Raw genomic sequence first — 42,169 nt, 5'->3', positions numbered from 1 at the left:
GTGCGCTTCATCATTGCCTTGTTCTCGTTCTTTCACTTGCCCTTCAAAACGCTGGCGTTGGTCGATAGGATCATTTAACTCGGAGAACGCATTCGCATGTTCTCTACCGACGATAAATAACTCGAATCGATCAGTGAAACGTTCATCTTCTTTGTTTTTCTTCGCTAACGGAGATATTTCCACTGGGTGTCCATAAACGAATGTTGGTTGAATCAATTTTTCTTCTACGAAAGTTTCAAAAAACTCATTAAGGATATGTCCATATGTCATGTGTTCGGTTATCGCAACATTATGTTCTTTCGCTAGTGCTTTTGCTTCTTCGTCCGTTTTAACCGTCCAGAAATCTACACCAGCGTATTCTTTAACAGCATCTGCCATATGCAGACGACGCCATTTCGGTGTTAGATCAACTTCATACTCGCCATATTGGATTTTCGTTGTACCATGCAGCTTTTCAGAAACGTAGGCAACTAATCCTTCTACTAATTCCATTACGTCTTCATAATTTTCAAATGCTGCATAAGATTCAAGCATTGTAAATTCAGGGTTGTGTCGCGTAGAAAGACCTTCGTTTCTAAACACTCGCCCGATTTCGTATACTTTATCCATCCCGCCGACAATCAGGCGTTTCAGATGCAATTCTAGTGCAATGCGCAGATATAGATCCATATCCAGTGCATTATGATGTGTAATGAAAGGTTTTGCTGCTGCTCCACCAGGAATCGTATGAAGAACAGGAGTTTCTACTTCTAAATAATCTTCTTTATCCATGTATTCACGGATGTAGCGAAGGATCTTACTACGCATAACGAAGCGTTTTTGGCTTTCGTCATTTGTGATCAAGTCTAAATATCTTTGACGATAGCGTTGTTCTACATCTTTAAGGCCATGATATTTATCTGGCAGAGGGCGCAAGGATTTTGACAACAAAGTGAAGGCTTCTGCTTTGACGGATAATTCGCCAGTATTTGTGCGGAAAACGGTCCCTTTGATGCCGATGATATCGCCAAGATCCGCTAGTTTGAATACTGCATACGCATCTTCGCCAACATTATCTTTACGAATATAGATTTGAAGTTGATGGAAACGATCTTGAATATGTGTAAAGCCTACTTTGCCTTTCACACGTTTTGTCATGATTCTTCCTGCTACGCTTACTTCGACTGCAGCTTCTTCTAATTCTTCTTTGGTTTTATCTTTATATTGTTCTTCTATTTCTTCAGGACTAATAGAGCGAACAAATTTTTCACCAAACGGGTCAATGCCTTCTTGGCGTAATGTATCTACCTTTTCGCGGCGAACCAGCAGTTGATCATTCAGTTCTTCATGGTTCTCGTGACTCATGTACGTACACTCCTATTCTATTCATTTTACAGACTATTTTTATTATACGCTTTTTCACCATCGTTTTTCTAGTTAAAAATAAAAAAAGTTGCTCTAATTTGCTAGAGCAACTTCCGCCTTCTTATCTAACTAATTGCTTTGCTTCATATTGATCTACGAAATCGCGCAGGATCATTTCCATTTCAGCTTGAGTAGTCGCCTGATTTGCCGCTACTTTTGCTCTTGTACTTCCACGGGCACCTTTTAAATAGTATGCTGCGTGTTGACGGAATTCGCGAACAGCGATGTTTTCGCCTTTCAATGCGATCAAACGTTTTAAGTGAAGCAATGCTGTTTCGATCTTTTCTCTTGGTTCTGGTTCTGGCAGGAGTTCTCCAGTTTCCAGATATTTCACAGTACGATAGATCATCCACGGATTTCCCAGTGCAGCACGGCCGATCATAACGCCATCTGCATTGGTGTGTTCTAAGATCCGCTTAGCATCTTCTGGAGTTTTGACATCTCCATTTGCCATAAATGGTATTTTGATTTCTTTTTTCACATCGCGCAAAACGTCCCAGTCTGCATTACCTTCATACATTTGTACGCGTGTTCTACCGTGCATTGCTACCGCTGCTGCTCCTGCTCGTTCTGCTGCTTGCGCATTTTCGATCGCGAAGATATGGTCATCATCCCAGCCGATACGCATTTTGACTGTGACTGGTTTGTCTACTGCATCTACAACTGCAGATACCATTTCGTAAACTTTATTTGGATCAAGTAGCCATTTCGCACCCGCTTCACATTTGATAATCTTGTTGACCGGACAACCCATATTGATATCTATAATATCTGCCGTGGTATTTTCTGCCACAAACTTTGCTGCTTCAACTAATGTATCTTTTTCGCCTCCGAAAATTTGGAGACTAAGTGGTTTTTCTTTTTCATCGATGTATAACATATCTAGTGTTTTTGTATTGCGGTAAGCGATCCCCTTGTCACTGATCATTTCACAACAAACCAGCCCCGCCCCAAACTCTTTGACGGTCAAGCGGAACGCAGAGTTTGAAATACCTGCCATTGGAGCTACGACAACTCTGTTTTTGATTTCTACATTTCCAATCTGAAACACGACATATTCCCCTTCCATTGAATACTAAAAAGCGCTAGTGTAATGTTATCATACTACCCAAAAACTGCAAGTGCCAAATTTACCAGTTTACTTGGTTTTCCGTTTTTTTGATGCCTTGCTCTGCTAAAACAGCTTGAGATTCTATTGATCCAGCTAATTCCGGAGCGATTTCGAGCAACGGTATCATAACAAAAGCTCTCTCTTTCATCAACGGATGTGGTACGATTAGGTCTTCTGTTTGAATGATCTGATCATCATAAAGAAGGATGTCGATGTCGATCAGACGCGGCCCCCATTTAAACAACCTTACTCGTCCGATCTCTTTTTCGAGAGCTAAGCAGAAGGTCAGCAGATCATGAGGTGCAAGCGAAGTAGCTATTTCTACTGCAATGTTCAGAAAGCTAGCCTGATCTTCATAACCTACCGGATCTGTTTCATATATAGAAGAAACTCCTACGACTTTGATTTGCGGATGTTCCTTTAAACCGACCACAGCTGCCTCCAAATTGGTTTCCCTCTCCCCCATATTTGTACCTATCGATAGATAAACTTTTGCCACGAAATCACCTTCCTCGTGTTATTTCAACCGCTACGGAATGAAAATGCCCTGCGATTGGTGGATTGGGCTTGATTACTTTTACAATTACTTCTTCAATCAAAGGATAATCTGTCAATACACGGTGTGCGATATTTTCAGCTAGCGCTTCAATCAATTTAAATCGTTTCTTTTCTGTTATCTCTTTTACTGTCTCGTAGACGTCTGCATAGCTGACTGTATCGGCCACGTCATCTGACAGGCCCGCTTGCTTGGTCGACAAACCTAAAGTGAGTGATACTTGAAAAGCTTGTCCTAACCGGTTTTCTTCCGGGAGAACACCGTGATAGCCATAAAAAGCTAGTTCATTCATGTAGATCTTATCCATTTTTTCGTTCTCCTCCAATACTTCTATTTCCCAAGATCGCATCTGTCATGACCACCATGCGCATCATTGGAAGCACATCGTGGACACGCACGATTTTACATCCTTTAGTGATTCCATAAACAATCGTCGCACCAGTTCCTTCCGATCGTTCTTCTACCGGCAAATCAAGTACGATACCGATCGTGGATTTTTTACTTGTTCCTAACAACACTTCATAGCCTAGCGCGACGATCTCATCAATGCGCCTCAAAACTTCTAGATTTTGTTCTGGTGTTTTCACAAAGCCGAACCCAGGATCTAGAATAATGTGATCATCCGGGATATGGGCTTGTTTTGCTAGCGTGATACTTTCTTGCAGATCCCGCTTTACATCTTCCATAAAGTTATCATAATCGGTATTCGTGCGGTTGTGCATGAGGCAGATCGGCACATTATATGTAGCAGCCACTTTTAAAATCGCCGGATCCTGCTTTCCGCCCCATTGATCATTTATTAGATCCGCACCCGCAACAATTGCGACTTCAGCAGTTTCCGCTCGCCAAGTATCGATAGATATCCATATTTCTGGAAATTTTTTCCGAATCGCTTCAATGACAGGAATCACTCTGCTGCGCTCCTCTTCCAAATCGACTTCAGAAAAATTCGGTCTCGTGGAAATACCGCCGACGTCGATAATGGATGCCCCAGCAGCTACCATCGATTCCGCTTGTTTCACCGCAGCTGCCAAATCGATGTATTTATTCCCATCGGAAAAAGAATCCGGTGTGATATTTAGAATGCCCATTACTTTCGTTTCGTCAGTCTTTTGCCACTGTTTCACAGTACTCCCCCCTTTTTATTTCTTTTTCTATTATAGCAGAAAGCACCTAATTTAAGGCACAAAAAAACCGATGCGGAAAAGGGATAACCGCATCGGTCAAAAAAGGGAGTTTGGGTTTTCATTCTTAAAGGGAGAAAGAAATGAAAATGTTTTGCTTGTTGTTAGCTTATGACTATATATTAACCACTTTTTACGTGAATCTACTGTGAATCAAATTAGAATTTCGTTAAAGTTTTACGATAGTTTTCTTTTTTTATGCATCAAAAAACCAATGTGGAAAAGGGATAACCACATTGGTCAAAAAAGGGAGTTTGGGATTTTCATTCTTAAAGGGAGAAAGAAATGAAAATGTTTTGCTTGTTGTTAGCTTATAACTATATATTAAACACTTTTTGCGTGAATCTACTGTGAATCAAATTAGAATTTCGTTAAAGTTTTACGATAGTTTTCTTTTTTTACGCATCAAAAAACCAATGTGGAAAAGGGATAACCACATTGGTCAAAAAAGGGAGTTTGGGATTTTCATTCTTAAAGGGAGAAAGAAATGAAAATGTTTTGCTTGTTGTTAGCTTATGACTATATATTAACCACTTTTTGCGTGAATCTACTGTGAATCAAATTAGAATTTCGTTAAAAGTTTATGATGTTCTTTTAAAAAAGCGATTCACCTGATCAAAGGTGAATCGCTTCGGAAATCGTATTATTCGTCAAAATTATATAACGCCGTGCTGAGGTAGCGTTCGCCGTTGCTGGCAACGATCGCTAGAACCTTCTTACCAGTTCCGAGTTCCTTCGCTAGATCTAATGCGGCCTTGATAGTAGCACCCGAGGATATCCCAACAAGAATCCCCTCTTTACTTGCTACTTCACGAGCAACTTTCAACGCGTCGTCGCTTGTTACTTTGATAATACCGTCGTATACTTTTGTGTCTAAAATATCGGGAACAAAACCAGCGCCGATACCTTGGATCTTATGCGGGGAAGGTGTTCCGCCACTTAAAACTGGGGATTCATCTGGTTCTAAAGCATAAACTTTTACGTTTGGATAATTCTTTTTAAGAACATGTCCTACACCAGTAATGGTTCCGCCTGTTCCTACGCCGGCGATAAAAGCATCTAAGCCTTCTTCTCCGAACGCTTCCACGATTTCCGGTCCAGTTGTTTTTTCATGGATTTCCGGATTAGCTGGATTGTGGAATTGTTGAGGAATGAAATAGCCGTGTTCTTTTGCTAATTCTTCCGTTTTTTCGATCGCGCCTTTCATGCCCAATTTCCCAGGTGTCAGTACCAGTTCAGCACCATAGGCTTGAAGGAGCTTTCTGCGTTCTGTACTCATTGTATCCGGCATTACAAAGACTGCTTTGTAGCCTTTAGAAGCAGCGACCATTGCTAGACCAATACCTGTGTTGCCGCTTGTCGGCTCGATGATCGTATCTCCCGGTTTCAAGGCGCCTGATTTTTCTGCTTCTTCAATCATCGCGTTGGCAATTCGATCTTTTACGCTACCACCTGGATTTTGAAATTCTAATTTCACATATACATCTGCACTTCCTGCTTCCGGTAAACGATTCAATTTAACAATGGGGGTTTTTCCGATTAATTCTGTTATCGAGTTAGCAATTGTCATTTTCTCCACTCCTTTGTGAGTTCTTTCTTCTACTTTAATTAAACCCGAGTAGTTTTGTCAAGTTTGAGCTATAAAAATAAGAGAAGAATAATTTCTTCTCTTATTTCGCTTGTAATTTAAATTCTTTCAATTCGCCTTCTGTAAATGTAAACTTATTCCGACAAAAATGACATTCCGCTTCCGCACCATGATCTTCGTCGATCATTGCTTGGATTTCATCTTTTCCTAGGGAAACAATAGCATTGCCAAATCTTTCTTTGGAACAAGTACATTCAAACTTCACAGCACTTTTCTCTAAGATCTGTACATTTTCTTCGCCGCCTGCAAGTTTGGCAATGATGGATTCAGGTGTTTCGCCGTTATCGATCATGCGGGAAACGGTTGGCAGGTCCTTGAGGATTTTTTCCAACTGCGCAATGATTTTCTCTGTTGCACCTGGAAGTAATTGCAAAATAAACCCACCTGCAGCTTCGATTGTATCGTCCGGATTGACAAGTACTCCTACGCCTACTGCCGAGTTTACTTGTTCGGAGTTTGCTAGATAGTAAGTGAAATCTTCACCGATTTCTCCGGAAACGATTGGTGTTTGCCCTGTGAACTTTTCTCCAAATCCTAAGTCCTTCACGACAGAAAGCGTTCCTTGTGTACCAACGCCTCTTCTAACGTCCAATTTCCCGACACTGTTCAATTCATTGAAATGGACATGCGGATTAGCGACGTAGCCACGAACCTTGCCTTCTGCATCACTATCAGCAACGATATACCCGATCGGGCCGTCGCCTTCTATTTTAACGGTCAATTTTTGGTCGCCTTTTTGCATTGCACCCATCAATAATGTGGCCGTCATGGTGCGTCCAAGCGCTGCGGAAGAAACAGACCAAGTATCGTGGCGGCGTTGTGCTTCTCCGATTGTTTCGGTTGTTGTTACAGCATATATTCTCACTAGACCATCATAGGCAAGTGCTTTTACTAAATAATCATTTGTCATTTAAAAATCTCCTTTATTTTGCTTATATAACTGTGCAAGTCCTTTCAATGTCAAAAAGGGATCGACAACATCGACCTGTTTGGAATCTGCGGAGATCAAGCGGGCTAGCCCCCCTGTAGCAACCACTACTGGATTGCTTGCTACTTCCGCTTTCATCGCTTGGATGATTCCTTCAAATTGACCGATAAAGCCATAATAGATCCCAGCCTGCATGGAACTGACAGTCGTTTTCCCGATCACGCTCTGTTTGGCTTGGATTTCCACGCGCGGTAGTTTCGCCGCTCTCGTGTAAAGTGCTTCGGTAGAGATCATGATGCCCGGTGCGATCGCTCCGCCAAGATACATCCCTTTTTCATCTACATAACAGAAGGTTGTTGCCGTCCCAAAATCCACGACGATAACCGGTTTTCCGTATTCCGCTAATGCGGCTACGCAATTAACGATTCGGTCGGCGCCGATTTCTTTCGGATTATCTACTTTCAAATTAAGACCGGTTTTTATACCTGGTCCGACAACGATCGGTTCGATTTCGAAATAGCGACGGCACATATTTTCTACCGTGTGCATCACTGGTGGGACGACGGAAGAAATAATGATTCCTTCGACGTCTTCTAAGCGATACTTCGCAAATTGGAATAAATTTATTACGGTAATGCCTAATTCATCTGTCGTGCGGTTTTTTTCAGTCGTGATCCGCCAATGCTTTTTCAGCGTTTCATTTTCAAAGACGCCCAACGTTGTATTTGTGTTACCGACATCAATCACAAGTATCATATTTCCACCTCGGCTCATCGATGATTTGCAAAAGCCAAGCATGACTCTTTTAAAAGAGTAAGCTTGGCTTTTGGCATGGTTTTTATTTGTCTTCTTTATCAGAAGGTGTTTGTTCTGCATTTGGCGCATCTTCAGAGCTTACTTCTTTCGGCTCTTGATCCGCTGGTTTTTCTTCGTCTTCCGCTACTTTCTTTTCTTCTTCAAAAGATTTCGGTTCTGCTGCTTCCGTTTCTTTCTCAGAAGGATACTCGATCACATCGTCTTCTCCTCTTTCTGGAGGCATTACGCCATCGTCGAACAAGGAACGGATTTGTCTAGCATCTAGTGTTTCTACTTCAAGTAGTGTTTCTGCAATTAGTTTGTGACGGTCTTGGTGTTCGGTAATGATATTTTTCGCTCTGTCGTAACAAGAACGAATCAAGCTTTGAACTTCTGTATCGATCTCATAAGCGATCTTGTCGGAATAATTTTTCTCATTTCCGAAATCTCTGCCCATGAAGACTTGTCCGTTACCGGAAGAGAATTGAAGTGGTCCGATCTTGTCGCTCATACCCCATTCCGTAACCATGCGGCGCGCGATTTCAGTAGCACGTTCAAAGTCATTGCTGGCACCAGTAGTAACTTCGCCAAAGGTAACATCTTCCGCGACACGTCCACCTAACAGTCCGGTGATCCGGTCAAGCAGTTCAGCTTTTGTCATTAGGAAACGGTCTTCTTTTGGAAGCATAACAGCATATCCACCAGCTTGTCCACGTGGTACGATCGTTACTTTATGCACCACTTCTGCTTCGTCTAATACCATACCAACGATAACGTGACCAGCTTCGTGATAAGCAACTGTCCGGCGTTCTTTTTCGGAGATAACGCGGTTTTTCTTCGCAGGACCGGCAATAACGCGGTCGCTTGCTTCATCTAGATCCGACATATCGATTTCTTTTTTATCAGATCTCGCTGCCACTAAAGCGGCTTCGTTCAGCAAGTTCTCCAGATCTGCACCTGAGAAACCTGGTGTACGTTGTGCGATTGCTTTCAAATCAACACTTTTAGCGAGTGGTTTATTTCTAGCATGTACAAGTAGAACAGCTTCTCTACCTTTAACATCGGGACGATCGACCATGATTTGACGGTCAAAACGTCCTGGACGAAGAAGGGCTGGGTCAAGTACGTCAGCACGGTTAGTTGCTGCAATGATGATGATTCCTTCGTTACCGCTGAAACCATCCATTTCTACTAGTAATTGGTTCAATGTTTGTTCCCGTTCGTCATGTCCGCCGCCCATTCCTGCGCCACGTTGACGTCCGACTGCATCGATCTCATCAATGAAAATGATACATGGGGCGTTTTTCTTCGCGTTTTCAAAGAGGTCACGTACACGGCTTGCACCGACCCCAACGAACATTTCCACGAAGTCAGAACCACTAATGGAGAAGAATGGTACGCCAGCTTCTCCAGCTACTGCTCTTGCAAGCAACGTTTTACCAGTACCAGGAGGTCCGACTAGCAAGACACCTTTAGGGATCCGTGCTCCTAGATTCGCAAATTTGCGGGGATCTTTCAAGAATTCTACTACTTCAACTAGCTCTTGCTTTTCTTCGTCTGCTCCAGCTACATCTGTGAAGCGTACTTTCTTTTTATCATCGTTGTAGAGTTTCGCTTTGCTCTTACCAAAGTTCATCACTCTACCACCGCCGCCACCTTGAGATTGGCTCATCAAGAAGAAGAACAAGATGAAAATGATAAGGAAAGGAACGATCGATGTTAGGAAAGTGATCCACCCATTATTTTGTTTCGCGGGCAGTGTTTCAAATTTTACATCTTTATGTTCTTTCAATTGTTTATTGATATCGGAAAGCATACTGTCGCTGCTGATGACATAGGATACAAAAGATGTATCATTTTTTGTTTGTCCTAGACCAGTTTTAGTGGTTTGTCCTTCGCTCGCAACAAAATCGCCTTTAATGGTGTAAACATTCCGATCCGGCTGCATCGTAAACGATTTGACTTTGCCATCTTCCAATTTGGTGATGAACTCATTATAGCTGACATCCTTGGCTGCATCTTTTTTATTGTTCAATGATGCGACGATCCCAATAATGACCAAGAAGATGATGACGTAAAATATTGCATTTCTAAAAAACCTGTTCATTCCTTACCTCCTCCTACGCAAGAGCTTGGATGGCGCTCATTATTTTCTACACATATCCATAGTTTTTTTCTCTTACGAAGTTTCCTAAAATAAAGTTTATTTTATTTAACAATTGATATAAATTAAATTGAATGTGAAAACTATGCTTTATGATAGCATATTGCCTTTTAAAAGCCCACTATTTTGCATAGCATGGGAAATCACATCGCTTCTATATTCTATAGTAACAAATTATTGTTCTGTTTGTGAAGTATTTTAATCTGAATATACTTCCGGCTTCAATACACCGATATAAGGAAGGTTGCGGTATTTTTCTGCGTAATCCAGGCCGTAACCTACTACGAACTCATTTGGAACTAAAAAGCCTACATAATCAGCGCTGATGTCTACGTTGCGTCCCTCTGGTTTATCAAGCAGCGTAACCAATTTGACCGACTTCGCTTTGCGGTATTTGATCAAGTCGACCAAATAGCTCAGCGTTCTGCCACTATCAATGATATCTTCTATGATAAGCACATCTCTTCCTTCAACAGAGGTGTTTAAATCTTTAATGATTTTCACTTCTCCTGAAGAAGTCATTCCATTTCCATAGCTGGAAACGTCCATGAAATCCATTTCCAAATAAGTATCAATGCGTTTAAGCAGGTCTGTCATGAACGGAGTCGCTCCTTTTAAGATACCAATAGCAAGTGGATTGCGGCCGTCATACTCAGCAGTTAGTTCGCGACCTAATTCGCCGATTTTTTCTTGAATTTCTTCCTCTGAAAGTAGCACCGTTTGTATATCGTTATGCATGCTTCTATTTCCTCCTAAATTTTGGGTATACCGAATAATATATTGTTTTTGTTCTCGACTTGGTGAGGTTGCATATGCGGAAAGTTTGACGCCTGGTATCCACAAGATGTTCCCGGTAAAGTCCGTAATAATCGGTACCGCATCTCGCAAATGGCGCGGCACTTTCGCATCGATCAAGATATCCTTCACTTTTTTTGTGCCTGTCGTACCTTTTAATGTCATTCGGTCACCGGTCATCCGATTACGGATAATCAAAGGCAATGTCACATCCGCTTGATTAAGGATGATTCCATTCAGCCCTGCCGTTTGAACAACGGAGCTCTTTGCTTTTAATTTGATTTCCATGTCGTTTTCCAGATGGATGCGTTCATTCACATCTAGCGCATGATAGAATTCTCGGTTTACGGGCGTTTCTCCAAAGAAAAAATGCATTTCCTCATAAGAACGTCTGACTTGAAGGCTTTGAGGCAACTGCAAAACAGCAGAAGGATTCTTGCCTTGAATACATAGCAAAATCTGTTTGATGTGTTGGGTAGAAACATAGGAGGTCTCATTCTTATACAGATAGTTTAATAGTAAATGAATTACCCGTCGTTGTAAAGGAATCCCTGCTTTTTTAAGCAGAACGAGATCTAATCGTGCCCCGCCATTTTCCAGTTCTGCGCAAGCCTCAAATAATTCACCAGCTTGTTCATCTAAAAAAGTGAAATCCTCACGGGTCTCTTCAGCGAAACGCGTGATTTGCGATGCAAGCGAAGGGTTCTCGGCTTTTAAGAGTGGAATCACTTTTTTGCGCAGTCTGTTGCGGGTGAAGATCGTTTCCTCATTGGTATCATCTAACGCGAACTGAATATCTTGACGCTGACAATAGGCAAGAATATCTGATTTAGAGGCTGTCAAGAAAGGTCGGATCACTTGCCCAGCTCCCAATTTCCTAACCGGTGCGATCCCGCTCCAACCTGAACTGAAGCTACCTCTAACCAGACGCATCATGATCGTCTCTACCTGATCATCTGCATGATGAGCCGTGACGACCTGATCGATCCCGGCTTCCTGCATTACTTCTTCAAAGCATTGGTATCTTACATATCGAGCAGCTTCTTCTATCCCTTTTTTACGTTCGGCAGCAATTGCTTTCACATCAATAGTGCGGGAAAATAGATCGACTCCGAGCGTTTGACAGCTGTCATGAACCAATGTTTCTTCATCAAGCGATTCTGCGCGCAATTGATGGTTCACGTGGACCGCAGCTATGTTTTGCAATGGAAAAAAGCGGACGATAAAATGCAGTAAAGCAAGTGAATCTGGCCCACCGGAAACTGCTACCAGTATTTTTTTATTTCTATCGAGCAGCTGTTTTTGCTTGATGTAGGCGTACGTTCGCTGTTCAAATTCATCCATTATTCCGTTACCTGCCTTTTATACCGACTTTGGATTCTCATTGAGCTAGTAAGAAAAAGTGCACCGTATCATGAAAATATACGGTGCATCTCTATTGTGAACCTGTTATTAACCGCGTCTTGCGCCGCGTCCGCCACGTTTTGATTCTGTTTGGCGTTTCAGCGTAGAAAGACGATCTTCGCTATCTTTTAGGAATTTAGACATTTTATCTTCAAAATTCTCTACTGGTTTAGCTGTATTAGCAGGTTTTTTATTATATTTTGGTTTATTGTCATATTTTCTTTCAGGTCTGTCAGGACGATCGACTGCTTTACGAATAGAAAGACCAATCTTTCCATCATCACCAATGTTCATTACTTTTACCGTTACTGCATCTCCAACGGTCAGAATATCATTAATGTCTTTTACATAATTATCTGCTACTTCACTAATATGGACAAGCCCTGTTTTGCCACCTTCCAATTCAACAAAAGCTCCAAAATTAGTAATACCAGTAACTTTACCTTGTACTTTATTGCCTACTTCGATCGACATAAAAAAATGTGTCCTCCTTAAAATTATCACTTATATAGGTTTAATTATAGTCCTTATTGCTGTTCTGTCAATTAGTCTAGCTTCTTATGATCCTATCACTCATCGGTTTCTTGACTGTTGTCTTTATCACCATCTATTTTAAATACGATTTCACCATTTTTAGACAGATAATACTCGCTTCTCGCTAATTTCGCGATGTAATTATCATCGTGTAATTTCAGGATCTGATCATTAAGCAGATTTTCTTTATCCTGTAGCGAGGCTAACTTCCGATCCACCTTTACTTTTTGCTCCTGCTTGTCTTTCAGCATTAGCGTCTGTTTCGTATAAGTGTATACAAGTGCCCCTCCCACGATGAAAAAGGCGATTCCCATGACTAACAGCCTTCTGAAAAGAGCAGTGCGTCTTAGACTACGTATTTTCTTATTTGCATTTTCTTTTTTTGTATAACGATTGTCCAGATCCGCGACTTTTTTATTTCTATTCGTCATGGATAGCACTCCTTCCTTTATTAAGGATACTTTTAGTCAATCTAAAAGGATTATCTAAGTAAAATAATACCAATAATTACGCCGTTTGTCTATTGCCAATCCGATATTTGAGATGTTTTCTCTTGACTTTTTTCACAAATTTAGGTTTTTAAAAAAGCTGCAGGGAAATTCCTGCAGCTTCTACTTATTCTTCATCATTTCTTTTTTCGCTAATAATCGTATACATTTCTGTCGCGGTCTCTTTGCGGGTGTGTTCTTCCAAACGTTCCACTTTTGCAGTTACCGTTTTTGGCCCGAAGCGGATCACAAGTTCATCATTCACTTTGATGTTTGTTCCGGGTTTGGCGACATTGCCGTTTACTTCGATCCGACCTTTTTCAGCCACTTCCTTGGCAACTGTTCTTCGTTTGATCAATCGGGATACTTTTAAAAATTTGTCTAAACGCATTGTTTCTGCCATGAATTTTCACCTAATTTCTTTTATTTTTCAAAACTGCCTTACTTATTCTAAATAAAACGGTACTGAATGGTAATGCGGTAAAGTCTCTTTGGTTCAATACGTTATACCGCAAACTAAACAAGATAAACAATGTCCCGCCAATAAGGGAACTTCCAATCGCTTGGAGTGCACTTCCGCTGCGAGTAGTAAGTGGGAAGAAAGTCTCCCATAAAAGCGGAATACAAGCCATCAACAGGAGTGCAGCTGCTAAGCCGGCGAGTGTCTTTTTTGTGATAAATGCGAAAGGCAGCGTCTGTTTGAGCGCCAAATAGCAGCAGCCTAAAATGATCAATAGTCCCAAACAAGTTGCAATCGACGCCCCGGCTATACCTAGACGCGGAATCAAAAACTGATTTGCTAGCCATTTGACGACAATGCCGATCAAGACGCTGATAACAGGGATATAGAGTTTTCCAAAGCCCTGCAGAATGCTAGCAAACATCACGATCAACGAACTTAGCAACACCGCCGGCATAAATAACTGTAATTCTATCGTTCCCGCTGCCGTTTGGAAAAGCATCTGGTTGAGCGGCCGCATGATCACGATCAATCCGACCGTTTCTGCGCCTGCAACAAGCAAAGTGATTTTCACCGCCAGCAAGACCGAGCGTTTTAAGCCTCTAATGTCCTGCTTTACTCGTGCAGCAGTTATCATCGGGATCAACGCTAGCGAAAACCCGGTGGATAAAACTAATCCTAATTGGAGGATTGGTTGCGCACGGTCATAGACACCTTTCCAATTCCTTGCCAGATCTGCTGAAAATCCGTGAACGATCATGCCGCGGACAACTTGGAAAGAGTCTTCTAATTGAAATAATATCAACATTCCGCTGACGATACAAATCGCAGCTCCTTCAAGGAAAAACTTTTTGGTAACAGCTCGGTCTTCTGCTTTGGAAACTCGGACGTCTGCGATCTTGTAAGTGCGTTTATAAAAATACTGCAAAATCAAGGTCGCGACGATCCCACCGATAATCGATCCGCTCATTGCAATACTGCCGGTTCGATAAAGGTCATATCCCATTTTCGTAGCAATACTGGCACCAATCAAAATAATCGCTACTCGGATGAATTGCTCCACCGTTTGAGATATTGCTGTAGGACGCATTTCCCGCTGTCCTTGAAAATAACCTCTTAGTAGCGCCAATTTTGGCATCAGTAAGAAAACAAAACTGACCACACGAATGATCCCTGCCAAATGTGAATCCCCCATCCCAAGCGCGATCCAATCCGCCAGAACAAATAGAAGGACAAAAGCCAGCACACTGGTTTGGATCAGCCGCTTGCGGACGATCTTGATGATTTTCCGCTGCGCTTCCTCGTTTCCTGTAGATTCAGCGATCAACTTAGAGATCACGACTGGAAGTCCACCTAGCGCTAATGTCATCGCTATCCCATAAATCGGATAGACTTGCTGAAAGATATAGAACCCCATATCTCCGACCATATTTTGAAAAGGCACACGATAGACAGCACTCAATAATTTAGAAATAAAGGAAGCAGCAGTCAGCCAGATCGCGCCATGCATCCATACTTTATCCATCTTAGTCGGCAAACTGCTGACCTCCTCTCTATTTTCCTGTTATCAGGAAGATGCTACTGTTTCTTTACGTGCGTGCTGTAGCTTCTCCACCATTACTTTCAATTGTTCTAGCCATTCTTTTTGCTGTTTACGCTGGATATTCATTGTTAATTTCAGACGTGTGCCTTCCATGCCGATCCCTACGTTACGGCCATATTCGGAGATCGTTTGCATTACTTTATCACCTTGGATCTGCTGTGTTCCTTTATCGGAGAGCAAGATCGTGACTTTTTTCGGTTCTTGTTTTACAGATTCCACACCGACAATTAACGCGGCGATTTTCAGTTCTGTGATCGTAACCAGATATTCTACTTCATCCGGGTAGTCACCAAAACGGTCGATCAAGTCTGCTTGCAATTCTTCGAGCTCATCCCGCTCAGTGATACTGCGGAAACGTTTGTACATCTCGATCTTTTGTCGGCCGTCAGAAATGTAGTATTCCGGGATATAGGCATCTAGTTCTAAGTCGATTTCGACAGTTGGAACGCGTTCTTTCCGTTCTTCGCTAGGCTGACGAGCTTCGATCGCTTCTTTCAGCATTTGCGAGTAAAGATCGAAGCCGACGGAATCAATAAAGCCGTGCTGCTGCGCTCCTAAAATGTTTCCTGCTCCCCGGATCGATAAATCGCGCATTGCGATTTTAAAACCAGAGCCAAGTTCGGTAAATTCTTTGATCGCTTGCAGTCGTTTTTCTGCTTCTTCCCGTAATACTTTGTCCTTTTGATACATGAAATAAGCGTAAGCAATACGGTTAGAGCGCCCGACCCGGCCGCGGAGTTGATAAAGTTGTGAAAGCCCCATGCGGTCTGCATCTTGGACAAACAGCGTGTTGACGTTCGGGATATCTACGCCTGTTTCAATAATCGTTGTCGTTACCAGTACATCGTATTCACCTTCTAAAAAGCTGACGATCACCGATTCTAACTCTGTTTCCGTCATTTGTCCGTGCGCAAAGGCAACGCGAGCATCTGGAACAAGTGCAGAGATCTCGTCGGCTTTCTGAACGATACTTTCGACGCGATTATAAAGGTAATACACTTGTCCTTCTCTTGCCAACTCGCGTTCGATCGCTTCCCGAATCATGACATTATTGCGTTCTGCCACATACGTTTGTACAGGAAAGCGGTTGGCTGGCGGAGTTTCAATGACTGACAGATCTCTAACGCCCAGCATCGACATATGCAACGTCCGCGGAATCGGTGTAGCAGTTAGTGTCAGCACATCGATCTTCGCACGGATCGTTTTGATTTTTTCTTTATGCGTAACGCCGAAACGCTGTTCTTCATCGACAACTAGAAAACCTAAATCGCTATAAACCACATCTTTAGAAAGAAGGCGATGGGTTCCAACGACAATGTCGACGGTTCCTTTTTTCAAGCCTTCTAATGTTTCGTTTTGCTGTTTCTTTGTACGGAATCTGCTGAGCAGCCCGACTTCGATCGGGAATCCCTGGAAACGTTCTTTCATTGTTTCATAATGTTGCTGGGCAAGGATCGTCGTTGGAACTAAGAACGCTACTTGCTTACCGTCCATGATTGCTTTGAAAGCCGCTCGGAGTGCAACTTCGGTTTTCCCATAACCAACGTCGCCTACTAGCAAGCGATCCATCGGGCGTGGTCTTTCCATATCTTTCTTGATTTCTTTGATCGAACGGATCTGATCATCGGTTTCTTGGTAAGGGAAGGCATCTTCAAATTCTCGCTGCATTTCGCTGTCTGGCGTAAAGGCATAACCTTTTTCCGCTTCCCGCTCAGCATATAATTTGATCAAGTCATCCGCAATATCTTGCACAGATGCTTTTACTTTGCTCTTCACTCGTTTCCATTCTGTTCCGCCCAACTTATGAAGCCTCGGTGCTTTCCCTTCCGAGCCAACGTATTTTTGGATCATTTCCAGTTGATCGACGGGCACGAATAATTTATCTTCGCCTTGATAGATCAGATTCAAGTAATCTTTGTGTACGCCACCAATATTCAGAGTTTCCATCCCCACATAGCGCGCGATCCCGTGATTGATGTGTACCACGTAATCGCCGACTTTTAGCTCGGAATAGCTTTGGATCCGTTCGGCATTCGATAATTTTTGGCGTTTTTTTGTTTTCTTGACGGTTTTTTTATTGAATAATTCCGCTTCACTGACGACTACGAATTTCGCAAGTGGCAGTTCAAAACCATTATTGAAATCGCCAATCAAAAATTGGACGACTCCGTACTTCGGCACATCTTGCTCTCTTTTCAGAATAACGCTTTCCATCTCATAATCAGCTAATGTCTGCTGCATTTTTTCCGCACGTTCCAAATTTGGCGCTAGCAAGATAACTGCATAATTATTTTTATGCCAGCTGTCTAATTCGGTTTTCAGAATATTCATCTGTCCATGGAACTGCTGCATTTGTTTGTAAACAAGATTCGTTGTTTTTGTGATTCTAATATTGCCGGCTTTTTGAAATAAAGATAAATAGATCGTCGGCAGTTGATGATTGTCCAACAAGGGTTTTAATTGGTGACTCAGTGCTACATCTCGCACTGTTTTTAATGCTTCGAGCTGTTCCACTTGCCAGTCTGCTTCTTCTTTCTCCAAGCGTTCTTCCGTTTCTTGGATACGCGCATATTCATCGAGCATCAGAACGGTATTCTCAGCGGCATAATCCAAAAGGGTGCCTTGCTGTTCATAAATGAAACCAATATATTTGAAAAGCATGTCTGGTTTAATACCGGAACGAAGCAATTCTAAGTCTTCTTCGATGTTTTCCATCAATGTTTGCTTATCTTCGTCTTTACTCAGTGCTTGCAGAGAGGCAGCTAAGTGTTTTTCCAAGCGAGTTACAATTGCCGGGAAATCCTCCTGTTCGATCAATATTTCTGTAGCTGGTAAAAGCTGGAACGTATCGACTTTCTTTTGCGACCGCTGAGTTTCCACATCAAAATAACGTAGAGAATCGATTTCGGTATCAAAGAGTTCGATTCGCACTGGAAATTCTTCAGTAATGGGATAGACATCAATGATTCCACCGCGCACGCTGAATTCTCCTGGCGTATTGACCATTTGACTTGCTGTATATCCCATTGTTACAAGCCGTTCCCGCAGTTGATTCGGCTCGATCTCCTCGCCTTGCGTGATCGTCAGGTTGTTTTTTTGCCATAATGATTTTGGCGGCAAGACCCTTCTAAGCCCTGCTACCGGTACAACCACTACTCCCGGTTTTTGGGACAGCAGAAATTGCAGTACTTCCACGCGCTGACCGCGGAGTTCTGGACTAGAAACGCTCAACTCCGAGGAGATCAGTTCGTCTGCCGGATATAAAAACAGTTTATCTTTATCTACAAGCGATTCCAGATCGTCGTATAGTTTTTGCGCATGATAAAGGTTGTGTGTCACGATCAAAACTGTCCGTTTGCCAGCGCTTTCCACAACACTTGCGAAAAGTGCACGTGCAGAGCCCGATAGTCCTGTTACTAATTGCGCTGCTTTTTTATCGTCCAGCGCCTTTATGATCGATTGGATATCTTTCTGATCATATAATAATTGCTTCAAGCCTTCCATTTCATTTCTCTCCTTCATCATCGCTTATATCTATCAATGCGAAAAGCGCTATTGCTAAAACAGCGCTCCCCTTTTAATTAAATTTATTCATTACTTCCACAAATGGGTGTTCCGCGAACGCTTCTACGGCATCCGCACTTGTTTGTATTGCTTCTATAATGGTCGGCTGTTCTGCTTTGGAAAATTCACCCAGAACATGATGAATGACTTCCCCATTACGTGGACGGTCGACACCAACTCGAATCCGATTGAATTCCTGCGTTTTCAAATGCTGAATAATCGATTTCATCCCATTGTGTCCACCAGCGCTCCCCTTCGTGCGCAACCTTATCTTTCCGACTGGCAGGTCAAGATCATCATAAATAACGATAAGATCTTCAACTGCAATATCATAATAATCCATTAACGGACCTACGCATAGACCGGACTCATTCATAAAAGTCAGCGGTTTTACGAGCAGCACTTTTTCACTTCCGATCATGCCAGTAGCTACCATGCCATTTTGTTTTACTTTTTTCCACGGCAACTGATAACGGTAGCTTAGCTCATCTACTACCATAAAGCCAACATTGTGCCGTGTCCGTTCATATTTCATGCCGGGATTGCCCAGCCCAACGATCATTTTCATTAATTAAGTCTCCTCAATGAACTAAACCACTTCAAGATTGAAATGGTTTCTTTAAATACATAGTTTTTTTGATTATACCATGCTTTCAGCCTAGAGGAAAGTTCACTGCATTTCGATCACTGCAGATATAACTCGAAAGATAAAGATCCCAAGAAGCGCACTCTTGGGATCTTTATTTTTAATTTTATTGTGTAGCCCCCATACCGCCATCTACCCGATATTGCGCACCAGTGATAAATTTGCTATCGTCCGAGGCTAGGAATAAGACAAGTTTCGCGACATCGCTGGCTTCTGCATATCTTCCGACTGGAATATCTTTTGTAAATTCTTCTTTTGCTTTTTCCGCATCGTCTGGATTGAGATTCTTTTCGATCGATCGCATCATCCGGGTATTGACTGGTGATGGATGGACGGAGTTGACCCGAACACCTTTGTCCGCTACTTCTAGTGCGGCGACTTTTGTCAGACCACTGACGCCGTGTTTTGAAGCCACATATGGCGCTAAAAAGGAACTGCCATCAAGTCCGGCCACAGAAGCTGTGTTGATAACGCTTCCATTTCCTTGTTTCGTTAAAATAGGTAGCACATATTTAAGACCTAAGAACTGACCGGTAAGATTGACCTTGATCACTCGTTCAAAGTCTTCCAACGTTTGATCCACAAGAGCCTTTATTTCCCCCTCAATTCCTGCATTATTGAAGAAAACATCTAGCTGCCCAAATTTATCAATGGTAGCTGACACATAACGTTTCGTGTCTTCTTCTTTGGTTACATCTGCTTCTACCGTAAATACTCGATCACTGGCATTTAACTCTTCTGCTGCTTTTTGCAAAGCATCTCCAGAGATATCCACCAAAACGATTTTCGCCCCTTCCTCCAAAAAAAGCTCTGCCGTTTTTTTGCCGATTCCTCCAGAACCTCCAGTAATGATTGCGACTTTATCTGTTAATTTCCCCACTACAACCACTCCTCTTTGTAAATTATTACATACCTTTCTATACCCTAATTGGTAAAAACAAACAAAATAATTCCATACAAAAAAGCTGCTTGAAACGAAGATTTATCTCCTTCGTCCCAAGCAACTCTCGAACATACTTTTTTATTCTACTGGTTCTTCATTTGTACCATGTGCCGCTTCCGGTTCCGCAACTTCTTCAGTTGTCGATTCTTCTTCAACACGTGGTGCAGTTACTGTAGCAATAACTTCTTCACCATCTGTTATGATTTCAAAAGCTTTGCTTGTGGAAATTTTGGAAACTTCAACAGAATCGCCGATACCTAATTCGCTGATATCTACTTCTACGCTTTCAGGAAGTTTGTCCGGAGTAGCCGAAACAGTTACTTCATGTAAGACTTGTTGCAAGACGCCGCCTTCTTTGACACCTGTAGATTCACCAACAAGGTCGATACGAACTTCCGCTTCTACTTCTGCCTTCATGTCTACTGCTAAAAGATCGACATGGACTAATTTGTTTTTCAAAGGATCTATTTGGTAATCATGTAATAATACGTTTACTTTCTTGCCATCTAAATTGACTGTAAAAACAGCGTTACGGCCATTCTCGCGCACCAATTTAAGTAGGTCTAATTCATCAACAGATACAGGAACGTTTTCGGATTGATAGCCATATACAATTGCTGGGATCCGACCACTTTCGCGCACCTCTGTGATATTAGAATGCGGTTTTGTTTTTCTTTTTTTAATGTCTAATACGATTGCCATTTTTATCACTCCACTCATTCATTTGTGTACATCACTTACTTTACCCCGTTATTTTTATTTCAAACGCCCTTATCTGCTAATTTTGCATCAATGATCTCCCAGCCAGCCTGTTTTGCCGCTGAATAATCCCCGCTTTTCCAATTAACAGGTTCCCTGCCGAGATAAGCTTCAAAGCCAAACTTGCGATACATGGCAATCGCAGGATAACTCCATGTTTGTGTAGTAAGATAAATTTTTTCTGTTATTGCTTGTTTCAATATTTTCGACAGTAACGCTTTTCCGATCCCCCGCCCATTATGAGCAGGATGCACAGCTACCCAATGGACTCTATCTAATTCTGTTCCAAAGAGATCGCCCCGCCAAAGGCTTGCAGTGCCGATAATTTCATTTGTCAGACAGTCACGCACGAACCAGCAATTACATTCCGCTAGTTTAATAGAAGGAAGATACTCATTTTCAAAGCGTTGTTCTGCCGCAGCAAGGCTTTCCAACTGTCCTGTTTTCCATTGTAGAAATGCCCATACTTTTTCCATCCCTTTTTGATAGGAAACAAATTCATAATTCGCTGGAAGTGAAAAATCCGGATAAGCTGTGTCGATTTCTTTTGTCATTATGACAGGATAATAAGGAATCGTCTTATCTAATATTTTAAAAATCTCCTTTCAGAATCATTTTAATTGATTTTATCACAATTTACGTTTATAAATGAGAAAATAGGTAATTGTCTAAAAGAGAAAAGATTAGGAATAACTGTACTATAGCGCTTACATAAAAAAACTATAACAATTATGAAAAAACACGTAGTTCAAGTCTTCACAAATTGAAATAACGTGGTATACTGTATTAGTGAAGAGTTAAACAAAGGAGGAAATTAAAATGAAAGATCATCAAAAAATTATCCTAGTAGGCGACGGAGCGGTAGGTTCCAGCTACGCATTCGCATGTGTTAACTTAAATATCGGCCAAGAATTCGGCATAATCGACATAGATAAAGACAGAACTATTGGGGATGCAATCGATCTTAGTCACGCAGTTCCTTTCTCCCGTCCTAAAAAGATCTATTCTGCTAACTACAGCGACTGCAGCGATGCAGATATCGTCGTTGTTACTGCAGGTACTGCTCAAAAACCAGGCGAAACACGATTAGATTTAGTAAACCGCAATATCCGTATCATGAAAGGTATTGTAGATGAAGTAATGGCAAGCGGGTTTGACGGCATCTTCTTGATCGCTTCCAACCCTGTAGACATCTTGACTTACGCAACTTGGAAATTCTCCGGTCTTCCAAAAGAACGCGTTATCGGATCAGGTACAAGCTTAGATACAGCTCGCTTCCGTATGTCGATTGCTGATTATTTGAAAGTAGATGCGCGTAACGTCCATGGCTACATTTTAGGCGAACACGGCGACACTGAATTCCCAGCATGGAGCCATACAACAGTTGGTGGTCTGCCAATTTCCGAATGGATCAACGAAAATGAAAAAGGGGCAATGGACACCATCTTTGTCAGCGTTCGTGATGCCGCTTATGAGATCATCAATAAAAAAGGGGCGACCTTCTATGGGATTGCCGCTGCACTTGCTAGAATCACTCAAGCGATCCTAAATAACGAAAATGCGATCTTGCCACTTTCCGTATATTTAGACGGACATTATGGCTTGAAAGATATTTACATTGGCGCTCCAGCAGTCGTTAATAGAAAAGGCGTGCGTCATATCGTTGAGATGAAGCTCTCGGATACAGAGCAAGAGCAAATGAATGCTTCTGCAGCGACGTTGCAAAAAGTATTGGATGATGCTTTGAAGAGCCTGTAAGAACAATTATCTAAATATAAAACACCTTGCGACTTCGGCAAGGTGTTTTTTTATGAAATAGTTATATCTTCGTTTATCATTTGAGAAAACTAATGCTTCGTGTTACGCTAACTAAAAAACAAAGGCTGTGAAACTAATGTATACAATTGCCGAAACCGCTGAAAAATTTGGGATATCTAAAAATGCCTTGCGTTATTATGAAAAAGAAGGACTGTTAAATCCTGTGACGCGCAATCAAAACGGGATTCGTTTTTATTCCGAGAAAGATCTTCTCGAAATCAATAAAATTGTTCATTTACGCAGATTAGGAGCCTCTCTCAAAGAAATCAAAGAATTTAATTTTGATGAGGAAACTGCGACAAGTGAAATTATCCAACACAGAATCTCCTTTTTAGAACATTTGGATCTAAAACTCCAGCAAAATATCTTGTCCATCAAAGAACAGGAAGCCTATCTCCAAAAGAAGATCAAACATCTTAAAAGCATTGAAAAAGACCTATCTAAATAAAAAAGAAAGAGAAATAACTCTCTTTCTTTACCAAGGGACGATTCCGTCTGTGTCACTAAACGTTATATTAGTGGTATTATCTTCATCTGTCGCAAGCTCTACCAAACGTTTGACACCTTCTTCCACAGATTTAGCCCCCATTTTCCTAGCAGCTTCCGGATCTCCACCGCCAAATTCAGTTGCTACCATCCCTGGGCTTACCGCATTTACAGTAATCTTACTATCCTCTAGTCCTTCTAATTCTCTTGCCAGTCTAATTGTAAACATGTTTAAAGCAGCCTTAGAAGCCTGATACCCTACCGCACTCGCATTATATACTCTTGAACCAGGATCCGTCGCCGCCCCAAGGGAACCCATAATACTCGACATATTGATAATTTTAGCCTGCTGGCTTTTCTTCAACAAAGGCAGCATTGCCTGAGTTGTATCGACCACTCCGAAAAAGTTGACATCGAAATCCTTTCTCATGATTTCTGTTTTCATCGTAGTTGGTTGTTCAAAGTTATCCAATGCGATACCAGCATTATTGATCAAGACAGATAAGTATCCATAGTCTTGTGCGATTTTCCTCGCAGCCTTCTCAATAGAAGCTTTATCTGTTACATCTAGCTGTATAAAAGCGGCATTTATTCCTAATTTCTTTAATTTCTCCGTTGCTTCGCTTCCGCTCTCGCTACTTCTTGCCCCAACCAAAATATGGTGACCGAATTCGCCGATCTCTTTCGCTAGTTCAAATCCCATTCCGCGATTCGCGCCGGTAATAAGTGTTACCTTCGTTGATTTATCCATCGTCTATCTCCTCCTATCAAAGTTTACCTTTAAAGCATATCAAGTTCGCGTTGGGCGAACGCAACTATAAACCCATAAAAACAAGTAAAATAAAAAAGCGATGAGAAAATCCCATCGCTCTGCGTTTATTTACCAGGCTAATACGCCATTTTTATCAAAAAACACACCATTATGTCTTTCTCCATCTAATGTATATTTTAAAATAATGCCAGCCGCTTCTTCTTTTGTGATTCCGCCTGGAGCATTATTATTTAAATCCGTCGTAGTAAAACCGGGTGTGACCGCAAATACTTGTGCCGGGCTGTCTTTTAGTTCCAGTGCCATTGAGACCGTCATGGCGTTATTGGCTGTTTTGGAAGCATTGTAGTCAAAACTATTGAGTGCCGCTGTCCGTTCTTGATGATCCATCATTAACGATAGTGATGCCATGTCGATTGAGACATTAACGATTGTAGCGCCATTTCCTTTCAATAATGGCAGCAAAAGCTGATTGAGACGAAATGTCCCAAAGAAATTTACTTCAAAAGCATTTCTTAAACCTTCTTCTGTCGTCTTTGAGAAACCTTTGGCAAATTCTCCCGGCATCCCGGCGTTATTGATCAAAAGCGAAATGTCGGGATATTACTGCGTTATTATTTTGACTGCTGATTCGACACTTTCTTTATCTACTAAGTCGATTTCTAAAAAAGCAACATCTAACCCTTGCGCTTGTAATTCAGTCACTGCTTGCTTGCCTTTTTCTGCATCGCGAGCTCCCAATACCACTTTCCAGCCTTTTCCCGCCAGCTGCCTCACTGTTTCCAGTCCTATACCCTTATTAGCGCCTGTTACCAATGCTGATTTTGTCATCTCCACTACCTTCTTTCCTTTATTTTCGTGATACAATAGCAGTATACCCTCCTACAGCAACTATAGGTCAAGAAAGGACTGTTGATTTTGTTTACAATCGGGACGACCGCTAAAAAAACTGGCATCAGCATTGGCACTCTGCGCTTTTATGAAGAAAAAGGATTGGTAAGCCCTAGCCGAAATGCGTCAAAACAACGTATCTATACAGAAGAACAAATCTCCTTACTTACCTTTATTCGGTATCTGAGACAATCGGGCATGCCTATCAATACTATCCATTATTATCTACAATTAGCGGCCACCGGCCCAGAAACACTTTCTGAGCGGCAAGCTATTTTACAAAGACAAAAGGCGAATATCCTCTCTGAAATCGACGAAAAGCAGCATGAACTAGCGGCAATCAATTTCAAAATAGCTAAAAACGAAAAGGAAAGAGCAGCATTTAGACTCGACAATAATATTTAATTCATTAGCCGACTCCGTTATAAAACAACGGAGTTTTTTATCGCAAGGTGTGCTTTTTCATAATTGACTAATATAACGATTTTCCGTCCATTTATGTCGATTTTGTGTCATTTTCTTTTTGTGAAAAACAATACTTAAATGCTCTAAAAAGGCTATTTAACAAACTTTCTAACCATCACAAATATAAATATTCTGTTTTTTAAGAATATTCGTTTTTCAATTTTAACCTCCAACTCCATTGTTGAATAACACTCATTTTGTTACGATTTTTGTAAGATAAATCACTTAGGAGGTTTTTATTTGAAACGACTATTTTCAATTATAACGATTTGTATCGTATTGATGAGTTTGACAACAACACCAGTCTTTGCACAAACTACTGGTTCTACTGATAGCAACACCGTCGAGATCCCTAGCACAGCATTGAAAGGCTATTTAAATGGATTACTGAACCAGCCTACCGACTCCCCGATCACCGAAGAACAACTTAGCAAGATCACCTCTATTACTTTAAAAGGTGCCGAGTTTACGGACTTGACCGGCTTAGAAAAAGCTACCAACTTAATTTCTTTCCGCAATGACGACACCAAAATCACGGATTTTTCGCCGGTCTTAAAAAACAAAACATTGGAATTTTTAAGCATGAACAGTGAAACACTCACGAATGAAAACTTCCCCGATATAAACGACCAAGATAAGATCATTAATTTGACGCTCACAAGTTCGAACTTCACAAATGATATTTTCAAAAAGATTCATTTAATGCCTAATTTGGATTATCTCAATATCCAAAGCAATAGTAAAATAACGGATATCACTTTATTAGCTGACTTGCCGAAACTGAAAACATTGTTCGTCCAATTTGACGGGATCGTCGACTTTACGCCGATCAATAATTTTAAAAACCTTACAGCGTTAGCCGCATTTGGTCAAAATATCGGCGACGGACATGCGCCAAAGAAAATCACGACAGCACAATTGAAGTATGATGATAGCGCGGAAACGCTATTTATTCCTTTCTCCATTATGCCAAACCGTTTAACTAGCTTTGACGGGTATCAGCCGCCATTCACAAAATCTAATTCCAGCAGCAACACGTATCTTTCCTTTAATGGCACAAAAGTGGATAATTCGCGTCTTAGCATCGATGATAATGGCGTCACTGTGAATAAGGTTTCTAAAGGTGAGTTCGACTCCTTAGAAACATTCTACTACAATGCCCGCTTTGATAACCCAACAGGTAGCTATCCGATCCCAGATTTCATGAATAGCTATACGATTTCTTCAGGAACTTACGAACAGACCTTTGAAGTCGCTCATAAATTAACGATCACTTCGAAAGATGCGATCACATTTAATCAAGGTAGTGATCTATCAGAAGCGGATTTCCTACAAGCGATTGATGCAAAAACAGATGACGGTACAGAAGTGACAAGCGATTTTACAGATGTCGTAGATTTAAACACACCAGGCACGTATACTGTGACATTGAATGCCCAAAATGAAGGCGGACTAAAAGCAGAACCTACTACGGTCACAGTTACCGTTATAGCGAAACCTGTTATCCAAGCAGATAAGGAAATCACCTATAATGTAGGAGAACCTGTTGATGCTGAGCAGTTCTTAAAAGATATCCACGCTACAGTGACACCAGAAAACTTGGAAATCATGAATGACTTTACCAAGCAAGTCGATTTTGATAAACCAGGCACGTATATCGTGACACTTGATGCTCAAAACGACAGGGGAATGAAGGCTGATCCCGTGGAAATCACTGTTAAGATCTCGCCAAGACCAATCATTCAAGCAGATAAAGAAATCACTTACACGGTCGGTGATGCGATCGATGCTGAGCAGTTCTTAAAAGATATCCATGCCACAGTGACGCCGGAAAACTTGGAAATCACGAACGACTTTACTAAGCAAGTCGATTTCAGCAAGACTGGTACTTATACCGTGACGCTTGGCGCTGTGAATGATCGCTCTCAAGCAGCTGAGCCTGTTGTTGTAAAGGTGAACGTAGTCGCGAAAGAGGATACGAATGAAAACGGTCAAAATCCAGAGGACTCCGATAAGCCGAAGAATGATACCGATAAGCCAGCAACTGATAAGGAAGCATCGAAAGAAGAAGCATCCCAAGGTTCGGATAATAGCCAAGCAACTAAGGACCATGCGGTGGAAACGATCGCCACAGACCCTATCATGCATCAAAGCGGTCTGCTTGCCGCAGAACACGTAATTTCCCAAACAGCGCAACCAGCAGAAAGAAGCAACACCATAATGCAACAAGTACAACAAAGCTATGTAAAGGCTGCCGGCAAGTATTCTCAAACGGATGACGCACATGCATTATTGCCGAAAACTGGCGATACGGCAAAGCCACTACTTGGATTATTTGGAACAGCTTTTGCAGCCTTTGCCTTTGTTCTTTTACGCCGTAAAGGAAATAGAAACCAGAATTGACTTCCAGCTTTCTACAGATTATTCTAAAACTAAAAGGAGGCTGATCACAATGATCACGACTACATCCCCAACTATCGAAGGCAAACAAATCATTGAATATAAGAAAATCGTATTCGGTGAAGTCATCACTGGAATCAATGTATTAAAAGACATTGGTGCAGGTATCCGCAACTTTTTCGGCGGACGTTCCGGCGGCTATGAAGAAGAACTCATCCAAGCCCGTGAAGCGGCGATCGAAGAAATGGAGAACCGTGCAGAAGCACTTGGCGCCAATGCGATCATCGCTGTTGATGTCGATTATGAAGTACTGGGTGCAGATAATGGCATGCTGATGGTATCTGTTTCCGGAACTGCTGTGGTTGTGGAATAAATAAAAAGAAGCTGGTTTTTCCAATTTAGGAAAAACCAGCTTCTTTAGTTTATTATTCAAACAACGAGCTCACAGAAGCATTTTCATGCACGCGCACGATCGCTTCACCAAGCAATGGTGCAACAGACAGTTGTTCCATTTTGTCGATCCATTTTTCTTCTGGTAAAGCGATGGAATTTGTAACCACTAATTTTTCGATCGGTGATTGGTCGATTCGCTCCATTGCTGGTCCAGATAAAACTGGGTGCGTACAACATGCGTAAACTTGTGTAGCGCCGGCATTTTTAAGTGCGTTGGCTGCTAATGTGATCGTTCCTGCTGTATCAATGATGTCGTCGATCAGGATACAAACTTTTCCTTCTACATTCCCGACGATATTCATTACTTCTGCGACATTCGGACGCGGTCTGCGTTTGTCAATGATCGCGATCGGTGCTTTCAATCGATCTGCCATTTTGCGAGCGCGGGTAACTCCACCGTGATCAGGAGAAACGATGACTAGATCATTTCCTAGATGACGTTCGCCAAAATATTTGCTAAGCAAACGAACTGCATTCAAATGGTCGATCGGGATATCGAAGAACCCTTGAATTTGCGGTGCATGCATGTCCAAAGTAATCATTCTAGTAGCTCCAGCTGTTTCGATCAAGTTTGCTACTAATTTAGCCGTGATCGGTTCTCTGCTGCGGGCTTTACGATCTTGTCTTGCATAGCCGTAATATGGCATTACAATATTGATCGTAGCTGCCGAAGCACGTTTTAGTGCGTCGATCATGATCAAAAGTTCCATTAAATTTTGATTTACTGGGTAGCTTGTTGATTGAATGACATATACGTGGCAGCCGCGGATACTTTCTTCAATATTGATTTGGATCTCGCCATCACTAAAATGTGTAACACTTGATTTTCCCAGCTCAATTCCTACTTCTTTCGCAATTTCTTCTGCTAGTGCGCGGTTAGAGTTTAGCGAAAAGATTTTTAACTTCGGATCAAAATACTCGTTTGACATAATCAGCCTCCACTATTTTTATTAAAATTAAATTTAAAAACAAACTTAGTCATTAATTATTATAGTTAAGTCGCTTTGCGTAGCCTTCTTTATTCACTTGCTTGCTTCTAGCGATCGCAAGTGCTCCCTCCGGCACGTCTTTTGTTAACGTCGAACCAGCTGCGACAAAGGCATTATCCCCTATTTTAAGCGGTGCGACTAGGTTAGAGTTGCAACCTATGAATACGTTATCTCCAATAATGGTTTTAGCTTTGTTCTTGCCATCGTAGTTGACAGCAATGGAACCGCAGCCGACGTTGACGTTTTTACCGATTTCCGCATCACCCATGTAGATAAAGTGAGGCAGTTTCGTATTTTCGCCAACCACTGCTTTTTTCGTTTCCACGAAATTACCGATCTTCACGTGTGCACCGATCTCTGACTCAGGGCGGAGATGCGCATACGGTCCAATTTGGACTTCGTCGGCAACTTTGCTTTCGATCACGGCAGAGCTGCGGATAAGCACGCCACTACCGATAACTGAATCTTGGATATCTGATCCGCTTGTAATCGTACAATCATCGCCGATCACCGTGTTTCCTTTGATTGTGACACCGGATTCGATTACTGTATCCTGTCCAATTTCCACATCGACATCAATGTATGTATTTTCAGGATTGATCAGTGTGACGCCATTACGCATGTGTTTCTCATTGATACGTTTCTGCATCAGCTTCGTTGCTTCGGCTAGTGCCACTCGGTCATTGACACCAAGCGATTCGTCGGACGATTCCATCCGGTAAGCAGCCACAACTTCTTCTGCATCTTTCAAGATCTTAATAACGTCAGGAAGATAAAATTCCCCTTGCGCATTGTCGTTAGTTACTTTGGATAAAGCATCAAACAACGCTGCATTATCGAAACAATATGTTCCGGTATTGATCTCTTTTACTGCTTTTTCTTCGGAAGAAGCATCTTTTTGTTCCACGATTTTCCCTACTATTCCTAGATCATCGCGAATAATACGACCGTACCCAGTCGGATCTTCCAAAGAAGTTGTCAATATAGTAGCCTTTGCTCGTTTCTCATGATGATACTTGAGCAGAGCATCGACTGTTTCGCTCCGAATCAAAGGAGTATCGCCGCATACAACTAATGTCGTACCTTCTTTATCAGCAAGGAGGTCTTTTGCTTGCAAAACAGCATGTGCAGTTCCTAGTTGTTCTTCTTGTTTGACGAATTCGCTTTTCCCACCCAATTGTTCTTGGACGTTATCTGCTCCATGCCCCACGATCGTGACGATTTTGTCCATGTTCAGCGTTTTTATTTGATCTACAACATGTTCTACCATTGGTTTCCCGCAAACGGGATGTAAAACTTTATAGAGTTTTGACTTCATACGCGTCCCTTGACCCGCAGCAAGCACAACTGCGTACCGTTTTGTCATATTATTGAACCCCCAATATACACTAATGTTCCACTATGAATAATACAGCAAAATCCGTCAATTTTCAAGGCTACGATCGAACTAATCCCATTATAATGGCTTAAATAAAAAAGTTTAATAATTTCAAAAAATCACGCGCCGCTATAAGGATTTTTAGTACATTCCCTTATAGAACTCCCAATTTATGTATGTTATCTTTCTCGAATATGTTATTTGCAGGAGATGGAAAGGAGGTAAATGTGAATCTATAAACAATTCATTTCTCTACGCATACAAATTTCGCATATTTAGGAGGAAAACATGAAATCACAACTTAATACTACTAAAAAAGATGCTTATTCTGCTTTGATTATCGGAACATTTGCTATGATGGTCTGCTTTATGTCATGGCTGTGTTTAGCACCGTTATCCAACGAGATCAATCAAATTTTCCATTTAACAGTGGTTCAAAAGACTGTCTTATTGGCAATGCCAGTGTTGCTCGGCTCGATCATGCGTATTCCGCTGGGAATCATGAGCGACCGTTTTGGCGGAAAGAAAATTTACATTTTTCTACTGCTTTTCTTACTGATCCCGCTTTTTTTGATCCCACGCGTGCATAGCTACGAGCTACTGCTGGTCGCTGCTTTTCTACTGGGAATGAGCGGTACTTCCTTTGCAGTCGGTATCTCCTATGTGTCAGCTTGGTTCCCGCCTGAGAAGCAAGGCCTTATTTTAGGAATTGCCGGAATGGGCAATCTAGGAACTGCCATTTCTGCGCTGATATTACCGCGAATGGCAGAAAAATGGAATTTTGAAGGGCTTTTTACATTCTTGATCGTCCTTACTATCATAACTATTCTCATCGTTTTATTCGGATGTAAAGAAATGCCTGTCGATCCAACGAAAACACTGCGCGATTCGCTTGTAGTCGTCAAAGAGAAAAGCACTTGGTTGTTAAGTCTTTTTTATGCGTTGACGTTCGGTTTGTTTATGTCATTAAGTAATTTGATCCCGACCTTTATGAATGATCTTTTTAAAACAGATGCTGTTGTTGCTGGGATGTGGACAGCCGTATTTGCTGGATTGTGTACATTCGCTCGTCCTGTCGGCGGTCTTCTTTCTGACCGGTTCCGTCCCTCACAATTACTGCAGATCGTTTTCTTCGGGATTAGCATCGTTGCTTTTGCAATGATGGGTGCTTTAAACTCCTATGCATTCTTCTCTGTTATTCTGGTTGCTGTCGCGCTTGTCGCCGGCTTAGGGAATGGGATCGTATTCAAAATGGTTCCTACTGTTTCCAAAGGGAATACTGGTGCCGTCACTGGGATCGTTGGAGCATTGGGTGGTTTGGGTGGTTATTTCCCGCCAATCATTCTTGGTGTCATTAAAACATATACCGGCAGCTTCCAGATCGGGATCTTGCTGCTAGCCCTATTCGCATTGTTCTGCTGGTTTGTGTTATACCTAACATTTATTAGAAATAAACAAGTAGCCTGATTTAGAAAAGCGCTGTTTTCCTAAAGTGGAAAACAGCGCTTTTTCATTTTGGATTCAAGGAGATGATCGTATCAGTCAAATGGAGGAGCTCATCTTTATAATGCGAGATCACGATCGTTTGGATCTGTTCTTTCAAAATCACTGCTTTCGTCAGCTCGATCACTTGCGCACGTGTTTCATCATCGAGTCCCGTAAAGGGCTCATCCAAAAGCAACAGTTGCGGCTTGCTGAACAATGCCCTTGCAATCGCAACGCGCTGTTTCTGTCCTCCAGAAAGCAGATGAATCGGTTGGTAGATATATTTTTCAATTGCTAATTCTTGGATTAGAAAATGAAAATGTTCATCTAGCCCTGTCGCTCCTTGTTTCCGTTTCAACCTTGTTTTTTGACTGAAATAGATATTTTCTTTGACATTCAAATTTGGAAATAACGCCAGATCCTGCATCACATAAGCAAGATCACGCCTTTGCGGAGGCAATTGGACATCAGTTTCGCTATTAAACCACTCACTGTTTCCAAACGCAATTCGTCCGCTCTCTGGCTGTTCGATGCCAGCAATACATTTCATGATCGTCGTTTTCCCCATACCGCTGCTTCCTGTCATTCCTGTGATCAATTCCGTAAAGTCAAAGTGGAAATCCAGTCGCTGGGGGAAAAGTTCTTTTTTGATCATTACCGATAAGCTCATTATTTGCTCCACCTGCTTCGCTTATTAGTCAATAGATAAATGATTATCAGGGCAGCAAACCCGATGAATGCGTCGGTTACACTCAGCATCACCGCTTTATCTACTTCATTCTGTTGAATAGCAAAGTAGATCGAGGTCGCGATCGTGTCGGTCTTTCCTTCGATGTAGCCCGCCACCATCAAGCTAGCGCCAAATTCACCCAACCCGCGACAAAAAGATAACAGGATGCTGGCGAAAATATGCTGCCAGCAGTTTGGGATGATAACGCGGAATAATAGTTCGATTGAATTTGCCGAAAGTGTCCGTCCGACTTGTATGAGTTCGATCGGTACGGATAAAAATGCCGCTTTTAATCCCTGATACATCAACGGTAGAACAACACATATTGTTGCGACAACAGCGCCGGTTAGTGTGAAAATAATGGAATAATCTCCGAAAAGTGCTGTTAGTTTTCCTAGAAAGCCGTATTTCCCAAATGACTGTAGCAAAACCAGTCCTATCACGGTCGGCGGCAAAACAAGCGGTAGTAGCAGAACGCTCTCGAGCAACCACTTCCCCTTGAACTGCCAGTAAGCACCAATATATGCAAGCGGCAACATCAAAAGAAATGCTACGAGTGTCGCCCCAATCGCGATAAAAATGGAATGCGTGACTGGCACAAGCATGCGTCCCGCTCCTTTCTAAAACTTAGTTTGCTACTTGGAAACCATATTTGTCGAATACTTTTTCTGCATCTTTTGTACCGAGATATTTATTGAATGCTTCTACTTCTTTAGCGTGTTTTGTTTCTTTTACATCCCCTGTCCAATAAGTGATAGGTGCATGCAGTTTTTCCGGAACCGTGTAAACAACAGACACTTTATCACTGATAAGTGCATCTGTCCGGTAAACAAGACCTAGATCCACGTTGCCGCTTTCCGTGTAGGCCAATACTTGGCGAACATCATTGGCTAGTACCAGATTTGGCTTCAGCTCATTTTCGAGCTTCAAGCTTGCAAATGTTTCTTCCGCATAAGCACCGGCTGGGACCGTTTTAGGTTCGCCGATCGCGATTTTTTTTGCTTGTTTCAATTGTGCTGCTAAGGTTTTTTCTTTTTTTATGTTGTCTTGCTTGTTGGCGACAACGACTAGATCATTTTTCAAAACTTCCTTGGCATTTGTGATCTTATCTTTGTCTTTTAATTGATCCGCATCGCTTTTACTTGCTAAAAGAACGCCGTCGATCGGCGCACCGCTGACTACTTTTTGTCTGATTTGACCTGAACCAGCAAAATCGATGTCGATCGTTTCGTCTTTATGTGTTTTTTCGTAGTCTGTTGCGATCTCAGATAAGGCGTCTTTTAAACTTGCAGCTGCAGAATAATGGATCGTTACTTTTTCTGCAGCTTTATCTGTTTTCGTAGCAGAGTTACTTTGACCTGCCCCGCAGCCGCCGAGAATAAGCATTGCTCCTAATGTAAATACAGTGAGTTGTTTTTTAATCGTTATCTTCATAATAATAACCTTCCTTTACAAATTCAGTATAGTGCTGCCAGTCTTTCTCCAATTTCAAGTATTGCTCTTCTAATTTCTCCAGTTGTTCTTGTTGTTCCAACGTCCGTAATTCTTGATTCGTACGTTGAATCTCATTTTCTACAATTGTGAGTTGGATCCTCAGATTCGCTAGTGCGATGTGCAGGAGTTTCTGAAAGTCTCCTTCTGTCATATTATTTTTGTCCATTGCAGTTCATGATTTCCTCCTTTGTATTAAAATTAATAAGGACTTGCTGCCTGTCAAAGGGAAGTGGAACGATCTTTTTTCGAGCAATGAAATTCTGTAAACGCAAATCGCCTTTTCTGAGCTGCTGCTTTACTTCGCTATTCGAGAAAGCATAATGAGCAATGGTATAGTGAGGGTTGCCGTCCTCGTCTACTGCATAGCCGCTTGGTACTGCGACTAGTTTTTCTAGAACGCTTGGAGCAAGTAAAGGATAATCCACAGACATGATCAAATAATCACATGTAGGCTGGCACAAGGAACTGACTGCATATAATCCGCCTAGTGGGCCTTTGTCTAAATAAGGAGGCTGATCCTGTAAGACTTCTACCTTGCTTTCTTCCATAAACAGCTGCGTCAACGCATGATAATTACGCGTATTCGCGGCGACATAGATCCGGGAAACGAACACCGACATCTTATCCGCTGCTTTTTCTACCCATGTTTGTTCATGCTTGTTTTCCCGGTACAGTGCTTTGTCTTCTCCGAACCGGCGTGACTTTCCACCAGCTAAAATAATACCAATTGTCATTTTTTTCCTCTTTTCGATAGAATAGCAAAAACCCTAATAGAAAGTTAGCATATTAAATGCTAGGCTGATATTAGGGCTTTTACTAATTCTTATTTTTGTGAACCATTGAATAATCTTTTTAGGAGGAATTAGATGTTAACACAACGTACAATTCTTGACCTCACAGAAGCGCAAACAATTTTGCAAAATCTACCGATTCAAACACATACTGTGCGGCGTTCAGTAGCAACAAGCAACGGCTATACTTTGGCAGAGTCTATTCACGCCCCCTTTCCTTACCCGGCGTTTCGCCGTTCTGGGTACGACGGCTATGCGATCAACCGAACGGCTGAACAAATTTTCCCCGGAAAGTTTGAGATAATTGCGGAAGTCCCAGCTGGCGCAACTTATGTGAATCCATTTCAGGCAAATCAAGCGGTGCGGATCATGACCGGTGCTGCAGTCCCAGATGACGCAAATCAAGTCGTGATGCTTGAGGATACGAAACAATTAGTAGATAACTACATCGAAATAACCACAGCACCAGCGCATTCGAATATCACTCCGATCGGCAGCGAGTTTCAGGCAGGCGACCTCTTATTGTCAGAAGGAACACTTCTAAACCCCGGTGCCATTGGTTTGCTGAGCGCATTTGGTATCCAAGACTGCTTATGTTATGAAAAAGCACGTGTAGCGGTCTTATCTACTGGAACAGAAGTTAGTGATCTAACAGCACCAAACCTGCCGGGCAAGATTTATAACAGTAATGCGCCGATGCTGCAGAATCTGCTTATAGAAAATCAAGCTTATGTTACGCAGATGGCGCATATCGCGGATGATTACCAGCTGCTTTGCAAAACGATCGATAAAATGCTGGAAGATGCAGATATCGTTATCACCACTGGAGGCGTATCTGTTGGCGATTTTGATTTTCTGGCTGTGGCAGCTAACGAGTCAGACCAGTTGCTTTTCAATAAAATCAGCATGCGTCCTGGAAGTCCGACAACAGCTTTTTTACGGGGCGGTAAATTAGTTATCGCCTTATCAGGAAACCCAAGTGCGTGTTTTACTGGTTTTTACTTACTCGCAGAACCCCTTTTGAAGCGTTATATCGGACAACCTTCCGGGCTGACTCGCAAAACGATGACACTCGCTCATGATTATAAGAAAAGCAATAACTTTGATAAATATCTGCGCGGAACTTATACAGAAAAAGCAGGACAGCTTAATGTTTCTCTAGTAGGCAGCGACAAATCGAGTGCGCTCGGCAACTTGCATCTAGCGACCTGTCTTTTCAAGATCCCTCATGGTACTGTACCTACATCAAGAGGAACGGAGGTAGAAACATGGTTGTTACCCTGCAGATAATCGGCAAGAAAAAAAGCGGAAAAACCAGTACGATGCTGCGTTTTATCCGTGCTGCTAAAATCATGGGGCTTAATGTGAGCACCTATAAGCACACGCACCATACGGTTTCTATGGATATCCCCGGTACCGACACTTATCGGTTTTACGAAGCCGGAGCTGATCAGGTCGCTATGCAGAACGACAGCGGATTTTTTTGGCATGAACGGCGGGAAGCCAGTTTGCCACTAGCAAAAGAGATAGAACGCTTTACGCAAACAGATACGGATCTTATTCTGATCGAAGGCTTTAAAGCTGAGCATTACCCCAAAATACTGCTGCTACGTCCGAACGACAATGTCAGCGATTTTGAAGCAGATCATCTTTTAACCGTTGCAACCATTTTTCCCAAGGAGCTCGAAACAGAAGCAGTGGATTTTTCAACAGATGAGCAATGCCAGATATGGCTGCAAAATTTTTATCAAGGAGCGGAAAAACATGGATGAACTGACTCATTTCAATCAGCAAAATCGTGCGAAAATGGTCGATGTATCAGATAAAAGCACTAGCACGCGGGAAGCGACCGCAGAAGCCTCTATCCGAATGAAACCTGAAACGCTCACTCGGATCCAAGAAGGCAAGATCAAAAAAGGCGATGTTCTAGCAGTAGCTCAAGTGGCCGGAATCATGGCTGCGAAAAAAACGCACGAATTGATCCCGATGTGCCATTTGATTGGTCTAAGCGGTTTGGATATTGCTTTCACCGATAACGGCCGTGATACGATTACAATTACAGCTACTGCGAAAGCGGCTTATGTGACCGGCGTTGAAATGGAGAGCATGACCGCCTGCATGACCGCAGCGCTAACCATTTATGATATGTGCAAAGCGATGGATCGAGCCATGGTCATTGAGCAATGTCTGTTGATCGAAAAAAAAGGTGGGAAAAGCGGGCATTTTCGGAAGAACAACTAGATAGTGGGAAATAATGGGAGAGGCTGTTTGTATACTTTCCGCATTACAAAAGCGCTACCCATACCTGTCAAAAAATAATTTAATTAAAAGGATGATTCAGCAGAAAACCCAAAGAACGAAAAAATCGCTTGAAAACCATTTCTTAAAATGGTATTTTCAAGCGATTTTTTATTGGTATTATTTTGTATTTCAATCATTTCCGAGCAAACAGGATCTGACTTAGATGTCGGCTTTTTTTCTTTTTTCTCCTATCAAATGCTCCAATTCCGGCAAAATCAACTTTTCCATCGCTAGATCACAGGCATTGGTTGAACCGGGAAGTGCAAATAGCAAACAGTCTGATTGAGTAAAGCCAGCTATCGCTCTTGAAGCTATCGCTTTTGAACCAATAGTTTCAAAGCTAAGCATCCGAAAGATCTCGCCAAAGCCCGGGAGCTCTTGATGTATTTTCTCACGAATCGATTCAAAAGTTACATCGCGTTTTGAAATACCGGTACCACCGTTTGTAATAATGCAGTCAGCCTTTTCCTGCAGATACGTATCGATTGCTCCTTTGATCTGCTGCACCTCATCACGCACCACGACCCGGCCAGTTACGTCTATATCTCGGGATCGTCTCAACGCTCGGACGACCAGCTGCCCGCTTGTGTCTGTATCCAAATCGCGAGTATCACTGATCGTCACTACTCCTACTCTGATCATTTGATTATCTCCTTTTCGCAAAGCGCCTTCAGTTTTTCATAATATGCGGTGGCTTCTCGTAAAGTTGCAAAATTATACAAGTAAAACTGTCCGCTGTTGAAATAAGTAAAATCATGGGTATCGATCGTGAAGGTCATTAATTTAGTTGTCCGTCGATACTCGATTCGCTTGGCTTTTAGTATTTTTTCAAGTTGATATGCTGAGAAATCCGATACCGCTACTTTATAGGCTGAGGTTCCACATAATCGCACCATCAGCGGCTGCGCGGACTGTTTTACTGATCCATCACCATCGCCGCAGGTCATGCAATTTGCTTGTTTGGTGACTTGAAAACGATTGATCGTCATCGACCAGTTGTCAACGCTCAACAGCTGGTCAACCGGCACTTCTTCGGGACAAACGAAATACTGCAGAGCTAGCGAAACTTGGATACTCGCAACAAATGAGACCAGTGGCGTAAAAACGCCTAATTGATCACAACTTGTTTGGGTAAGTTCCCCTAGATCTGGAAAAACGCATTGTAGACACGGTCCCTTATCAGGCTGAACAAACATGACGCTCCCAGCTACACTGGCACAAGAGGCAAAAATAAAAGGAAGTCCCATTTCAGTAGCCAATTGATTGATCGCCCCTCGCACAGTAAAATTATCCGTACAATCTAAGATGAGATCGACATCGTCCAACAGCATGCCTGACTGCAGGGTGAACGCTTCTTGATAACTCTCCACTTCCACATTGCTGTTTATCTTGTTTAATCGTTTCTTAGCCGCTTCAACTTTATAGACAGTGCGTGCAGCATCGTTTTCGTCAAAGAGCGCCTGCCGCTGCAGATTGCTCCAACTTACACGGTCCATATCGATCAACTTGATTTTACCGATTCCCGCTCGAATCAGTTGCTCGCTGGCATGTGTGCCTAAAGCCCCGCAGCCAACGATCAACACCGTCTTTCCGCCAATTTCCGCTTGTCCTCTTTGGCCGATTTTCTGCAGCCTTATTTGCCGATCATATCGTTCCATCTAGCCAACCTTCTTAATAATTTTTAGTTATTTCCCTTATATAAAGCTATCACATCATTTGATACCTTTGTATAAGGGAATCTTCTATGTTTATGAAAGAGAGGATATATAATGCGAAAACCAAAATTTTTTAATCGTGTTGAGAAATTCAATGGCAGTCTAAGCCAGTTAGAAGACAAAAAAAGAGAATGGGAAAAATTATATAAAAACCGATGGAGCCATGACAAAGTAGTACGAACAACACATGGCGTAAACTGTACAGGCTCTTGTAGTTGGAACGTTTATGTAAAAGAAGGCATCATTACATGGGAACATCAAGCAACGGATTACCCTTCTTGTGGTCCTGATTTTCCGGAATTTGAACCGCGGGGATGTCCGCGAGGCGCTAGTTTTTCTTGGTATGAATATAGCCCGCTCCGCATTAAATATCCGTATATGCGCCGTAAATTGTGGGATCTATGGAAAGCAGCCAAGGCCGAATATAGCGACCCCATCCAAGCATGGGCTAGTATCGTTGAAAACCCTGAAAAAGCAATGCTTTATAAGCGTGCCCGTGGCAAAGGCGGTCTGATCCGTGTTACTTGGGAAGACGCCAAATCACTTATTTCTGCAATGCTGATCTATACGATCAAAAAATACGGGCCAGACAGAATCGCTGGATTTTCTCCTATTCCTGCAATGTCGATGATCAGCTATGCAGCAGGAAGCCGGTTTATTTCACTGCTTGGCGGGGAGCTACTGAGCTTTTACGATTGGTATGCCGATTTGCCGCCAGCTTCCCCGCAAGTTTGGGGAGAACAAACTGACGTACCGGAATCAAGTGACTGGTACAACAGCCAATATATTATGATGTGGGGTTCCAATGTCCCACTAACAAGAACCCCAGATGCACATTTCATGGTGGAAGCTCGTTATAAAGGGACAAAAGTTGTCGCTGTCAGTCCTGACTATGCAGAGAACGTGAAATTTGCCGATAACTGGCTGGCTCCTCATCCCGGAACCGATGCTGCACTTGCCCAAGGAATGACTTATGTGATTCTACAAGCGTTTTATCAAGAGCAGTCCGTTCCAAGTTTCAATAATTATGTTAAACAATACACAGATCTCCCATTCCTAGTGACACTCGAAAAAGGAGAAACTGCCAATTATACCTCTGGGCGATTTTTGCGGATCTCCGATATTACTGAAGAGGAGACCGTAAATGCAGAATGGAAAACCTGCCTGCTTGATAAAAACAGTGGTAAAATCGTCGTCCCCAATGGTACAGTCGGTCAGCGCTGGGAAGATGGCAAGGACTGGAATTTGACATTAGAAGACGAAAATGGCAATAAGATCGACCCGCAGCTGAGCCTTATGGAAGAAAACCATCAGCAAGTGGAGATCGACTTCCCTTATTTCAGTGAACATGGCAATAAAGTGCTTACCCGCCATGTTCCGGCAATGGAAATCACAGACAAAGAAGGCAATACGCAGCTCGTGACTACGGTTTTCGATCTTATGATGAGCCAATACGGCATCAAACGCTACGCAGAAGATACGCTTGCTGCTGACGGATATGATGATGCAGAAAGCCCTTATACGCCAGCATGGCAAGAGAAAATCACTGGTGTCAAACAAAGTTTAGTCATACAAATTGCTAAAGAATTTGCCCAAAATGCACTCGATACCGGTGGTAAATCGATGGTCATCATGGGCGCCGGGATCAACCAATGGTTCAACGGTGACATGACATACCGCTCTATTTTTAATTTGTTGCTTTTAACAGGTTGCGAAGGTGTTTCTGGTGGCGGCTGGGCACATTATGTCGGCCAAGAGAAGCTACGTCCGCAAGAAGGCTGGAAAACGATCGCGTTCGCAAAAGACTGGACAGACGGTGCCAGACAGCAAAACGGTACCTCGTTCTTCTATTTTGCCGGCAACCAATGGAAGTATGATGAATTGGATAATGAAGCATTAAAATCACCAACGAAGAAAACTGCACACGCCTATAAACACCCAGCAGATTATAATCAAATGGCGATCCGTCTAGGATGGTTGCCTTCTTATCCGCAATTCGACCGTAATAACTTGGATTTCGTCAAACAATACGGCACGACAGACGAACAGGAAATAAAAGAAAAAGTCGTAGAAGAACTAAAAAACGGAACTTTGGCATTCGCTGCTGAAGCTCCCGACAAAAACGAGAACCAGCCAAAGGCAATGTTTGTTTGGCGTTCTAATTTATTTTCTTCCAGCGGTAAAGGACAAGAATATTTTATGAAACACATGCTAGGCGCAGAGAATGGATTACTTGCTCAGCCTAATGAACAATTTAAACCAGTCGATATGGAATGGTCCGATGAATCTGTCGAAGGAAAAGTAGATTTGCTTATTGATCTCGATTTCCGCATGGTAGCAACAGCGATGCATTCTGATATCGTCCTGCCTGCAGCGACTTGGTATGAAAAAGAAGACCTTTCCAGTACCGATATGCATCCGTTCATCCATCCATTCAATCCAGCAGTAAGCCCATTATGGGAATCCAAAACGGATTGGCAGATCTTCCGTGACCTAGCGAAAAGTTTTGCCGAGCTTGCGAAAGTGCACTTGCCGGAGACAGAATATGACCTGCACGCCGCACCGCTAAGCCACGACTCTAAAGATGAATTGGCTCAGCCGTTTGGCAAGATCAAAGACTGGAAGAAAAAAGAGATCGAACCGATCCCCGGCAAAACACTGCCGAACTTAAAGCTGATAAAACGCGATTATGGCGATGTTTATGACAAATTTATCGCTTTGGGACCAAATTTATCGACTGGAAAAGTCGGCGGTGAAGGCTACAGTTTTTCCGTCAGCGAACAGTATGAAGAACTGAAACGCATGCACCAAACGTATACCAAGGATGGCATAAACAAAGGCTGCCCGATTTTGTTCGATGAAAAACAAGTAGCCGATTCCATTTTGACACTATCAAGCACCTCAAATGGGAAAGTCGCAGCGAAAGCTTGGAAAGATGCAGAAAGCAAAACCGGAGTTACCCTATCGGATGTCAGCGCCGGACAAGAACAGATGAAAATGACATTCGCAGATATCACT

Annotated in this window: 39 protein-coding genes and 1 pseudogene (2 of these 40 cut by a window edge); 10 read left to right on the top strand and 30 right to left on the bottom strand. The window is 42.3% G+C overall.

The genetic code is table 11. The annotated features are described in order from the left end of the window. The 19 genes from lysS to EL241_RS00990 form a co-directional block, all read right to left on the bottom strand. Positions 1 to 1,344, bottom strand: the 5' portion of a protein-coding gene (lysS, locus tag EL241_RS01080; protein ID WP_036105895.1) for a lysine--tRNA ligase. Its footprint begins 153 nt before the window's first position; 1,344 of the gene's 1,497 nt are visible here — the first part of the coding sequence; its start codon is at positions 1,342 to 1,344; its stop codon lies off the left edge, out of view. 121 nt (positions 1,345 to 1,465) lie between these two features. Then, the gene (gene dusB, locus EL241_RS01075) at positions 1,466 to 2,455 is read right to left on the bottom strand and encodes a tRNA dihydrouridine synthase DusB (protein WP_036105896.1); all 990 of its coding nucleotides are present in this window, start codon (positions 2,453 to 2,455) and stop codon (positions 1,466 to 1,468) included. A gap of 79 nt (positions 2,456 to 2,534) precedes the next feature. Then, positions 2,535 to 3,014 carry a 2-amino-4-hydroxy-6-hydroxymethyldihydropteridine diphosphokinase gene (gene folK, locus EL241_RS01070; protein ID WP_036105899.1) on the bottom strand — a complete coding sequence of 160 codons (480 nt, stop codon included), beginning with the start codon at positions 3,012 to 3,014 and terminating at the stop codon, positions 2,535 to 2,537. 4 nt (positions 3,015 to 3,018) lie between these two features. Continuing rightward, a complete protein-coding gene (folB, locus tag EL241_RS01065; RefSeq protein ID WP_003756369.1) occupies positions 3,019 to 3,378 on the bottom strand; it encodes a dihydroneopterin aldolase in 360 nt (119 codons plus the stop codon). Continuing rightward, the gene (gene folP / locus EL241_RS01060; RefSeq protein WP_077912766.1) at positions 3,371 to 4,162 is read right to left on the bottom strand and encodes a dihydropteroate synthase; all 792 of its coding nucleotides are present in this window, start codon (positions 4,160 to 4,162) and stop codon (positions 3,371 to 3,373) included. Before folP ends, folB begins: the two co-directional genes overlap by 8 nt. A gap of 736 nt (positions 4,163 to 4,898) precedes the next feature. Further along, on the bottom strand, positions 4,899 to 5,825 hold the full coding sequence (gene cysK / locus EL241_RS01055) for a cysteine synthase A (RefSeq protein ID WP_003756375.1): 927 nt from the start codon (positions 5,823 to 5,825) through the stop codon (positions 4,899 to 4,901). A 100-nt stretch (positions 5,826 to 5,925) separates the two neighbouring features. Continuing rightward, positions 5,926 to 6,813 carry an Hsp33 family molecular chaperone HslO gene (gene hslO / locus EL241_RS01050; protein ID WP_036105903.1) on the bottom strand — a complete coding sequence of 296 codons (888 nt, stop codon included), beginning with the start codon at positions 6,811 to 6,813 and terminating at the stop codon, positions 5,926 to 5,928. After that, positions 6,814 to 7,587: a type III pantothenate kinase gene (locus EL241_RS01045; protein ID WP_126320274.1), complete on the bottom strand. Its 774-nt coding sequence runs from the start codon at positions 7,585 to 7,587 to the stop codon at positions 6,814 to 6,816. It lies immediately after the preceding gene. Positions 7,588 to 7,669: 82 nt separating this feature from the next. After that, positions 7,670 to 9,733 (bottom strand): ATP-dependent zinc metalloprotease FtsH, encoded by a 2,064-nt coding sequence (ftsH, locus tag EL241_RS01040; RefSeq protein ID WP_003756380.1) that lies wholly within the window; start codon positions 9,731 to 9,733, stop codon positions 7,670 to 7,672. Positions 9,734 to 9,988: 255 nt separating this feature from the next. Then, positions 9,989 to 11,929 carry a hypoxanthine phosphoribosyltransferase gene (gene hpt, locus EL241_RS01035; RefSeq protein ID WP_003756383.1) on the bottom strand — a complete coding sequence of 647 codons (1,941 nt, stop codon included), beginning with the start codon at positions 11,927 to 11,929 and terminating at the stop codon, positions 9,989 to 9,991. A gap of 108 nt (positions 11,930 to 12,037) precedes the next feature. Further along, entirely contained in the window at positions 12,038 to 12,463 is a 426-nt protein-coding gene (locus EL241_RS01030) for a S1 domain-containing RNA-binding protein (RefSeq protein WP_003756385.1), read from the bottom strand. Between the two features lie 95 nt (positions 12,464 to 12,558). Then, entirely contained in the window at positions 12,559 to 12,954 is a 396-nt protein-coding gene (locus EL241_RS01025) for an FtsB family cell division protein (RefSeq protein ID WP_126320273.1), read from the bottom strand. A 184-nt stretch (positions 12,955 to 13,138) separates the two neighbouring features. Next, positions 13,139 to 13,402 (bottom strand): RNA-binding S4 domain-containing protein, encoded by a 264-nt coding sequence (locus EL241_RS01020; RefSeq protein ID WP_277813140.1) that lies wholly within the window; start codon positions 13,400 to 13,402, stop codon positions 13,139 to 13,141. Positions 13,403 to 13,424: 22 nt separating this feature from the next. Further along, the gene (locus tag EL241_RS01015; RefSeq protein WP_126320272.1) at positions 13,425 to 15,008 is read right to left on the bottom strand and encodes a putative polysaccharide biosynthesis protein; all 1,584 of its coding nucleotides are present in this window, start codon (positions 15,006 to 15,008) and stop codon (positions 13,425 to 13,427) included. 30 nt (positions 15,009 to 15,038) lie between these two features. Then, positions 15,039 to 18,578 (bottom strand): transcription-repair coupling factor, encoded by a 3,540-nt coding sequence (gene mfd, locus EL241_RS01010; RefSeq protein ID WP_126320271.1) that lies wholly within the window; start codon positions 18,576 to 18,578, stop codon positions 15,039 to 15,041. A 73-nt stretch (positions 18,579 to 18,651) separates the two neighbouring features. Continuing rightward, on the bottom strand, positions 18,652 to 19,206 hold the full coding sequence (gene pth / locus EL241_RS01005; RefSeq protein ID WP_036105906.1) for an aminoacyl-tRNA hydrolase: 555 nt from the start codon (positions 19,204 to 19,206) through the stop codon (positions 18,652 to 18,654). A gap of 184 nt (positions 19,207 to 19,390) precedes the next feature. Beyond that, complete coding sequence (locus EL241_RS01000; protein WP_036105908.1) at positions 19,391 to 20,164, bottom strand: SDR family NAD(P)-dependent oxidoreductase; 774 nt, start codon at positions 20,162 to 20,164, stop codon at positions 19,391 to 19,393. Between the two features lie 141 nt (positions 20,165 to 20,305). Further along, positions 20,306 to 20,929, bottom strand: coding sequence for a 50S ribosomal protein L25/general stress protein Ctc (locus tag EL241_RS00995; protein WP_170166130.1), 624 nt, complete (start codon positions 20,927 to 20,929; stop codon positions 20,306 to 20,308). Between the two features lie 59 nt (positions 20,930 to 20,988). Then, positions 20,989 to 21,540, bottom strand: coding sequence for a GNAT family N-acetyltransferase (locus EL241_RS00990; protein WP_052009167.1), 552 nt, complete (start codon positions 21,538 to 21,540; stop codon positions 20,989 to 20,991). Between the two features lie 265 nt (positions 21,541 to 21,805). Between EL241_RS00990 and EL241_RS00985 the strand changes: the two genes are divergently transcribed. Further along, positions 21,806 to 22,744, top strand: a complete 939-nt coding sequence (locus tag EL241_RS00985) for an L-lactate dehydrogenase (RefSeq protein ID WP_003756404.1) — start codon at positions 21,806 to 21,808, stop codon at positions 22,742 to 22,744. 136 nt (positions 22,745 to 22,880) lie between these two features. Beyond that, a complete protein-coding gene (locus tag EL241_RS00980; protein ID WP_036105915.1) occupies positions 22,881 to 23,252 on the top strand; it encodes a MerR family transcriptional regulator in 372 nt (123 codons plus the stop codon). Between the two features lie 27 nt (positions 23,253 to 23,279). Here the strand turns inward: EL241_RS00980 and EL241_RS00975 are convergent, their stop codons facing one another. Further along, positions 23,280 to 24,041: an SDR family oxidoreductase gene (locus EL241_RS00975; protein ID WP_036105916.1), complete on the bottom strand. Its 762-nt coding sequence runs from the start codon at positions 24,039 to 24,041 to the stop codon at positions 23,280 to 23,282. Between the two features lie 129 nt (positions 24,042 to 24,170). After that, positions 24,171 to 24,890 (bottom strand): annotated as a pseudogene (locus EL241_RS00970) (SDR family NAD(P)-dependent oxidoreductase). An 87-nt stretch (positions 24,891 to 24,977) separates the two neighbouring features. On the opposite strand from EL241_RS00970, the gene EL241_RS00965 reads away from it, so the two are divergent. The 3 genes from EL241_RS00965 (at position 24,978) to EL241_RS00955 (ending at position 28,188) form a co-directional block, all read left to right on the top strand. Then, on the top strand, positions 24,978 to 25,355 hold the full coding sequence (locus EL241_RS00965; protein ID WP_052009168.1) for a MerR family transcriptional regulator: 378 nt from the start codon (positions 24,978 to 24,980) through the stop codon (positions 25,353 to 25,355). A gap of 300 nt (positions 25,356 to 25,655) precedes the next feature. Next, on the top strand, positions 25,656 to 27,818 hold the full coding sequence (locus tag EL241_RS00960; RefSeq protein WP_052009169.1) for a LapB repeat-containing protein: 2,163 nt from the start codon (positions 25,656 to 25,658) through the stop codon (positions 27,816 to 27,818). A gap of 49 nt (positions 27,819 to 27,867) precedes the next feature. After that, a complete protein-coding gene (locus tag EL241_RS00955; RefSeq protein ID WP_003756415.1) occupies positions 27,868 to 28,188 on the top strand; it encodes a putative heavy metal-binding protein in 321 nt (106 codons plus the stop codon). Positions 28,189 to 28,240: 52 nt separating this feature from the next. Here the strand turns inward: EL241_RS00955 and EL241_RS00950 are convergent, their stop codons facing one another. Continuing rightward, on the bottom strand, positions 28,241 to 29,197 hold the full coding sequence (locus EL241_RS00950; RefSeq protein ID WP_003756417.1) for a ribose-phosphate diphosphokinase: 957 nt from the start codon (positions 29,195 to 29,197) through the stop codon (positions 28,241 to 28,243). Positions 29,198 to 29,249: 52 nt separating this feature from the next. Beyond that, entirely contained in the window at positions 29,250 to 30,623 is a 1,374-nt protein-coding gene (gene glmU / locus EL241_RS00945; RefSeq protein WP_003756419.1) for a bifunctional UDP-N-acetylglucosamine diphosphorylase/glucosamine-1-phosphate N-acetyltransferase GlmU, read from the bottom strand. 300 nt (positions 30,624 to 30,923) lie between these two features. Between glmU and EL241_RS00940 the strand changes: the two genes are divergently transcribed. Further along, on the top strand, positions 30,924 to 32,102 hold the full coding sequence (locus EL241_RS00940) for a nitrate/nitrite transporter (RefSeq protein WP_036105919.1): 1,179 nt from the start codon (positions 30,924 to 30,926) through the stop codon (positions 32,100 to 32,102). Positions 32,103 to 32,145: 43 nt separating this feature from the next. Here the strand turns inward: EL241_RS00940 and EL241_RS00935 are convergent, their stop codons facing one another. Genes EL241_RS00935 through mobA form a run of 5 tightly spaced genes read right to left on the bottom strand, consistent with a single transcriptional unit; the run spans position 32,146 to position 35,078 of the window. Further along, on the bottom strand, positions 32,146 to 32,790 hold the full coding sequence (locus EL241_RS00935; protein ID WP_036105922.1) for an ATP-binding cassette domain-containing protein: 645 nt from the start codon (positions 32,788 to 32,790) through the stop codon (positions 32,146 to 32,148). After that, on the bottom strand, positions 32,790 to 33,455 hold the full coding sequence (locus EL241_RS00930) for a molybdate ABC transporter permease subunit (protein WP_036105925.1): 666 nt from the start codon (positions 33,453 to 33,455) through the stop codon (positions 32,790 to 32,792). Before EL241_RS00930 ends, EL241_RS00935 begins: the two co-directional genes overlap by 1 nt. Positions 33,456 to 33,477: 22 nt before the next feature. After that, positions 33,478 to 34,284 (bottom strand): molybdate ABC transporter substrate-binding protein, encoded by an 807-nt coding sequence (gene modA, locus EL241_RS00925; RefSeq protein WP_126320269.1) that lies wholly within the window; start codon positions 34,282 to 34,284, stop codon positions 33,478 to 33,480. After that, a complete protein-coding gene (locus EL241_RS00920; RefSeq protein WP_036105928.1) occupies positions 34,268 to 34,510 on the bottom strand; it encodes a hypothetical protein in 243 nt (80 codons plus the stop codon). Before EL241_RS00920 ends, modA begins: the two co-directional genes overlap by 17 nt. Further along, a complete protein-coding gene (gene mobA, locus EL241_RS00915; protein ID WP_052009172.1) occupies positions 34,497 to 35,078 on the bottom strand; it encodes a molybdenum cofactor guanylyltransferase in 582 nt (193 codons plus the stop codon). The genes EL241_RS00920 and mobA overlap by 14 nt, the downstream gene beginning before the upstream one ends. A 132-nt stretch (positions 35,079 to 35,210) precedes the next feature. On the opposite strand from mobA, the gene EL241_RS00910 reads away from it, so the two are divergent. The 3 genes from EL241_RS00910 to moaC are packed head-to-tail and all read left to right on the top strand — an operon-like array spanning position 35,211 to position 37,376. Continuing rightward, entirely contained in the window at positions 35,211 to 36,425 is a 1,215-nt protein-coding gene (locus EL241_RS00910) for a molybdopterin molybdotransferase MoeA (RefSeq protein WP_036105931.1), read from the top strand. After that, the gene (gene mobB, locus EL241_RS00905; protein ID WP_052009173.1) at positions 36,404 to 36,907 is read left to right on the top strand and encodes a molybdopterin-guanine dinucleotide biosynthesis protein B; all 504 of its coding nucleotides are present in this window, start codon (positions 36,404 to 36,406) and stop codon (positions 36,905 to 36,907) included. Before EL241_RS00910 ends, mobB begins: the two co-directional genes overlap by 22 nt. After that, entirely contained in the window at positions 36,900 to 37,376 is a 477-nt protein-coding gene (gene moaC, locus EL241_RS00900) for a cyclic pyranopterin monophosphate synthase MoaC (protein WP_036105933.1), read from the top strand. Before mobB ends, moaC begins: the two co-directional genes overlap by 8 nt. 219 nt (positions 37,377 to 37,595) lie before the next feature. Here moaC and EL241_RS00895 read toward each other — a convergent pair whose 3' ends face one another. After that, positions 37,596 to 38,078 (bottom strand): MogA/MoaB family molybdenum cofactor biosynthesis protein, encoded by a 483-nt coding sequence (locus EL241_RS00895; protein ID WP_126320268.1) that lies wholly within the window; start codon positions 38,076 to 38,078, stop codon positions 37,596 to 37,598. Then, the gene (locus EL241_RS00890) at positions 38,075 to 39,094 is read right to left on the bottom strand and encodes a HesA/MoeB/ThiF family protein (protein ID WP_036105934.1); all 1,020 of its coding nucleotides are present in this window, start codon (positions 39,092 to 39,094) and stop codon (positions 38,075 to 38,077) included. Before EL241_RS00890 ends, EL241_RS00895 begins: the two co-directional genes overlap by 4 nt. A 111-nt stretch (positions 39,095 to 39,205) precedes the next feature. Between EL241_RS00890 and EL241_RS00885 the strand changes: the two genes are divergently transcribed. After that, positions 39,206 to 42,169: the 5' portion of a nitrate reductase subunit alpha gene (locus tag EL241_RS00885; RefSeq protein WP_126320267.1), read on the top strand. Its footprint extends 708 nt past the window's final position; only the first 2,964 of its 3,672 coding nucleotides appear in the window; it begins with the start codon at positions 39,206 to 39,208; its stop codon lies beyond the right edge, outside the window.

The sequence above is a fragment of the Listeria grayi genome, from assembly GCF_900638015.1.
Taxonomy (GTDB): Bacteria; Bacillota; Bacilli; order Lactobacillales; family Listeriaceae; genus Listeria; species Listeria grayi.
This window is presented reverse-complemented; position numbering and strand designations above follow the sequence as displayed.

Excerpts from the sequence above, each read along its gene's own strand:
- EL241_RS00940 (WP_036105919.1), top strand. The coding sequence starts at position 30,924 with ATGAAATCACAACTTAATACTACTAAAAAAGATGCTTATTCTGCTTTG.
- modA (WP_126320269.1), bottom strand. The coding sequence starts at position 34,284 with ATGAAGATAACGATTAAAAAACAACTCACTGTATTTACATTAGGAGCA.
- EL241_RS01030 (WP_003756385.1), bottom strand. The coding sequence starts at position 12,463 with ATGTCGATCGAAGTAGGCAATAAAGTACAAGGTAAAGTTACTGGTATT.
- mobB (WP_052009173.1), top strand. The coding sequence starts at position 36,404 with ATGGTTGTTACCCTGCAGATAATCGGCAAGAAAAAAAGCGGAAAAACC.
- EL241_RS00955 (WP_003756415.1), top strand. The coding sequence starts at position 27,868 with ATGATCACGACTACATCCCCAACTATCGAAGGCAAACAAATCATTGAA.
- EL241_RS01025 (WP_126320273.1), bottom strand. The coding sequence starts at position 12,954 with ATGACGAATAGAAATAAAAAAGTCGCGGATCTGGACAATCGTTATACA.
- folB (WP_003756369.1), bottom strand. The coding sequence starts at position 3,378 with ATGGATAAGATCTACATGAATGAACTAGCTTTTTATGGCTATCACGGT.
- EL241_RS00980 (WP_036105915.1), top strand. The coding sequence starts at position 22,881 with ATGTATACAATTGCCGAAACCGCTGAAAAATTTGGGATATCTAAAAAT.
- hpt (WP_003756383.1), bottom strand. The coding sequence starts at position 11,929 with ATGGATGAATTTGAACAGCGAACGTACGCCTACATCAAGCAAAAACAG.
- EL241_RS00910 (WP_036105931.1), top strand. The coding sequence starts at position 35,211 with ATGTTAACACAACGTACAATTCTTGACCTCACAGAAGCGCAAACAATT.
- ftsH (WP_003756380.1), bottom strand. The coding sequence starts at position 9,733 with ATGAACAGGTTTTTTAGAAATGCAATATTTTACGTCATCATCTTCTTG.
- EL241_RS00890 (WP_036105934.1), bottom strand. The coding sequence starts at position 39,094 with ATGGAACGATATGATCGGCAAATAAGGCTGCAGAAAATCGGCCAAAGA.
- EL241_RS01045 (WP_126320274.1), bottom strand. The coding sequence starts at position 7,587 with ATGATACTTGTGATTGATGTCGGTAACACAAATACAACGTTGGGCGTC.
- EL241_RS00895 (WP_126320268.1), bottom strand. The coding sequence starts at position 38,078 with ATGATCAGAGTAGGAGTAGTGACGATCAGTGATACTCGCGATTTGGAT.
- EL241_RS01020 (WP_277813140.1), bottom strand. The coding sequence starts at position 13,402 with ATGCGTTTAGACAAATTTTTAAAAGTATCCCGATTGATCAAACGAAGA.
- hslO (WP_036105903.1), bottom strand. The coding sequence starts at position 6,813 with ATGACAAATGATTATTTAGTAAAAGCACTTGCCTATGATGGTCTAGTG.
- moaC (WP_036105933.1), top strand. The coding sequence starts at position 36,900 with ATGGATGAACTGACTCATTTCAATCAGCAAAATCGTGCGAAAATGGTC.
- EL241_RS00990 (WP_052009167.1), bottom strand. The coding sequence starts at position 21,540 with ATGACAAAAGAAATCGACACAGCTTATCCGGATTTTTCACTTCCAGCG.
- glmU (WP_003756419.1), bottom strand. The coding sequence starts at position 30,623 with ATGACAAAACGGTACGCAGTTGTGCTTGCTGCGGGTCAAGGGACGCGT.
- mobA (WP_052009172.1), bottom strand. The coding sequence starts at position 35,078 with ATGACAATTGGTATTATTTTAGCTGGTGGAAAGTCACGCCGGTTCGGA.
- EL241_RS00920 (WP_036105928.1), bottom strand. The coding sequence starts at position 34,510 with ATGGACAAAAATAATATGACAGAAGGAGACTTTCAGAAACTCCTGCAC.
- cysK (WP_003756375.1), bottom strand. The coding sequence starts at position 5,825 with ATGACAATTGCTAACTCGATAACAGAATTAATCGGAAAAACCCCCATT.
- EL241_RS00935 (WP_036105922.1), bottom strand. The coding sequence starts at position 32,790 with ATGAGCTTATCGGTAATGATCAAAAAAGAACTTTTCCCCCAGCGACTG.
- folP (WP_077912766.1), bottom strand. The coding sequence starts at position 4,162 with ATGGGCATTCTAAATATCACACCGGATTCTTTTTCCGATGGGAATAAA.
- pth (WP_036105906.1), bottom strand. The coding sequence starts at position 19,206 with ATGAAAATGATCGTTGGGCTGGGCAATCCCGGCATGAAATATGAACGG.
- EL241_RS00975 (WP_036105916.1), bottom strand. The coding sequence starts at position 24,041 with ATGGATAAATCAACGAAGGTAACACTTATTACCGGCGCGAATCGCGGA.
- EL241_RS00995 (WP_170166130.1), bottom strand. The coding sequence starts at position 20,929 with ATGGCAATCGTATTAGACATTAAAAAAAGAAAAACAAAACCGCATTCT.
- mfd (WP_126320271.1), bottom strand. The coding sequence starts at position 18,578 with ATGGAAGGCTTGAAGCAATTATTATATGATCAGAAAGATATCCAATCG.
- EL241_RS00930 (WP_036105925.1), bottom strand. The coding sequence starts at position 33,455 with ATGCTTGTGCCAGTCACGCATTCCATTTTTATCGCGATTGGGGCGACA.
- EL241_RS00950 (WP_003756417.1), bottom strand. The coding sequence starts at position 29,197 with ATGTCAAACGAGTATTTTGATCCGAAGTTAAAAATCTTTTCGCTAAAC.
- EL241_RS00985 (WP_003756404.1), top strand. The coding sequence starts at position 21,806 with ATGAAAGATCATCAAAAAATTATCCTAGTAGGCGACGGAGCGGTAGGT.